This is a genomic window from Thalassobacillus devorans (genome assembly GCF_900176565.1).
Classification (GTDB): domain Bacteria; phylum Bacillota; class Bacilli; order Bacillales; family Halobacillaceae; genus Thalassobacillus; species Thalassobacillus devorans_A.
The window spans coordinates 518441-576111 of sequence record NZ_FXEH01000006.1 but is presented as its reverse complement, the minus strand read 5'-3'; the positions used below and the strand labels follow the sequence as shown (position 1 = coordinate 576111).

Here is a 57671-nt window from a genome sequence, read left to right as displayed (position 1 = left end):
ATGCTATTTGCATTATTTTTTGGAGCCGGGAACCTGATCTTTCCGGCACAGCTCGGCCAAAATGCCGGAACCAATCTCTGGCCGTCCGTCATTGGATTTTTAATTACTGGCGTGGGACTACCACTGCTTGGAATTATTGCAATGAGTTTTTCGGGAAGCCGTAACCTGCAGGAGCTTTCCAGCCGTGTACACCCAGTTTATGCCGTGTTTTTCACGTCCCTGCTTTATTTGACCATCGGGCCATTTTTCGCGTCTCCCCGTACCGGGACCGTTGCGTTTGATGTCGGGATCGCACCATATATAAATGAATCATCGCAGCAATTGGGATTATTTATTTTCACCCTGCTATTTTTTGCAATCGTTCTCTTGTTTTCCTTAAAACCTGCCAAACTTGTTGATAATGTTGGAAAGTTTTTGGCACCTGGGTTGGTCGTTCTGCTTGCCGTTCTACTAATAGCGGTCATCACCAATCCAATGGGAGCGATGGAAGCTCCTCAGGAAACTTATACCAATGGAGCTTTCATCACGGGTTTTCTCGAAGGATATAATACAATGGACGCACTGGCATCCTTGGTATTTGGAATTATCGTTATTAACGCGATCCGCTCCATGGGCGTCACCTCCAATACTGAAATCCTAAAAGCAACCGTCAAGGCAGGCAGTATTGCCATCGTGCTGCTTGGAGCGATTTATGTCGGTATCGCCTATTTAGGTGCGACAAGCACACAGGCTTATGGGATTTTTGAAACCGGCGGACCGATCTTAAGTAACGGTGCCTCCCATTATTTCGGGACCTTTGGTTCTGTGCTGCTCGCCATTGCGATCACGTTGGCATGTTTGACAACAGCGATTGGCTTGACGGTAGCCAATGCGGAATACTTTCATACGTTGTTTCCGAAGATTAGTTATAAGACACTGGTTGTCTTCTTTGCTACGATCACCTTTGTGATTGCGAACTTTGGACTGGCTAACATCATCACGTATTCTGTGCCAGTCTTGATGTTCTTGTATCCATTAGCGATCGTCCTAATTCTTTTGACATTCGTGTCTCCATTGTTCAATCATGCCACGATCGTTTATAGTTCAACCATCGCTGTCACATTTTTAATCAGCATCTTCGATGGGCTGAAATCGCTCTGTGAATCACTGGGAATCGAGTATTTCAGCTGGATGCAGCCGATTGTAGGCTTTTACGAACAAACCTTGCCACTATATAACCAGGGGCTTGGATGGCTGTTGCCGGCAATTATCGTCATTGCCCTTACTGGTATCATCAGTCGCTTGCAAAAGGCTCCCGTTCATGCCTCATAAACGAAGTAAAGCCGGCCTCCTCATTACCAGAGGGGCCGGCTTTTTCGATTGCTATTTAAAATCTTCTACGGTACGGAGCCAGTTATCTTTCATAATGGCTGCTGCTTTATCCTTGTCCCCATCTCTCATGGCGGCAAGGATTACTTTGTGTTCTTCGATGGATCGTTCGGCCAGGATGATAGAATTATGAAAAAAATGCCGGCGAACGTGTGCCTGCAAGGATGCTACCATGTTTTTGATATACGTATTTTTCGATATATCAATAATCACCTGATGAAACTCCTCATCGACTTTCAATGCATCATAGGCATGGTTGGCAGAAATCAATTCGGCAAACCGTTCATTGATATTTTCCAGCTGGGCCAGCTGATCCGCAGTAATATGATCGATTGCCAGTTCCGCGGATAACGACTGTAAGGCTGCCAATGGCGGGAGGAGATCCTTGATAGCTTCGCGTTCGATTTCCGTGACTTCTGTACTCTTCCCCGGAAACATTTTGACAAACCCCTGTACTTCCAACAGCTGCAGGGACTCACGGACCGGTGTTCTGCTGCTTCCTAACGCATTAGCCAGTTCCGTATCATTCAGTTTTTCGCCTGGACGCAAGGTTCCTTCAATAATCCATTGCTGGATCTGGTTGAACGCATTTTCCTTGGCAGATTGACGAACGGGCTTCGAATGGTTTGTTGGTATGGGCATGGGAATCAGCCTTTCTGGATAATCTTTCTGTATGAAAAAGTATACAGGAAAATACATTAGATTGAAATATGCAATATATCACCAATGACGTATATTCGATAAAAAGTGCCTGCCTCCCCCTGCCTGGATCAAGTCGGATCTCAGGAACATTTTAGAAGAATTCCTTGCATCAAAATCTTTCAGTTGAATAATATGGATATGATACGATAGTGAAAGGTTACATTAGAAAAACTTGGCTTATCGCCAAGTACTTATGGCGAAAGCCTTAGATTTTCTAATACTTTAATTCTTTAACAAAGTTAAACTTTCTTAAAGTACAAAAGAAAGGAGAAAGATGATGGAAGTACATAACCCGGTAGGTTTCTGGAACAGATTAGGCGCAAGAATCATCGATGGTATTTTAATGGGGATCGTGACAGGAATCATTTCTGCCATCCTGTTTGGAGAATTTGCGAATGACGATTATAACCCCTTAGATGGCATCGGCCTCTTATATAGCATCCTTCTCCCTCTCTTCTGGTACGGATATACCGTAGGAAAACGCGCGACAGGCGTGCGCATCGTGAAGAAAAATGGAGAAAATGTAGGCATAGGCAACATGCTGATGAGGGAATTGGTAAGTATTTTTGTTTATGCGCTCACATTGGGAATCGGCCTGATCGTCAGTGCATTCATGGTCGGTCTAAGACACGATAAACGAGCGATCCATGACTTCATCGGAGGCACCTATGTCACCTACGATCCGCCAGAAAAAAATGAGTATGCCGAATATTAATTAGAAAAACTTGGCTTATCGCCAAGTACTTATGGCGAAAGCCTTAGTCTTTTCTTATACTTTAATCCTTTAACAAAGTTAAACTTTCTTAAAGGATAAAAAAATGCCTGAACTTCTCCAGCGGAAGGTCAGGCATTTGTTATGAAATTAACTTCAAGCCTATCGCAGCACCTAATATCATGGAAATAAAAACGATTCGCTTCAGGTCCTTCGGTTCTCCATATAAAAACATCCCCATAACCGCTCCGCCAGAGGCACCAATACCTGTCCAAATCGCATAGGCCGTGCTCATAGGCAGCGTTTCCATAGCCAGGGCAAGGAAAAGGAAACTGGCACCGAACGCCAAAATCAGGAGTGCAAGCGACTGCCAATTACGATGCTTGTGCACCCTGTTTATCATTAATACACCTAACATTTCGCAAAGTCCTGCAAGGATTAAGGATAGCCATGCCATTACGCTTCCACTCCTTCCTCTTTATCTTCAGTCACTAGTTTCAGACCAATAATCCCCGCTAACAAAAAGCCGATCAGCATAATTTTTGACCATTTAAAAGGTTCTTCAAAAAACAGAATTCCTGCAATGACCGTACCCGCTGTCCCAAGTCCGACGAAAACCGCGTAAACCGTTCCTACAGGAAGCCTTTTTCCGGCCATGATCAATAAATAGAAGCTGATGACGATGGAGACGACTGTACCTCCCCATGCCCAAAAACTATCGGCGTGTTTCAGTCCAATTACCCACAGTACTTCAAACAACGCCGCAATAAAAACTTTCAACCAGTTCACTAGATATCCCCCCATATCATATCGCCTAGCAAATGTAGCGAAATCCCTTTCAAGTCAAACAGTAAAAAGCCTGAGAGACCACTGTTCATACAGCATCTCCCAGGCTTTTGTCCTTCCGTGTCACAGCTCACCACTGTGTGTTTTCTCTCGGACCAGACTAACTTGTAAAAGTTACGGAACCCTAGAAAACAACTTTTTTATTGAATTGTGTTTAATTTAACACGATAGAGTCAGGCAATCAAGAACAAGGCTATCGTTTTACCTTTATCATGTGGATTCCATATCCGCTATTTTTTCCTTAACAATCTCATGCTATTAAGAATAACGATTAACGCAGCGCCGGTATCACTTAGCACCGCCATCCATAAAGTTAAGATTCCTGGAAAAATTAAAACCAGCGCGGCTAACTTAGTAATTAAGGAGAACCAAATGTTCTGCTTAATAATATCCAGTGCTTTACGGCTCAAACGGATCGTGTGTGGAAGTTTTTCCAAATTATCCGCCATGAGTACAATGTCGGCGGTCTCCATGGCTGTATCTGTGCCAGCACCGCCCATGGCAATGCCAAGGTCAGCTGTCGCAAGGGCCGGAGCGTCATTAATTCCATCCCCTACCATCGCAACGCGTTTTCCTTCCGCCTGCAGTTTCTTCACCGCAGACACTTTGTCTTCCGGAAGCAGCTCAGCAAAGTAACGATCGACTCCAGTTTCGCCTGCAATTTTTTTCGCCGTTCCTTCATTATCACCCGTCAACATCACCATTTCTCTCATCCCAACTTGCTTGAGCTTTTGAATGGATTGAACCGTAATGTCTCGGATGGTATCTGCAACAGCTATTAAACCCAGCACCTCTGTTTGCGTCCCTACCACTACAAGCGTGTTTCCGTTTCCTTGTAAGGAGTCCATACGTTCTTCTAATCCTTGAAAAGGAACTCCCATCTCTTGAAACAGCTTAGGGTTACCAGCAAAGTACTCAACACCGTTAATCGTCGCCTGGGCTCCTTTACCCGCAATCGCCTTAAAGGCTTCCCCTTCCATAGCACGAATGCTTCGCTCTTCTGCATAAGTGGTTATTGCCTGAGCGATTGGATGAGTGGAATGCTCTTCAATCGTTCGAGTGATACGGATCAGCTCTTCCCTGTTGTTCTGAAGGGAAATCACTTCGGCAACTTTCGGTTTACCTTCTGTCAGCGTCCCTGTCTTATCAAAAGCGATCGCCTGAATGGCTCCAGCCTTTTCTAAGAATGTGCCACCTTTGATGAGGACACCATTTTTAGCTGCATTTCCAATCGCAGATACAATCGCCACTGGCGTGGAAATCACCAAGGCACAGGGGCAAGCGACCACTAATAATGCAAGGCCTTTATAGAGCCACTCTCCCCATGTTCCGAAACCAAGTAATGGCGGTACTACCATGACAAGCAAGGCAAGAATGAATACAATCGGCGTGTAGACACTTGCAAAGCGATCGACAAATGCCTGAGTTGGAGCCTTTTTCTCCTGGGCTTCTTCCACAAGGTGAATGATTTTTGCAATCGTTGTATCTTCCACTAACTTTGTAACCTTTACTTCTAGCGATCCACTTTCATTGACCGTACCTGCATAGACCGTGTCTCCTTCCTGTTTATCTACAGGCAAGGATTCTCCGGTAATCGGTGCCTGGTTAATACTCGAGGCCCCTGATAAAATTTCTCCATCCAAAGGCAGTTTCTCCCCGGGTTTGATGACAATAATGTCATGGATTCCCACTTCTTCTACGGGCTTCCGGATAAATTGATTCCCTTCTTTTACAGTAGCTTCTGATGGAGTGAGGTTCATTAAACTTCGGATGGAATCTCTGGTACGCTCAATCGACCTGTTTTGTAATGTGTTACCTAAGGCGAAAAGCCATACGACCGTCGCTCCTTCAAACCATTCCCCAATCAAGGCAGCTCCAATGGCCGCAGAGGCCATGAGCACATTCATGTCTAAGGAGCCACTTTTAATCGCATAAAAGGCACTTCTCGCTGGTTTATATCCACCGATCACAATCGCTGCCGCATATAGTGCCGTAATTAATCCGGAGGTTACGTCAGTAAAAGAACCGATAAAACCAAGAGCCAGGAAAATTCCGGAGAGGGTGGTCGTCGAGGCTCCTTTTTTCTTGCTATCAGATGCTTCACTCTGGTTACGGACCGTATTTAAGGAAGCATCGAAACCAGCTCGTTGAACCTCTTTAATTATTTCTTTTTGGTTTGTGGAATGATCAATTTGCATTTTTCCTGTAGAAAAATTCACCTTGACCGCTTGAACATTCGGATTTTTGCTTAAGTGCTTTTCGATCGTCATGGCACAAGAACCACAATCCATCCCTTCGATTTTATACGTTTGCATGTTTTTATTATTATCCATAGGCTCAGCTTCAAAGCCCAATTTGCGCACCTGACTCGGAATAAGTTCATATACCGAACGATCAGCGGCGCCTACGGCCATTTTTCCGGTGCCATAGTTTACTCGGACCGATTGGATTCCTTTGGTCTTTTGCAGCCCTTTCTCAATGGTAGCTGCACAGGAAGGACAGTCCATCCCATTTACTCTGAACTCCATGGTTTGCTGCCCTGCTGGCTGCGTACTCACGTCATTTACTTGCACGTTTGTACTCTCTCCCGAACTGCAACAGGAAGATGGGCTTCCTGTATGTTTTTCTTTTGAATCACTCCCACAGCATGAAGCTATCGGAGACATTTCTTTTTCGTTCGGCTCACTTCCGCAACATGTAGAATTGGCAGAAGCTTCTTCGGTTTTCTTCTCAGAACAGCAGGATTCTTTTGTTTCCTGGACTTCCGGCTCTGTGTGATTCGTGCAGCAACTGGACGTTGTTTCTGGATCTATGCGACTCATTGGTGTACCTCCTATCTATTGCCGTCAACCTTCCTTGGAATGTAATAAAGCAATCGATACTAACTGGTGAACATGATCATCCGCTAAGGAATAAAACACAAGCTTTCCTTCTTTACGATATTTGGCTAATTTCATGTTGCGCAATAACCTTAAATGATGAGAAGCCGTGGCCGTCGTTGAGCCAATGATATTGGCCACATCACAGACACATAGTTCCTTCTCCAGTGTTAACGCATAGGCAATTTTCATACGAGTGGCATCCGACAGAGCTTTGAAAATCAACTCCACGCCTTCCACCTTTTCGATTTCCGGCTGCACGCGTTGAACAAGCTCTTCATCATAACAAAACGTATCACACGTATCTTTCGGTGCTTTTTTCACTATCTCTTCACTCATAATGTTCACCTTCATTCTAATAATTATTTGAATGTTTGTTTATAGTGTATGTTTCCTATGCTTCCAAGTCAACACAAAACAATAAAATGGGCGTTTGAATGAAAAAAGAGACTTCATTGCTGAAGCCTCTTCTTTACGTGCACGATTCTATTGTTTTTTACAGGAATGGTACATTCCCCCCTCCTGCTAAAAGGTAACAGAGGGAGGGCAGGTAGCCGATTACTCAATCAGCAAACGCCCATCGCTGAAAGATACCCCAATAAAATCATTATTCGTCCTCCTTCTTTTTTGGTTCAGTTGTACCCCAGTCAAAGCCTGATTTTCCCCAATAATATAGAAACCCAGCGGAAGACAGGATAGCTAATATGGCAATTAGTACACCCATTAAAATTCCACCTTTTTCATTTAATAAAAAATGTTTACCTACATACTTAGTTCCTTCTTTTCCGCTGTGTCTTCCTGGTAAAAAGATTTCCTATTCGGCTTGATTACTAAATAAGAAAATATAAATGATGAGAGCAGCATAACCAGCGCTAAAGCAACAATGGTGATTCGTAAAGAGATCATATCAGCAAGAAATCCGATTCCGAGAATAAATAGCACTTGAATAACGCTTTGAATTAACTGATAGATGCTTGTTACTCTTCCCATAATCTCAACGGAAACATTATTTTGATAGAACGTCATGATTCCTGCATTCAGGAATACATTAAAGAATCCTAGTATGACAAAACCAGCGACGATAGAAGCAAAAGACCAGGAAAATGCATAAATGATATACCCAGCCGTCGTCATGGTAAGTCCGATAACAATCATATACCTTAACGAGAATTTATTTGAAAAAAAGGATAACAAAACGGCTCCTGTCACCGAACCGATTCCGGTTATACTGATTAACAAGCTGTACTCTAATTCAGACAGACCGATGACTTGTTGTGTAAACACAACTTCCTGGGTGTCCATGGCAAAGGAAAAAACCATCACCATAATAAAGCCGAGATAAATAAATGCTACATATTTATTTTTGGACATGAATGTACGTACTTCTGTAAAATCACGAACCACTTGCGAAAAGGTTAAAGCCGGTATCGTTTCTTTATCAATCTTCTCTTTTTCAGGAAGAAATAATAACAAAATTCCTGATAGAACAAAGAACCCTGCATTAAGCAATAAAGTTGTTTCGACTGACGTTAATAATATGAGTGCTCCTCCAATTGCCGGTCCAATAATAAAAGCTCCAGAATCAGTGAAAGAACGAATGGCGTTGAAGCGCTTTCTCTTCTCCTTTTCTACAAGAATAGCAACATACGTCATAGAGGATGGATTAAAAAAGGACTTTGCTACACTCAATATAACTAGAATCCCATAGATGACGATCATATTGGGAGCAAATGGGATAAAACTGATAAACACAGCTCTCATGATGTAAGTGACGACCATGACTTTACGCTTGCTGCGATAATCGATAAAACTGCCAGTCCATAATTTTGTTACGATATTCGTTAATGGCGCAATGATCCAGAGTCCGGCCACAGCAGCGGCAGAACCCGTCAGTTGATAGACAATAATATTGATGGCAACTAAGTAGATAAAATCACCAATACTAGAAATCCCAATCGAAGATAATAATAGCGCAGGATCTTTCCAACTCTTTGATTTTGGTATCATATAGAACTCCTAATGTATAAATTGGCACCACTCTCCGGGCTAGCAGCCGGGAAGTCAGTTATGGATATTCAGGACTTCGATCAATTCAATAATATCTTTTTCGTTACCAGGGTCCACCGCCACAAGCTCCGTACTTTTAATAATTTCTTTGTAAAAACTTTCTCCTGCAGGGTATTCTCCATCCCAGCGTAAAGGAACCTGATAGACATTAATGGTTCCATCGCCATTCCCGCTGTATGTGACCGAACCAGCTACTAATCGACTGCCTGCCAATTGGATTACATCTTCCGGATAATCCGCACTGGTTTCGTCATCAGGGTTGAGTGGAGTACCAGACGGAATATGTCTGACATTCAATTCGTCCACTTCTTTTAACTCGCCAAGTTGCAGCCAAACACGAGCATATTCAATCTCCTCTGAAGAATAATCAGCTAGCGGATCCTCTTCTGCACTTCCGTTTGCATGATCTGACTCCTCTTCACTTGTCTCTTCTCCTGAAGAAGCTTCCTCAGAACCTCCCTCTCCTGACTTTTCTGTTTCACTATCTTCATTATTATTTGTTTTCTTTTCTTCTGCATCTACAGCAGTATCTTTGTTAGTCTCTTCGCCCGTACCTGCTGTACATCCCAGAAGTAATACCAGAAGCAACAGCAGGGAAACATCACCAAATACCTTTATTAAGTTTTTCATATGTAAGTCTGTTCCTTTCCTTATTAAATTGGAATTTCCCTTATGTCTTTCCATCCATAAACAACTTCCTTTAGTTTTTTACCTGCGATTTCAATCTCAACCGTATCCACTTTTTCAGCTCCAAGATGCTCATAGAAAAAACTGGCATCATTATCTTCCAGCACTAATACAAGCATGGAATAAACACTTTTAACCCTTAACTCTTGAAGTATTGGCGCTAATAACTGTTTCCCTAACCCTTTTCTTTGATGTTCTTTCAATATGTATATAGCATATAATTCGCCTCCAAAGGCAGGGTACTTCCCCGTCCTTTCTGCACCGCCATTCGAGAAGCCTATGATCTTACCATCATCATTTTCAGCTACATAAACAGGTTGACTGGAAATAATTTCTTTCCATTTTTCCTCCCGGCTTTCGTAACTCATGTTGTTTAAATATTCATCAGGTACGATGTTCTTATACGTGGAATGCCAGCTACCAACCTGCACCTTTGCCACATCTTTCGCATCCGTTACAGCTGCCTTTCTAATTTTCATCCTTCACATCCCTTATTTTTGATTCAATTCCAATTATTTCAAAACCCCATCATTTACACAACACTATTTCCAATAAAAAAGCGCAACCCTTTTATGGAATCACGCATTCGTTCAACCAAAAAAATAATCCACCCTTGAGCTGAGGACTCAGGTGGATTATTTCCTTCTGAAGCGCCGATCCCCCTTGCAGGGAACCGTTCTATTACCGACCGTAGATGTTGGCTCATCTACGGTCTTTTTATTATATATTCTTTATGAATTTATTATACCATAGTTTTCAGAATATAAAACCTGTATTGTCCTTGGGTCCTCAGTCCACTCCACTCTCTAAAATGGAAAAAGTCTTAGCCTCACAATTAATTTCTGCTTTTGCTCCATAAGGTAAAACGATTTTCGGTTCGGTATGGCCAAAATTCAAGTTATATAGGATCGGTAAATCCTCCAAATCAAATTCCTTCATTACCGTTCGAATTTCCGCTTTATACTCATCGTAATACTTCTCATCCTGTGGTTTACCAAATATGATTCCATTCGCCCTTTCCAGGATACCCTGTATAGCATAATTCCGTAACCAATACCGGATAAAACCAGGGTCAGGTTTTTCTTCCGATGTTTCCAAGAAAAGAATGCTTCCGTTCCAATGTTCCTGATCAGGCCAAATCTCTGTCCCTTTTGCAAACTCCAGCACTTCTATGCAGCCACCAATCAAATGCCCTTGTACCGTACCAGAACCTTGTATAACCTCGTAACCTGAATTCGGCTGCATGGTCCGACGTCGGTTTTTATTCGCTTCTTTCCACTCCAAATGCTCACTTGTCCATGCTTCTGCAGGCTGGATTTGCCCAATAGTTTTATTTGAGAAAAGCGTTCGATTCACCATTTCAACCGTGTACGGATCCATTTCAACGTTTTCAGCAAAATCAGTCATAATAGCCGGTCCGTAAAAGGAAGAAACTCCTGCTTTAAGACAAAACAGATGGGAAATGGTCACATCCGAGTAACCCATAAAAATTTTGGGATTTTCACGTATCACATTGAAATCAATGTAGGGAAGTAAGCGGATACTGTCATCCCCACCGATATTTGCGATAATCCCTTTAATGCTGTCATCTTTAAAGGCCGTCATCAAGTCTTCAGCACGAGCCTTTGGATTGTCATAAAGATAGTCTCCGCCTTTCAAGCTGTTGGGCATCGGAATAACTTCCAGCCCGAATATATCTTCTAACCGTTTTACACCTTGTTCATAACGCCATTTAAGATCAGGCTCCCCCGCACCTCCCCAGGAAGGACTTACTGTTGCAACACGATCTCCCCGTTGCAATTGCTTTGGCTTTACTAACACATCGACTCCCCCCTTTTTAAAATCGACTATTCCCTTTAGTTGAATTGTATCTCTTTTATATTTACCTCCGGTACTCCAGTTTCTATGTAACATCTTATCAATTTCCACTCATTAGCTTCATTCCGCTTGAATGTCTGAAAGAATAAGCTGACATTCTCTAGTTTTTTTCCCTCGATTGCTAATGTAGCTGTTAAGATTGCCATCACTTCATCTTCTCGTAAAGGAATAATCGACACTTCATTTAAGTCCCATTCGTTCCCTTCTTGTCTTGCGAAATTAAATCCTTGTTCCCAGCCAGCTACCGCCTCTTCATAACCAAAGTCTACTATCTCGTTATTGGAGATCTCCCTCGCTTGATATTCTTTGGAAATGATATCTTTCATGTCTGGTAAAGACGAACTTTTCCAAACATCTAAATAAGAATCAAGAAACTTGCGAAATGAACTATTTTCCAAAATAAAAATCCTCCTAAAGTATGTAATAGCATGTAAAAACTATGAAGCTCCTATTTTTTAACAACAAATGATGCTCTGTTGCCGGGTATGTATCCTCCATTTAACGAATGGGCCCCCCATATATAACTTCGACTTGAACAAAATAATCCCTCTTTGTCACTAGAATCTAACCAAAAGACATGGTCTGTGCCTATCCCGCACACTGCCAAAGCTTTTGATGATTGAAACGTATTCCAAATTCATTCGTATATGTTGGAAACAGCCTTCGATAACGAACATTAAATCCTATAAAACAGGGAGGGATGGATATCCTCTGGTTATACTCGTTAAGCCCATTTATCATATTTTTAGGAATCGGTGTTTATATAGATAGGAAAAATAAGAAATACAATAACGTAAGAGAGAAAATAGATCGGAATGAGTATAAGTATAAAGCATTCGAGGAGCTTGACAGGTACAATAACAGGAATTGAGGATGGAGTTTTTTAAAAATATAAGAAGATTGAACTCGAGATATTACTTACTGTTCTTATATTTTAATAACGTCCGCTAAAGAAGCGACTACATTTCTTTAGTAATCGCTCCCTCATTTGAAAGTGTATTATATGATAAATTCAAAACCCGACGGCTTTTTGAATAGTACTTTATATTCTTTAAACATGGAAGGCAGCCTAGGTACCGAGATCGTCAGAGCGGCCGGCTGCCAGGCGGGACCACTGGGCGGTTGGGCGGCCGTCCATCTGAAACTGCCCACCTTTAGAGCCCCAATGCTGCGGCCAGCCCTCAGGCGAATCCTCCCAGAACTCCTGACGGCCATAGACAGTCAGGTCCAGCAGGCCGTACGACGGAGCCATCCGTTCGTTGCCACGGCCTGTGGTCCAGTAAGTCTCATATACTTTGTCGCCGTCCCGGAGATAACTGACAAGGATGCCGAAATGCCGGTCGACGATTAACTGGTCAGCTGATTCCTGTGGCACGGAGTACCAGGGAACCGTCCAGCCCATAAAGTCGCGATATTTCGAGCTCTCTTCATACGGTCCTTCACAGAAAGTGGCATAGCTGACGTCCCGTGAGTTCAGATAGGACAGCTCGTTGATGTGGGCCGTGGAAAAGGTGCAGCCCTCGCACTGCTCCGATGCTGGCCTGCCTGCGTGCCACATGTGAAAATAGGCGATCAGCTGGTGGCGGCCCTCGAATGCTTCCAGCAGTGTGACCGGGCCATCCGGGCCAATCAGTGGGATGGACGAGTCCACTTCGACCATCGGCAGCGGACGACGGGCTGCCGCAATTGCGTCACCTTCGCGAGTATGCTCCTTCTCCCGGATCCGCAACTCATCCAATTCGGCCTGCCAGGTAGCGCGGTCAACCACTGGAGGCCGCGCAAAAACGTTGGAATTTGAACTCATGTAACAATCCCCTTTCACTATTATTTTCTTCTTCCTTTTTTGTGTTTTCTTAAGCTTACCACGTCCAGTAGCTATGGATTTCTTCTCGATTGCTAAAAAATAAAGACAACCTCAAATTAGTGATACTTTTCTATTCGATAAAGGTATGACTCCCGCTATTTTTCAATTATTATAACACTATCGTGATATTTTTGAGGTGATTGCAAATGAGGAAAGGACATACAAGAAGCAAAGGATTACTTCTTGTTATAACGGGAGCTATTTTTTGGGGTGTAGGGGGTACAGTTTCCCAAAAACTCTTCCAGGATTACGCGATCGATGTCAATTGGCTGGTAACAGTCCGCTTGCTCATAGCCGGCATCTTACTGCTCGCTATCCAATTTTTCAGAAAAGATAACTATTCTATCATTAGTATTTGGAAAGATAAGCACACAGCTGTCCAGATGATCGTTTTCGGCTTACTTGGCATGCTCGGGGTGCAGTATACCTACATGGCTTCCATCAATTACGGGAATGCGGCGGTTGCTACGCTTTTGCAATATCTCGCTCCGGTTATGATTATCGTTTATTTGTTTCTCCGTAAACAGACGACCTTCGAAAAACAGGATGCCGTGACTGTTTCGCTTGCTTTACTCGGCACCTTTTTATTACTGACCAACGGAACAATGTCACAATTATCCGTGCCTGGTATCTCTATCTTTTGGGGGATTTTATCGGGGGTGGCCCTTGCCTTTTACACCTTATATGCCATTCCTTTACTTAGAGAATTTGATTCCCTTGTGGTTGTTGGATGGGCAATGGTCATTGGAGGAATTTCCTTAGGGTTTATCCATCCTCCCTGGCAAGCGGAATTCTCAGCCTTTACAGCCGAAATTTATATGTATCTCATTTTTGTCGTTATATTTGGTACGATGCTTGCGTTTTGGTTTTACATTGAGAGTTTGCAACATCTATTACCTAAAGAAACCAGCCTCATCGGCAACCTGGAACCCCTTTCCGCCGTATTAACGATGGTTCTCTGGTTACGAGAGCCCTTTGGCTTTTTCCAATGGATCGGGATGGCCTGTATCATCGGTATGACGCTTTTACTTGCCCTTAACAAAAAATCCGCTCCCGCAGACACCAATAAAGAAAACCAATCCATCCTAGCTGAATGACGCTTTGTGGATTGGTTTCTTTAAATTAAAGCTTGTTATTTAACTCAGTAATTTCAAAAACTGCACGTTCAGCTGCCAGCAATGCACCTTCAAGATGACCGCCATATGAAGAATTAGCCTCTGTCCCAGCAAAAATAATCTTCTTTTCCCATACCCCTGCTGCTGGTGGTTGACCATATCTCGAAAAATCTCTAAGCGGTTCCAAGTCTTCCTCCACAGCCGTGTCGGAATCTCTGGACCAATCCTTGTACAGGAGAGTCCTTATATTTTGAGCAGAGGGTCCAAAGAGTCTGACCAATTGTTCCCTGACCAAATGTAAAACTTTCTCCTCTCCCATTTCATGGCGCGTTTTCGCTGGCATACCGAAAAATCCAAATAACGCCCCGGCCCCTCTTTCAGGGGAAGCATCATGGATTTCCTGTAAGGGGCCAACCCAGCTTGTTGCAAATCCGGAAAGCCCTGACTCCCTCCAAAAGGGATGGTCATAGACTGCAATAGCCTTGGCCTGTCCTCCCATCCATGTAGGCTTGCTTCTTAAGTCTGTTAGAACATTTTGAGGTAACGAAGGATAGAAATTTATGTACCGCACCACAACCCGAGGTGGCAATGCCAGGATAACAGCACTTGCCGAAAATTCTTTTCTCTTTCCATCCGCACGAGCTGCTTCAACTGTGACAGCTTCGTGTTCGTCAAGTCGAATAGCTGTAACACGCGTTTCAAGCTCAACTACCCCTGCTGGAATCGTATCTGCTACGGCAGCAATAAGAGACTGAACACCACCTTGGATGCGAACCGATCTTTCGCCTGCAGTTTCTGGCAGGACAAAACGTTCTGGTGGTTGAGTAATGCCCATAATAACGATATAAAGTAAAAAATGGGGTGAATCTAATTCTTTTCAATTTTATTGTGGGGTTTGTTGTTCCTTGGACTATTGCCATTTTGATATGTCGTCGCGTCCCGCTGTTATTTTTAACGGTTGCTCCTTTTATCTCACTTATATCGATAACCTGTAATCAACTTGGAATGGAAATCGGATTTTGGACCCTTCATCCACAGACAGAATTATTAATTTTTAACTCCGTTAATATCGATTTTGGTTTTAATCCAGCAACCGGTCTGCTATTTATTTACATGATTTACTTTGGGCAATGGAAACGATGGCGCACCTACCTGGTATTTTTATTAATTTTAAACGGAGCAGAACTGACCGCTCTGTACTTAGATAAAGTGAGGTACGTACATGGGTGGAATATATTTTTTACTTTTATTACTTATGGGATCGGGTTGATTATTTTGGACCTATATTTCAATTTATTAAACAAATCCATTCATCGTTTTAAATTGGAAAAAAGGTAATGATCTCGACTTCAATTCTTCAACTATCCTCCCTTTCGTATCTTAAGGTCAGCAGTCATTTCAAAGAAAAAAGTGCCTGACCCCCACCTTAGTAAAGATAAATGCAACGGGGACAGGCACTTTCTATTTGACTGGACGCGATCCTTCTTTTAATGACCATCCCAATAGAATTTAAATTTGCTTATGGTTCTTATACTGCCTATAAAGACCATAACTCCAGCGTTTTTCTCTTCTAATGGTCATGATCCACTTTATAAAGACTATTAGCTGCCTATCCCCACCGTTTAACGTTCCTTATAAAACGACAGTGCCTGCCCCCAATTCGCCAGGGCGGGGGCAGGCACTTTTACATCGATCGTTCACTGGTATTTGCCACTTGTATAGGACGTTTATGAAGAATAGCCAGCACATATGGACGAGCCCATTGGATGATAACCCCTGTGATTAATGCATTTAACAGCGTTCCAATACCAATAGCCCCATTAAAAAAGAAAGCAATGATTACTAATACGATACTAATAATCGCCCGTGACCTGCTAAAAGACCAGCTTGTTTTATCTGTTAAAATTACCATCGATCGATCCATAGGATTGGGGGCAAAGTTTGATTCCAAATAAATAGCGATACCTATTCCGCCTAAAAGAATGCCTAGTAAGACTAATAATACTTGTTCAATTAAATGAGTAGGTATTAACCAATCTCCTAATAAAAAAAGCCAGGTATCAATTCCCATCCCTGTAATAATGGAAGTTAATATAGCTAAAAATTCCGGTCTTGCTTTTAAAGCCGCTGCATTAAGCAACACCATAGTCGAACCAACCACGATTTCCCACGTTCCAATGGTTAATCCAAATGTGCGATATAAACCAACGAGTAAGGCATCAAATGGTGACGTCCCTAATCGGGATTGAATGGTGAGCGTAATTCCTAATGTTAATATCGAAATCCCAATAAAATAGATCAAAAATGATTTACCGATTTTTCGCATATGTATCTCCTTTTCTATAAAACAAAGCCATTGATAGACTTATTTCCAATAAGATGTCTCCTACTACCAATAAAGTAACAGATAAATAGAAAAGAAACCAATTGGACACGTTTCCGAAACGTGCCTGCCCCCAACCTGTTAGTTTGGTAACAGAGTGAGGGGCAGGCATTTTGTGAAAACAACATTAACGCTTATTGATAAACTTCCGCTTCCAGACATTTTTTATAATTTTCGGGTGCATCAAAGTGGAAGTTGGGCGAAGCAGATGCATGACCTGGATAAAAGAATTGTAGGTCCCTTTATCTTCAGAGGATAGAAGAAAAATATTTTTCGCATACCACTGCTGGATAGAAAGACCTGCTGGCTTCCTCCCCACCGTTTCCGGGTAACGGAAATCTTCGGTTAGCACCATGTTCCAAATAGGTGAAATGATTTTCCTAACCTCACGGTGAAAGCGATCAACTAGATGTTGAGTCGACCTATCCCGGTTAGCCAGCAGCTTTTTCAATGCTAAAGCTTCCAGGACGGCAATGCTCATCCCTTGGCCAAAAAAGGGATCAATCCTGCAAATCGTATCCCCAATCGTCAGAAGACCGTTTGGAAATTTGCTCACCTTATCAAACCTTCTCCACGTGATATTCGGAACTCGGAAGGTGGAGGTTGATGATAATGCCGTAGCATCCTGCAGTTCATGATAAAGGTCCAGTTTCGGCAATTGTTTCGCGATATCTATTAAGTTAGCATCACTCTTCCGTACTTCCTTTTCATTTATTTCGTTATGGTAGCCCATAAAGGTAACTAAATAACGATTCCCCTCTACCTTCGAAATACCTCCACCGATTTTTTCAGAAGGAGGGTTAGGATAGACAAGTTTAATCGCCCAGTCTCTGTCTGGGTTGTCGGGAAGTTCGATTGTTTTTGTAAAATAACACAAATCAATATTAACTTTCTCTTCCGGAATAGGGACTCCTCGTTTCCTCAGCCACCTGGAAGAAAGGCTACTAACACCACTGGCATCTACAATCAAATCGGCATGCAAAGTAATCGAGTCGCTGCCATCCCTTATTTCCACTCCAGTCATTTGATTTTCTTTTTCATTATATAGAAAATCACTGACCTTTTGGCTGTACTGGATCGTCACATTCGTAATCTTTTTTATGTATTGCTCCAGAAGCCATTCTAAATGCGGCCGTGTTTGCAGAATCGTTGCGTATTCCCCATCATAACGGAGTTTCCAAACTCCATGGTGAAACCACGCAATGTCCTTGGTGGCATTGATTTTCACGGCTCCGCTTGCATTAAATTTCTCCGTAATACCAGGAAACAGTTCTTCGAGACCATTCGCGCCGGCAAAAAGCAGGGCATGGATATGCTCGCCTTGAGGTGCTCCTTTCCTCGGCAATGGACCTTGTGGTTCTGCATCACGTTCCAGAATAATTACTTCTTTAAAAAAATCAGCCAATACACGTGCTGCCAATTTTCCAGATATGCCTCCCCCTACAACCACAGCCTTTTCCCTTCGCTCCAAACCATAACATCCCCTATCCAGCATTCTTTGTTCCCATCATCCCTGAAGAGAACTTTAAACACATGTTTCACTTTTATCTAGTAAAGCTATTTTCAACATACTCCCTAATTTTCTTCCATCCATAGTTTTCTTTACGGAAAGTCTCTATAAAAAGTAATTTTACATCAGTCATTTCCCCATCCACTTCTAAGCTCACCCAAAAGATAGCTACACCTTCTTTGTGCTTATTGATTTCTATTAAAACGTCATCAAAAAACCATTTAGGGTTTCTACCTTGATATTGCTTATATGCCTGAATTCAGCCATGTTCAGCCTCATCAAAACCCCAATCAGAAACAATGGTTTCAGGGCCAGCCCACCTGACTTCCAAATCCTTTGAATGGTGCGCTAGCATCCTCTTGGAATTTAAGCTATTCCAAGACGTTCTGTATTTTACTAAAAAATCCTTAAAGTCCTCTAACAACATATTTGCTGCCTCCCATTTTCACATAGTGCTCCTATTGGTAATTAAACAAGATGGGAGTAAATTCCTTTTTTTTAAATTAGGAATGACAACCTGATTATTCTATCATGTAATGGTCTTAAAAATATGACTACAGTAAAAAGTGCCTAACCCCCACCTCAACAATGCATCAATGGGCAGGGACCCGGCACTTTCTATTGACATGAATAAAGAATAGAAACTAACGAATACTACAGTTGTATCTACAATTGTACTTACAAGTGAGGTTGAAAAAAGTGGACGTTTGGCTGAAAAGAAATTTACTTCTAATGATCAGAGCATTGTACTTTTGTATGGAAGAACAGTGGGCTGAACTGGGTCGTAGATATGATATCACCCCTGCCCAACAGCATATTTTATTTTTACTGTCTACGAATCAGAATGTTCTTACGCCAACAGAGATTGGGGAGTTAGGATGCTGGCACAACTCCACTGTTACTAGACTATTGAAACCACTAAAAGAGCGGGGCTTGATTCGTATAGGCATTGATAAGGAGAAACCAAGGTTCAAAAAAGTAGAAATTACTCCAGAAGGAAGCGTCTTGCTGAAACAACTGGTTGGCGCTGTTAAAGACATAGAGAATTTCCCCTGCGACACCAGCTGTCTCTCGAAAGAAGAAATAGTCAATTTCCTGGCCTATGCTCAGAAAATTTTGGATGTAAACATAGGGGAACCATTTAAACAGAAGGTTATTAATGGAAGAATAGGATTAGGTGAACGTACAGAAGAGGCATTAGATTATCAAATATAAAGAAGTGATTCCAATGTTATTTAATATTATGTTCGGTATGATTATCCCCTGGATGATCTGCATTTACTTCTTTACGAAAGAACCTCGGTTAGTTATCATGTTATTTCCCTTGGGCGCCACCATCGCCTTTTTATTTAACGATTTAGGTCTGGTGCAGTTTTGGACGGTAAACCCAGTCTATCTAAATCCTTCTTTATCGATAGTCCCTTATAACATTGGTTACTTTCCTATGATAGCGATTATTTTCGCTTATGTGCTGAAAAAGAGGCGGATTCATCCGTTTTATCTGGTTCTTTTGTTTACTTTTGTAGTGTCATTTATTGAATATATTTTTCTGCTTACTGGCAAGGTTGTGTATCACACGGGTTGGAATATGTTGTGGACTGGTATCACTTACATTGTAGGGTTTGGCCTGTGCCTCCTGTATATCAAAATTTCGTCCAGTTACCGGTTGCTGACAAAAAAAGAGACTGGAATATAGCGGAACATTTACTTTATACAAAACAATACCTGACCCCCACCCTGTTAGTGTTATAACGGAGTGGGGGTCAGGTATTTTCGTCAAATGATTCTTTCTACTTCCATTATACTCCTAAATAGATATTATTTATAGACTACTCTTTCTAAAGTTCCTGGCCTATACTGTTATACACAAATCTAAAAAAAGAGGGGTATCTGTATGGATGAAAAAAAAGATGTCTTAGATAAAGGACCATTCTTTCACGGTACGAAAGCAGCACTAAACATTGGAGACCTATTGGAACCGCAACACTTATCCAACTACCAGGACAAAAAATCAAACTATATCTATTTCACTGCCACATTAGATGCTGCGAAATGGGGTGCTGAATTAGCAAAATCTAATTCAAAAGAAAGAATCTATTTGGTAGAACCATTAGGTGATTTTGATAACGATCCAAACGTAACCGACAAAAAATTCCCAGGGAATCCCACGCGATCTTACAGGTCTAAATCGCCTTTGAAAATAGTAGCCGAATTAAAGTCATGGGAAAGACATTCCGATGAAGAAATAAACCATATGCTTACTTCTTTAAAAACGCTACGGGAACAAGGAAAAGCTATTATACACGATTAATCTTCAACATCCATAATTGATAAAGTGCCTGCCCCCCCCCTGAGTATTAGCTTAATGCGACGAGAGGGAGGCACTTTCTACTAATTCCATCGTAATTAGCTTATTTGAAATTTTTGGTGAAATAATCATCGAATAACAATATTCCCTACATATTGAGCAGTTTTGTTTCCATTTGCAAACGTAACTTCTAAAACATAATTTCCCTTGTTCGTTGGAAATCGAAATTCTCTATATTCATTCCATTTGATGTCGGTTTTTTCTCCATTCATCCATAATGCAGCTGTTATCGTGGGGTCAGTCCAAATATCTCCCCCATTTTCTTTATTCTCTTCAAACTCTATAGAAGCTTCCTGGTTTGGAAAAACATTTATTTCCTCTTGAGACAACCCAAATTCTTCAACATTACCTATGTTTTTCTCTACTTCTCCACTTGAGGAACGCCAGTCAATATTTGCTTCTGTTAATTGTATGTATTGACTCCCTGCAACTAGGTGAGATTCTGTATTTAAATGAGCGGTTGGAACACCAACATCATAATCTTCCGCAATACACCCTGTCAGTGCAAAGATAACAAACATTCCTAAAAATAAATTCCAGGCTTTACCCAAACACACCCCTCCTCAACCTTTCACCGTCATCCCATATAAACTTCACTTCTCTGTTCAATATTCCTGTATTCGAAAGGAGATACCGTATCATCTCCTATCCTTGAACACTCGCCACCATAAATATTTTTCGAACGCAAGTACGTGCTTTATATAAAAAATCCTTTGACAAGATATAAGAAACTCATACCAAGTAAGATAATAGAAAAAGTACTTAGTGGTTTTGGCAATTTCCCTTTGAAATAAATTAATATTTAGCCTAACAATATATGAACAGCTGTAAATAGAAGAATTATCATCTTATCTGTCACCTTTAGCAATTAATTTCTTAAATGAGCACATTTTACTCACCCCGAAGTTGGGTTCCTCCATCCTACAGAAACCCTAAAGTTTCTAAAAATCATTTAGCAGGATTAAGAATAACGAGCGCAATTTCGTAGTGCAAATAATCTTTATTCAAGTATAAGAACAAATTCTTCTACATCTTGACCTCGTGCGTTAGAAAACCCACTGTCTTCCCCAGAGATTGTAAAACCACATTTCTCCAATACCTTGAGTGACCTAATGTTGTCCTTGGCAGCACGCGCATAAAGTGGACGAATGGTAACCTGTTTTAGAAATTCCCTTAAAGCATCGGTAGCGATTCCTTTGCCCCAATATTCTTTACCTATCCAGTAGCTGACTCCTGGTACGCCGAACTGTTCGAAACACAGAATATTTCCAGCAACATTATTCTGAACAGTGATGGTTTGCTTGATGATGTCTTCATCCGCCAGAATTTTATTCCACTGTGTTAAGAAGCTGTTCCAATCTCGCGGGTCCTCACTTGTAAATGCCGCCATATGATTGGCATCCCGATCCTGTTGGTGTTTGAAGAAAAACGGAAGATCATCTTCCATTACGTCTCGCAGCATTATATTGCTCACCAAATTTCCCCCTTTGTAGTAAAATTACTGAAAACAAACACGCACTACCCGGAAGACTCGATATCTTGTACAAGTTCAGGCAAATCATCCTGAAATAAATGCCCGTAGTACTCGAAGATCCTAGTGTTCGCATGTGGAAGCTTATAGGCATAGTGCTCTAAATGACTAAAAGGGACCACTTCATCATTACGGCTATGATAAAGATAGATTTGTGAGATTTTAGGAAGTCTCGAAGCAAAATCATCAGAGAGGTCAAATTCTTTAAATGGCCACTCTTTATCTAGGCCCCAGTATGGTGTTCCCATCACAATTAAGCCAGATATCGATAAGTCACAAGATTCTTCTGAAAGATATTTTAATAGTACAGAGCCACCAAGTGAATGGCCGATCAGAATGACATTACCCTTCAATTCAGAAAGTTTCTCTTTCAGTACGTCCTTCCACAAAGCATAACTCGGGTTTTCAGGATCTGGCATGGCAGGAGAGGAAAAGTGGTAATCCGCACTAATAGATTTTTGTAAGTATGCGATTAGGTGACTACTTCCTTGCTTCCCTTCCTGAGGACCTGCACTGTGAATAAACAACACTTGCTTCTTCAAATATTAACCTCCTTACTGAGGGATCATTAAGAAATAGGAGGATGAAGTGGTTAATCAACAGATAGATTTCGTCCCTTTTTGCTTAACAAAGTCCCCTCAATATTTATTTGCTCCGCATACTCTAAAATAATCCCTTCTGGCCCTCGTTTTCCCCTAGCTCTCTAAATTCAAGGTTAAGAAGCAGGAGATAGAACATTTACGATTATACCTACATGATTCATTCTATGAATCTTCATATCTCTTACCTCCTATATTCCTAAGTTTTACATATATGTCTTCTAAAGAATTCTTTTCGATTGCTTAAAACCATTTCTTTTTCGTAAATGATGAGGCATCATAATTTACTATTACGGAATCGCCCCCCAATAACGGAAGACTCGGTTTCAAGATAATCTGATAAAACATACATGATAAACAATGAAATAAATGATTATTCTTTTAACAACATTTTTCTAATTATTCTTATTTGCCCTCTATGATTAATTTCATCTTCAAATACGTGAAACCAAATAAAGTAGTTATTAGATGGATTATTATCCCATAGCCTGTTTTCGTATAACCAATCATCAGTCAACGTTGCAAATTTCTGAAGTGTTCTATGTTAACTTCTTCAAGTTTGGTGATATAAAATTCTAATGGATATCCATTAATATTTTTTCTTCCTTTTTCTCCAAGACTATATGGAGCTCCCCATTCCAACATTTCCTGCTCATTTGGTCTTCGGCCATCAAAAATTTCTATTTGAAATCCTTTCTCTACAGCAGCTATATGTAATAAAAGGGCTCCAATACTATTCCCCTCCTTACTTGGTAAAAAATCCAATTCGGAGGTTGTTAGTCCTAATACAGCTTCTAATGTTGTTTTTCGCACATAGTTCATTTGCGACACTAAGTGACCTATTTGTGGAGTAAATCCTTTTAATGGCTCTATTTTCACATCCATTTGAAATACTTCCTTTCCACATCAAAATAATACAGGTAGTGACGAATACCTCTTAATTAAACGATCGCTCCTTTTTCTGGAGTACTTGTAATCAAGATAAAACAGGACTCCCAACTAAGGATTACCATGAAGTTTGCAATGTAAAAGCATTAATTTACTTCCCATAAACCTTCATTTGTTTCAGTCTCATATACGGGTTCATCAAACTTTTTCTCAAAGTAAAAACTCATCAAACACAATGCGCCTGTAACTAAAAGCATTAAAAATGAACCAATAATTACAGCCAACTTAACAGATAATAATTGAGCAGCTATACCAATAGAAATAGTTGCTACTATGATAATAAACGCTTCGATAAGACCATAAATACTTCCTACCCTCCCCATAACATTAACAGGAATATTATTTTGATAGAAGGTGTGAAAGCCTGTATTTGCAAATGCAAGTGAAAATGATAGCACTACAAACCCTAACGCAGCTATTTCAAAACTTGATGAAAAAGCGTAAACAATATATCCAACGGAAACAAATAACGGTCCCAACCCAATCAATAATGAAGTAGATATTTTCTTAGCAAATAAGGTGTTTACAACTGCGCCCACTGCAATACCAAACCCTGCAATACTTACCAAAAAGCCATACTCCGAATCAGATAACTGTAAAACCTCCTTAGAGAAAGCTGCCTCGAGTGAATCTAAAGCCGTAGCCATTACCATCATCAGGCTAAACAAGAAATAGATCACCATTACAAAAGGAAAGTTATGAGTGAAAATCCTAACTATATTCCAGTCCTTCTTTAGAAGCCCGAAGGATAGGTCAGGAAAACTTTTTTGTTTCCATGTTGAATCATCTAGTTGGGGGAGTAATAAGGTAATTAATCCTGATCCTAAAAATGTTAATGCATTTATATAGATTGCCATGTAAGGAGTTCCTAACATAAAAAGCAGACCAGCTATGGCAGGACCAATCAGAAAGCCACCAGAATCAATGAGACTTCTAAGGGAATTAAACCTTTTTCTCTTTTCTGAAGGTATCAATTTAGTTATGTATGTCATAGAAGTAGGCTCGAAAACTGAACTTCCCATATTGATTAAGAAAACAACCAAATAAATCAGCCAAAGGGATGATATCGAAGGAAGAATAAAGATTAGAACTGCCGTTACTAAATCCAACCTCACCATAAGGTCTCGCTGATTCAGACGGTCGATGATGGTTCCAGACCAGAAGTTAGTGAATATTGTCGCTAAAGGCTTTAGAATGTATAGGGCTGCCACAGCGAGAGGTGAACCCGTCATATCTAAAACAATCAAATTCAATGCAATTAAATAGATCCAATCCCCTATATTTGATAATCCGATACCGAATAGTAGGAGAAAGGGGTTCTTCCACGTATAAAATACTTTCTTTATATCCACATCAAATCCTCCTTCATTATTGACTGATTATCAGTAAAATGATTTTGGTAAATAAAAAATCCCACCCCCAAGACATGTGTCTTGGGGGCGAGATTGTATTTTATCGCGGTGCCACCCCAGTTTATTAATATGTCACCATATTAATCTTGTCGGGTACGACAGACTTTATCGTTGTTTATACCCTAGCTCTATAACGGGAGCTCCCGTCACACTATCCCCTTCAAAAGGTTCCAATATGATGCTCTGAGGCTTGGTTCAGTAAACAATTCCTACCCCTTCTCACCTAACGGGGCTCTCTGTAAGAAAATTGATTTACCTACTCTTCTCTTCATCGCAGTTAGATATTTCTCTACATTATCCTTTTATCTACCAAATTTGTAAATAGTTTTTTTAAAACGGTTCTCAAACCTGTGTCTTCAACAAACCTATCCCATTCTTAAGTAGAGAAAAGGCGATTAATTCTTATTGAATAATCGCCCCTTTAACAGAAGACTTGAATTCGAGATAACTTTGTTGTTTACCCTTTAATTTAAATAAAAAAGAAACAGTAACTATATCACTGAAGTGGTAGATGCATTTTCCTTGTTGGGTTATAAACGTCAAGCCAATTTTCTGTTTCCGCCTCTATCCAGTTTCCAAAGTGACCCAAGAATTTCAATATCTCTTCTGAGCTTGATAAGGGGTTGATTGCGTACCAAAGGGCTGTTCTCATCTCTTGCTCTTTTTCAGGATAGTGCTTCGAAAATAGTTCATAGGCTGGGAATAGATCCCTTGTATACGACTCTTCTTGAACAATGACAAGCGCACAACCAGCCCTCACAATAATTCTCATGATCCATGAACAGCAATCCTTAATGTCCTCAATGTCTTCATTTCCCGTTAAATCATGCTTGGCTTTACTAATTAGAGATGTTAAGTGAATGAGGTGTTCGTTCGCCAAGGAGCTGTCGGGTTTATAATCAGGAAGCTTACTTATTAGGTTTTCACCATAAACACAAATTCCATAGGTTTTTAGAATAAAAGGGATCATAGAGCAATATTTTGACTCTTCAACCTCACTTAAAGGGCTGAATCCTAATTCTATACCGTTGATAAAAGAAAATTTTTGATCAATAAATTGTTCCGTCTCCTCCACCCAATTCAGGTCAAGTTCTTGAGGATTGGAATAGGTTACGATTATTACGTCCACATCCGATACACCTTCAATGTCTAACCCTCTTGGCACAGAACCTCTTATGTAAATGCTGTGAATTTCCTTTGGTAAAGCGTAAAGACAGCTTTCCTTTATAAGTTGGATGACTTCTCTGAATTTCTTATTGATATTTTTGTTATCAGACTGGTTTATGATATAGCCTTTGTCGTCTAAAGAACATAAAGATCCTATTTCTTTAATTTCAGTCATACAAGTCCCCATTCCTTTTTCAGATTGTATTTATTAATAAAATGACCTTTTCCCATACAAAAAAAGCATGTCTTATTCAAGATTTGCCCCCGTTACATGAAGACTCGATTTCAAGATATCGACCTTATAAGAGACTTTACACTTCCATTATTAATGATAAATAATTTATAAAAGTAAACCATCCAAAGGAAGCTATACTTAATGTAAGCACCGTAAGTGAGAGATAAGGGTGATAGCCCGAATTTTTTTTAGATTGTATTAGGAAAAATAATGACCCCAAAATACTTACTACAAATATCAACCCCAAGACAACATTCATTACACTGGACAGCCTGATACCGAAATCAACAAGCACGTTTATTAAGTAAAGTAGGTTAACAATTGCTGATATAGCTAATAATGTTTTCTTCATAGTACCTCCTTAATTGATGGTAGTGTATTTATTGATAAAGTCACCCTATACATAATTCCAATTATTTCAAATCATCTTCAGGAACTCAATCCTTTTTCACTAAAAAGAGACTTATCTTTACTCCAGATAAGCCCCCTATACTTTAAAACTCGATATCAAAAAATCATTCTAAAAGCTACGTAATTAATGGCACGACATTAATTACAGGTTCCTCATATGGATGAATATTTTTAATAATATTTCTTATCTCCTCTATTCTCTTGTAAGGCGACTTAAATTCCATTTTGCACTCTGATCCAAATGTTACTTTATTCTTTTCACCTGAATAAGGTTCTGAAGATTCTAGGGGCCTCCAATACCCTTTGGTCTCAGTATAAGATACTACATGATCATACTCTCCAACAGTTAATACTTTATTTTTGTTCAATTGGTCACGTAAAGGTACAATGTATTCTTCTGGTAATAACACTTCAAACTTCACAAAACTGAAATTCATTGAAATATCCTTTCCTCTTTAATAGTAAAGCCCCCTTTTCATTAAGACTCGGATTCGAGATTATATTGGTTACTTAAATACTGACCCAATATTTTTTCTGCTCTTATTTACTTACATTGGAACCGGATCTTAGCTTTATGTTTTTACTGGAATACTTTGAATTCAGAATTAACGAACCAATCCCTAATAATAAGAAACAGATACCTACCCAAGAAGTTAAAGATAAATGCTCTCCAAGGAAAAATACGCCCAACAGTGCAGCAGTTAGGGGTTCTGCCAATGAAAGAGTAACGGCTGTTGATGAAGGAACATTTATCAGACCTCTGGCAAACAGAAAATAGGCAACGCCGGTTGCAACAATTCCAAGATGGAGACTTACTGCAATGCCATCCCCTTTAGTAATCCATGTCATGTCATAGATAAATAACAATGGGGATAGAAAGATTGCACTAAGTGTAAATACAATCGCCACTATTGAAATGGATGAATTTTTCTTAACTAATTTTCCACTAACCAAAGTATAACTCGCAAAAGATAATCCTGCTACCAAAGCCATTACTATGCCATAAGGGTGTACAATTACAGATTCTCTATTTATAAAAATCATAAAGCACCCTATTATCGATAAAGCAGTTGAATACCACCATACTCTTGTAGGTCTTTTCTTTAAAAAAACCCACTCAATAATTCCGGATAAAACAGGTGCACTTCCAATAGCTACGACTGTTCCTATAGCCACACCTGTCAACATTACGGCAGAAAAAAAGAATGGTTGATAACATGCCATGCTTAAAGAGGCTAGAAGCGTTTCTTTTACTGGCATTTTAAAATTTAACTTCCCTAATAGAAGAAGAAGAATTAATAAAGGAATACCACCTAACGCTAAGCGGGTGACTCCAATTACAACTGGGTGTGCAGTATCTGGAGCGAGAGCCTGGGCCGTACCTGCTGTCCCCCATAAAGTGGCGGCTAGTAAAACTAAGAATGGAGACCATTTCTTTTCCATTTAAATCACCTCAATAAAAAGACCTTAAACCCATTGTAGATGAATCTTACTGCTTCATCTTTACTGAGTTTAAGGTTCTTTTTATCCATTCTTAAGCATTCTGTAGTTTTGTGGAGTCACCCCTTCCCATTTAACAAACCACCTTGTGAAGGAAGAAGAGTTTTCAAAACCTATTTCCTGGCTAACATACGATATGGTCGAAGAAGTGTTCATTAATAATTTTTTCGCTTCTTTTAGCCTTAACTCCGTTATATATACTTTGGGACTTTTACCTGTTGTTCGTTTAAACCATGTAGAATAATAAATAGGATGATAATTTTCTATTCCAGCTAATGTATCTAATGTAATAGTTTCTTTATAATGACGGTGAATATATTCAATTGACGCGGGGTTAGAGCTTTTTAATTTATGTGCTACATATCTGGTTAAATCTCTGAGTGAAGCTGACTCTTTACCCCTATTACCAATCTCGTTTAATAGTAAGAAACGAATCGAAGTCCACTGCTCATCCAACGGTAAATACATGCTTTCTGTATCCCACAATAAAAAACTTTCGGGAATGTCTAAGATAAGAAATTCGTTCCTGACTTTTGAACGAAATTCATGATTATGCGCAGGGGGAAGATAAAAGCAATAATCGGAAGTAAGATTTATTTCTTGAAGAGGAGCACTTATTTCTAAGGAACCTTGTAAAGGAAAAAGAAACTGACCAAAATTATGTTTATGAGATTTAGTCTCACTAGAGTAAGACCTTTTATCACAAATCACCTGGTTACTGTTATCCATCCAAATTCCTCCTTTTAAAATATATATCTGAACTTAAATATACACCTTAATATGGCAAGCAACTTTATTCCGTAGCTTCATATTATCTCGAAACTGAGTCTTACACAAACCTGCCCTTATGCGGAAGACTCAGTTCCGAGAGATTACCCTATTTAACCGGAATCCATATCTCACAATAATAGTCAGGAGAGAAAGGATTACCTTCTAAATATACTTCCATCTCAGGCGTACCTGCATGCTCATAACCACTGGATGGAAACCACTCCGAAAAGATCTGCTTCCAGACTTTAGGCATCGCATCTGGCATTGCACCATGCACTTCGAAAACCGCCCATCTAGAAGCAGGAATCTCCAGGCTTGAAAATCCTTCCGGGATATCCCCGTCATGTGCAGCTGCAATCCAATAGTCCATGTGGTTATCTTTTTTATCGACACATAGGCCCAACAGGCCTTCAACCGGACCATTATTCAAAGAAGCCAATCCTGCACTTGTACCTTTTGCATTGAAATCATCCCACATTTCCGGAATCCCTTTCAGGTTACCTTCATCATTGATGGAAAACTCCCGATTGAGACCAACCACTTGAAATTCCTCTTTTTCTACCATTTTGTATTGCATTGGTTCTGCTCCCTTCAGACTCACCTGGATGACCAGGCGGTTATAAGATTGCAGCTTTCCCGAATTTGTTCTTGCTTTGCTTGGGGTAATACCATGTTGTCTGCGGAAGGCCTTCGAGAAAGCCTCAGGAGTGTCGTAGCCATACTTATAGGCGATATCAATAATCCGCGACTCTGTCCGGTTCAATTCCTCTGCCGCTAACGTTAACCGTCGTCTTCTCAGATATTCCCCTACAGAGGTATCCGTCAACAAAGAAAAAATTCTCTGAAAGTGAAAGACGGAAACATTCGCTTGTTCAGCAATAGATGAGACAGAGATATCCTCCAGTAAATAATCTTCCATGTAGTCAATCGCTTTTTGTAAAGACTCCACCCAAGTCATGCCCCTCACTCCCTTACTTTCATGGTAGCAAAAGCCTTCCTGCTTCTCCGGTCATTTTCTGCTTTGTTGTGTCAGGTCTCTTTTTTCACCAAATAAAAAACACCCAGCCCCATTGTCACCCATGGCAGACTATGCTATGGGAATAACTTAAGCTGACGTAAGGAAAAGATGTCGCTATTCCTATTAAGGTGAAAAGTAAAATAGAAACCGATATGTAAATGGCTGAGATTACTTGATTCATAGAATCCCCTTTCTTCATTCAAGGATTTTCATTTAAAGTGTTTTTCTTTTTTCACATCAACTTGTCCTAATTTACTATTAAAGAGAAGCTGCTTTGGTTATTTTCATAGTGCATTAAAAAAAGAAAGCCCGGGCTGCCATAAGCCCGGGTTTCATTCATACCTTCTGAAAACCAGTCACGCTACCAACAACTATACTACTCTATCAGCTTAGCCTCGACGATATAACGATCCGGGGCATAACCGATGTAATCAAATGGATAACAAGTCGTCAAAGTCAGCGTCGGCTCGTCTTTTTCGACAATGACCGACCGATCATCGGCATCCGTGATCCACGTTTTTTCAATCGCATAGGTGTAGGTTTCCCCGTCATATTGAAGCTCCAGGGTATCACCTTCACCCAGTTCACCTAAACCGGTAAATACCGTGTCCCGATGACCGGAAAGTACCGTATGCCCGCCTTCCCGGTTAGGGACGGTGGTCCATTCGCTTACGTACATGCCTACTCCCTGGCCAAGTGTCTGGTCATCGGTGCCCCAAAAGGTTGAAAACCGCTTCCCGATACCAGGGATATCAAGAGCAGCCACTTTTTCGCCTTTATCTATGTTGTAATTCAATGTCGACGGATCTATCGACGGGGTCACCGGATCAACACTTCCGGTTTCTATACTATCCACTGGCTCATCTGGAGTCCCGGCTTCTGTATCCTGTGGAATATCTTCCACCGATTGCCTGGATTCGTAAAACTGCCAGCCGCTATACGCGAAAATTATAAAGCCGCTCACAAAAAGTACCATCGCAAATTTGCGAATCATGTACACCCTCCAACGTGGTACCAGACTTATTTTCGCTTACGCATTCCAAGCGCACCGAGAGCCATGGCACCAAGGCCGCCAAGAATGCCAAGTGGAAGTGGGCTTGCCGTATCAGGAAGCTTTCCACCCTGTTCTTCTGTCACTTCTTCTGTATCTTCCGTGGTACCTTCATCGCTGGTTTCTTCTTCAGCTGTAGTATCATCTTCCGTGGAGCCATCTTCTGTTTCAGAAGCAGAATCATTACCGTTGTCATTCCTGTTCGTGTCCCCACCTGGGAGACTTTCACAGGCGATGCCGTCTCCGTCACGGTCCAGGCCGTCCGGATCCCCTTCATGAGCATCCATATGTTCCTGCGCTTCCGGCTGGGTATCAAAATCACTGCAATTCCTATCTCCCGAGTGGTCAGCAAATACTGTCGTAGAACCTCCAACAGTTAAAGCGGAAACTAAAATTGTACTGGATAATAACTTTTTTACTTCCATCTTCTTAATCGCCTCCTAGAGATAATCGCTTATGATTGTTGTTTGACAACAGCACTGTAAAGGTGAACCGGTTTGTTAATCAAGGGCCACAGAACCATAAGAAAAGAACCCCTTTAAGTTTTCAGAAGGTGACATTTTCCTGATGTCGAAACACCAGGAAGGCTATATGGTTAATTATCCATAATATGACATAATTTTCAAGGAATAACTGATAATACAAATAATCTTTGAAAATGATATGCGCCAAACGCGCAGGTTCTTAGACATAATTACCACATCCGGACAGCTTCCTGCTCTTTCTCCTTCATACTGTCCGAATACCGCCCCTTTTCGGACAACTTCTCGCTCTTTTCCCCTCTTCCTGTCCAAACACCACCCCAATTCGGACAACTTCACGCTCTTTCCCCCTCTTCCTGTCCGAACACCACCCCAATTCGAACAACTTCACGCTCTTCCGCCCTCTTCCTGTCCGAATCATGAGATCCACCTCCATCAATAGATAGTGAAACTTTTTCCAATTTCAAACGTACCTTATGTAAGGAGGTAGATCGGATGACTCAAGTAAAAGAACTCATTTTTCAAGACGCCAGGCGCCAACTGATTACAGGCGCTGCTTTATCTTTTATTGCTCTTATCTTTATCATCGGCTTCATTACCATGAACCCAAGCGGAATACTTATTTCTCTCGTGTATAGCGCCATCTTTACGATAAGCGGGCTCGGTTTGTTGCGGACCGGCTATCTGGACTGGCAAAAAGCCAAGCAGACAGAAGTCGATTTCGAAACCGATGACTCAAATGCCACGTACGAATGCGTTCCTGCCCGGATGTACCTCGGACAAAAGCCGATGAAATCCTATCAGGCGGGTTTATTTGCTATGGATGGCGAGCTTTATGGGGAAATTCAGGAAGAAGTCGGCCTCAAACAAAAAATTCTGACAAGTATCACCGCTATTATGTCGTTTGATACCGTGCGTTCAGCTGATTTCCTATTAAAAGATAAAACGGAAGCCTGTTATATAAAGTAGAAAAGAAAGGTGGGTTCTCGTGGCGGGGTTACGTGCAGAACAGGCAGGGGCACTACGTGGCCTATACGAAAGATACGAAAAATAAAGGGAAGCAAATCACACAATACATCGAGCACGACCAGTGGCGCTGGAGCGCCGAGGGTGATGCCGTCATCGGCCATTTCACCATTACTGATCAGGATGGCGCAACATGGGCGATCATCAAGCGGGGAGCCATTCCCACAGAAGCGGTCGATCGCTTCGAACGTATGCCCGGATACTTAGTAGAATGGAAAAAACGAGATAACATTCCTGCATCACTGATTGCATTTCTATTTTTGTTGCAATCAAGAGATCGATAATAAAAATGGTCTGCCCCAGCCGTTTAGGAAGGGCAAACCATTTCTTTTGATTCTTATGTGAAGCTATTTTTCTTGTCTAAAATGCTTAAAATATTCTATATAGCATGTCTTTTTGTCAGGTGAAAAAGAATAGTACACTACAAAGTTATCGATAATTACTTTATAGCTACCTTCCCATCCATGGTGGTCTTGCACTGGAATACTTGTGCCTAGTAAAGGAATCTTTTTATCTATCTTTTTCACTAATCTCTTTTTGTATTCTTTAGTCTCTTGCAAAGTGAAACGGTTACTTTTAATATTTTGAAAAGCCTGGAAAGCTTGTTTTGTCCACTTTATTTCCATTTAAACTTTACCTTGATCAATCAATTCCAATACTTCTTCAGTTGAATATATATTTTCGTCCATAATATCCTTTTTGGCTTGTAGCAACTTTTGCTTTAAATGAGGATCTATTTCCACATCTTCTTTAACTGTTGTTTCTGAGGTTTCAATTACCGATAAATAATAATTTTTCCCATCAACCTCAACGATCATTTCATCTTCCTGAATAATTTCTTTGAATAATTTTGCCTCATTACCTTCAAGTTTTTTCATGAATCCACCACCACATAAGTAGTATTTATTCATATTATACCACAAGAATAACACAATCACTCCAGGCTAAATTTGTGGGCTTAGACCTCCCCACCTAAAACAAACCATAATATTTTTTATAGAATAACTCCAGCAAAATTCCCTTTCAGCACTTCCTTTTCCTTTTGATTGGTACAGGAAAAGGAAGCCATAATCTCTGTTCGATTGTTCTCTGTCTTTTCAAAGTTGTCAATGGTCGCTTCACAAACGATGGTGTCCCCGGTAAATACCGGCCTCATAAACTCGAAGTTCATCGTCCGGGCGAGGACGTTATAATCTCCACCGATTTTCGTCGGAAGGGTGGCCGTAAGTAATCCTTGCACGACAAGCCTCCCCTGCTCATCCGGGGTTAAATGATGCACGCCCTCATCCCCGGAAATATTCGTAAATAACTCCACGTCTTCTTTTGTAAATGTCCGTTCGAAGGTGATCGTATCCCCTGCTTTTAATGACAACGCTATTCCTCCTTGCAGTTATCTCGCTAACTCCTACTTACGGCACTCACCTGGAAAGTTCCCCTACCACTCTAAAAACCCCCTCATTTTGCTAAGTTCAACAGCCACTCCCGCAGCTTTTCTTTTGGAAAGTAAACATTCCCATTAATTGAAAGGTGCGGAATATCAGGATGTTCTTGTCTTAAAGCATTGGCATCCTTCTTAGAAATCCCCATAAAATTATGTACATCTTTTTCAGGAATCAGTTCATGTGCCCGATCCTCATCTTCAAACGCATCCAGCAGACTTTTCCCATCAGGCTCTTTGAAATTCTTCAGCCCTTCTCCAATAAAAAATCCTGCTGCAGCGATACCTAAAGCTATCCACATCATCGATAGTCCCTCCAATATTTACTCGCTTCTTACCTGCTTCTTAACAATACCCATCAACAGTACGACCAGCCCGATCAAAAAAATAACCGCAAAACATACTGCCATCATCATTCCTCCGGCGAACCCGTCTCCTACGATGTTCGCAAAAATGATACCAATAAGGAATGACAAAAAGGGTGCGATGACGAATAATACCGTCGTACCCCACACGACATATTTACGTTTCACGGACTTTCCAGCACTCAAAAAGTGAGCAAAGAACACAGTTGCCAAAATCACTCCAATTGGGACGGCAAATACCATTCAAAACCACCCCCCCATTTCACGGAATAAAATCAAACGCATCCTTAAACAGCTTTCCGACGCCTCGGAAAAGAAAGAAAATCAGACGGAGCGGTAAAATCAATAACTCAGGCACCCAGAATAAAAGATCGAAGAAACCATCCCAAAACGTATAATCACCTTTCTTCTTCCGCGCTCTCCTCGTCTTTTTCTTCTTTTCTTCCCACCGGTCCCACATCCCTAGATCATCTCCCAACCGTTTCTGCTGTTATACATTCTACGAACCACTCACTAAATCGTTTCAACTTTTTCCCATTCTTAATTGTCACAGTAGGGATTTTTTGCCATAATTATACTATTGTTACATAACACCACATACTTTATTAATCTATGATGAACGGTGGAGGCGAGTACCATTGGATAAAAAGTTACTAATTTATACCATTCTGGGAAACTTTTCATTTGCAATACTTGCTATCTATGCTTTTGTTGAACTTCATGTACAAGACTCCTTTCCTGTTTTAGGAATCGTCTTGTTTTCACTGGCGACTTGGATAATCGCCGACTATATCGCTTTGCTCCATCGGCGATCGGATGATAACCATCGGCTGTTGTGGATTGGCAAGGCTACGCTTATAACCACCTTCATTATAGGAGGAATGGTGTGGGCAACCATTTATTTTCAATAAAAAAGAGTCTGACTAACACCAATGCCTGCCAGACTCTTACCTCTTCATCCTCTTCACTTTTCCATCACAGCAAAATAATTCTCTTCCTCGTCGGCAAAATTAAACACGCTTCCAGAAGGCATCTCAACAATTTCCCCGACCGTCATATTTTTACCGGATAAGTCCTTATGTAACTGATCGAGGTTATCCGAAAAAAACATTAAAGACGGCGTGTCGAGATTCATGTCAGGATACATTTTTGCAATCAATTGTTTATCATGAAGAACAATGCTTGACCCCGCGCCTTCTGCTGGCGCCATCTCAATCCACCTCATGTCCCCATTACTTTCATCCGCAATCACCCGAAACCCAATTTTCTCCGTCCTGAAACTGACTGCCTTATCCTGATCATTGACATACACCATCACTTGTCCGAGTTGATTAATCATCAGGTTCCTCCTTAATAAATAGTTCGTTTATTAATTTCTACACCCCCGACGATACTCCTCTAGTTCCTCTCATAAAAAATGCCCCATAAAAGTAAATATTCTCTCAATGGGGCAGGTATTGCTTGCTTTGCCAGAGCTAACCTGGCATTATTAGCCTTCTTTAAGGACAAATTTTGCTTTTCCAGGGACTAACCTGTCCTTATTTACCCTCTTTTTGGACAACTTTTGCTTCTTCCCGGGCTAACCTGTCCTTATTTACCCTCTTTTGGACAACTTTTGCCTTTTCCCGGGCTAACCTGTCCTTATTTGCCCCCTATTCGGACAACTTTTTCCTTTACCGGCGCTAACCTGTCCTTATTTGCCCCCATTTCGGACAACTTTTTGCTTGGACAAGGCTAACCTGTCCTTATAAGTCATCATTGAGGACACGCTCGCGCTTTTTTAACAACAACCTCTCCTCTTAGGCACGTCTTTTCGATAACAGAGTGGGTGTTAGGCATTTTTATGTGGTACCATGAACATTTATAATTTATATCAAGTAAAAAGGAGGTGTTCATCATCAAGTTAATATGGCTGTTGCTTTCTTTAGTGCCACTACCGTTTTTATTTCATTACTACGAAACCACTCAATACATAAATGGAGGAGAAGCTCCTTTCCTGTTTCCTGGCACAATTTTATTCGTGATTGTGGTCGGTTTGTTGTCTGTAAAGGTCAAACTCCGTTATATCATGGCCGTAAATCTCGTAACTATCATGGTGTCGGTATTGCTGGGAAAAGAATGGATCACTCCACCTAATGTGACCTGGTTTAAACCCTTGACTCAGGATTCAGTAGTAATTTTCACAGGAATTGTCCTCTTAATAGGAAAATTGGTGGTCCGTTTGATTGCAAAAATCATAAGGAATATAAAAGAAAACCACTTTCCTTCCTAGCATAGCGGGTCTATTCCAGATCCTCTTTCGGCAATGTGAAAAAGTCCTTGCTTTCGCTGAACTGATTCGCAAGCCGGCCGAGGGGACGCAGCTGTTCCAGGTTCACTTTATAGGCTTCCTGATAAAACTCTTCCTTAATGTGATACATGACCAACTCGCCAATCACTAGATGATCACTGCCAAGTGGGACGATCTGGTGCAGCCGGCACTCCATTTGAATCGGTGCTTCCTTCACGCGCCTCGGCTTCACGAGTTCACTCTCAACCGCAGTCAGTCCCGCTTCGGCGAATTCATCAATTTCAGCCGGGACATGCTCCGCTGTCTTTTGCAGTTCATTCCCTAACGGAGTCGTCGCTATATTGATCACGAATTCACCATTATCACGAGTGTTGGTCAGTGTATCTTTGACCGTTCCCACACGCTCCCCTACACCTGGACCCACCGAGATACAAAGCATTGGCGGTTTCCGTGAAGCAACGGTAAAAAAGCTGTAAGGGGCCAGGTTCAGGATGCCATCGTTTGAAATCGTCGACACCCAGGCGATCGGACGCGGCACGACTGACCCCGACAGTAGTTTATATACTTGGTTCGTTTCTAGTTCTGATGGATTGAATTTCACTGTCCATAGCTCCTTTCCTGCTCTTTTTTCAACTTATTCAATAACGTTAATAAAAACATGACGACAATCATCAAGAAGGAAATCAACAGCCAGCCGAACATATACCCTTGTGTCTGGTCAACAACGAGTCCGAACAATGGCGGCAGAAAAATGACCCCCATGGAGCCGAGCGTAATGCTGAAGCCGCTCGATAAGCCGGCCTGCTCTTTCGGCACCAGCTCTGACGCCAGGTTCATCCAGATGCCATTGAAACCGGATACCGCAAATCCGAATACAAAAAACAGCGGGACGAGCAGACCATACGGCGTTCCCGACGGTAAAAAGGCCACGACTGCGCTGGCTACCAGTGTAATCGTCACAATAATCGCCATCACTTTCAGCCGCTCCCCACCAAAGACACGGTCACTGATAACGCCCCAGCCGATCCGTCCAAACGAGCCGCCAACCTCAGAAACAACCAGCAATAATCCGGCTAACACAAGATTGATGCCAAGCTGTTCATAGGCAAACAGAACAAGATATGTATTTAATGCCATTTGCGAGCCATTGATGCCCATCGCACACAGACTGATCAACAACAATGCTTTGTTTTTTGCCATTGCGGCAATCGATTTAAACGTACTGCCTGGCGCCCCCTTTACCCGGTTGTAATCCTTCTCCTGCTCGGGGTCACTGTATAAAAAGTAAGCAATTACTCCCGTCACAATCAGCCCGATACAGGCAAGCAAGACGACAACTCTCCAGCCATGCGTCTCGGCAAGCGGCAACAGTAAAATCGCAGCCAATGCCGAACCGAACGTGATTCCCATCTGCTTGATACCCATCGCGGTACCTCGCTGTTTTTGTTCATGCCAATATACGATCCCGCGATTGGTCGTCGGATGCATCCCGCCATAGCCGATCCCGCCAATGACAATTAACAGCAATACCAGGACATAGTTATGCTGCAGTGTCATCAATAAAAAACTGACACCGAGTGTCACCGACATTACCATCAGTAATGGCCGGGAACCGAAGCGGTCCGCCAAGAAACCGGTCGGAATAGAGGCAACCGCCTGCCCGAGAAAAAGGGCAGACGGCAGCAGTCCGACTTGTGCTTTTGTTAAGGAAAGATCTTCTTCAATCAATACACCAAGCGGTCCGAGGCTGCGGCCGATGAACGCGACCATGATCTGTGCCATCAATAGCCACAGCAACATCCGCCACGGCTCGAACTTGTTCGCTGGTGAGAGTGCTGTTGCAGGTTTTTCCATAGTATGTCATCTCTTTTCTATCAAACTGCTATAAATAGAGAGTAAACCTATTTGCCCCTACATGCCAATGACTTGCTTCGCTTCTTTTTCCTCCACAACAGATACAGTCATAAACAGACTGCCAACGACACAGATTCCTACGTTGACCAAAAGACCCCAGAGGCCGTTGGCGATTCCAAAGTAAGAAAGGCCGAACAACGTCATGGAAGAAGCGATAATCGTACCGACCAGCATACCGGCGAACACCGCTTTCGTATGAAGACGGTTCCAATATAACCCGATGATCAGACCGGGTGCGATTTGCACGAGCAATTCAAATTTCAGAACGAAAATCTGATACAACGTGCCAGGCGGGAACCAGGCTACCAAAATTAGAATTCCTACAGCAACCAGCCCTACCAATTTCCCTACTAATAGCTTCTTCTTCTCGGATGCATCCGGGTTAATATAGCTGCCGTACAAGTCGTTCGAAATAATCGAAGAAAAAGTAAGCAATACGGAATCAGCCGTCGACACAATAGCTGCAATGACGCCGCCAAACAAGAGAACCATTGCCCAATAGAATATAACGTTCTGACTTGCGACAGCACTGGCCATCATCCCGACCAGCTGCTCGGATTCACCCTCGGTCAACCCAGGGTAAGCGTTAATTCCGATAATTCCAATGATGAATACAACACCGGCAGTCAAAAAAGGCATCCAGGCCATTCTGCTGAATGAGCGTTTCAGTGTCCGCTCACTTTTGGCTGCAAAAATCCGCTGGATTGCATGTGGATAGACAGCCGCACCGATACCGATCATTACAAGAAGGCTGAACCAGTTCATGACGCCCGGACCATCAGGTACACCTAACTTTTCTGGAGAGTAGGCTTGCATGTAATCAGCTGATGTAGGCAGGCCGCCAAAATAAATAATCGAACCGATCAACAGCATGAACACACCGAATAACAGCGCGATCCCTTGCATTGTATCTGTATAGGCAACCGAACGCATTCCTCCAAGCCAGCCGTAAATGACCATAATGATGACGAAGAAGACAACGCCTACCTGATAAGGAATCGTACCGCCAGTCAGACCGGAAACCCCTTGACCGATGGCAACGAGCTGCTCCAGCAGGTAATTACCCAAGCCATAAAGCATCAATAGCGACGCCAGAATCGTAACTGCTTTTGACTTATATCGTTTTTCAAACCACTGAGCAGGGGTTACGAGACGGTATTTTTTGCCCAGTCGATATAACCGTGGAGCGAACAATAAGTATGCCATAATAATGGTAATAAAAAATGGTACAGAAACTAAGTATTCATACCCCATCCGATAAGCGGACGGCGGATAACCGACAACGGTATTTCCGCTGTACTGTGTTGCAAAAAAAGTGAAAAACAGGACCATGACACCAAGTCCCCTGCCGCCAAGGTAATACTCATCAAGACTTTGATGGATATGTCGGTTGCGCAAAAAAGTGACAACCCCGACACCAAGCATGATCAACCCATACATGGCCAAAATTAAAATACCGGACCAACCGGAGAATGCTAATTCCATAGCTTATTTCGCTCCTTTCTGTTCGGCTTCTTCCTCGTCTTCTTCCAGCATCCAGTGATACTTCAGCACATACGATAAATAAGCAGACAATAATAATGACGACAAAATGATGATCACAGCCCAGAGCGGTACACCATAAACGAGTATCTCACCGAAGCTGTCCGGGAAATACCAAGGGGTAATCATCGCAAGCAAGATTCCTAATATGATCCAAATTCTCGGGTTTTTGATCGGTTCTCTTTTTTCGCTGCCCACGTGTGTTGCCTCCTTTTATTTCAAAATTTTCAGATTTAAAAGTGTAAAAAAAAAGACTTTGCTTACTTAGAAACTGTTTACTGCTCATGCAAGTCCGTGATTTTGCCTGCTTTGATAACCTGACCTGGAACTTCGTGACCTACTAACGTTTCCAGATGTTTGGATAAGTCCATCAGCTTGTCCAAATCCGCATTCACGTCATAGCCCATAAAGGCGAGCATATGGACAAGGTCCTCCGTGCAAATATTTCCGGTTGCCCCCGGAGCAAATGGACAGCCGCCCAGACCTCCAAGCGAAGCATCATATCGGGTCACACCTGCGCGAATTCCTTCAATGACATTGGCGAGCCCCATCCCTCTTGTATTATGGAAATGAAGGGTTACCGGAAGATCCGGCCAGCGGTCACGCACTTTTTCACATAAGCCATGTACCTGATTCGGCGTTGCCATCCCTGTCGTATCAGCAAGGGTGATCCCACCTGCTCCTAATTCAAGGTACACTTCCGCAAGCTCCAGGACACGGTCCTCAGCTATCGATCCTTCAAACGGGCAGCCGAATGTCGTAGCAAGCGTTCCATTAATATCAATTCCTGTCCCGGATAAGTAGTCGGCAATCTCTTTAAAACTGGCAAACGACTCATCGACAGTACGCCTTACGTTTTTCCTGTTATGCGTTTCACTGACAGAAGCGACGAGGTTGACTTCATCCGCCTGACACGCTGCTGCCCGCTCTGCTCCACGGACGTTCGGTATCAAAGTCGTGTAAGTGACATCTTCCTTACGCTTGATCCCATTCATCACTTCCTCCGCATCCCTTAGATTTGGAATGGCCTTCGGTGAAACGAACGAGGTGACTTCAATTTTGTCTACTCCGGAATTACTCAACTGATCGATCAATGCAATTTTGTCATCTGTCGGTACGAAACGATCTTCCATTTGGAAACCGTCCCTTGTTGCAACTTCCTGAATATAAATCCGTGTCAAGTTTCCTCCTCCTTTCTAAATGATGCCCTGGGCTTTCAAAGCTGCAATTTTTTCTTCATCATACGTCAGCCAGTCCTTCATCACTTCATCGGTATGCTGTCCAAGTTCAGGTCCGAGCCACTTCGTCTCCCCTGGTGTTTCACTCATTTTAGGAACTACACCAGGAACTTTCAGAGTTTCGCCCTCACCCAGCTGGAAGTTCTGGATCATTTCCCTGCTCAAGTAATGCGGATCCTTCACGATATCTTCGATGCTGTATATAGGCCCCGCTGGCACACGCGCTTCATCAAGTTTCGCTAAAGCGGTTTCAAAATCGACCGTTTTTGTCCAGGCTTCAATCACTTCATCGAGAAAATCAGCATCAGCCGCGCGTCCGCTGTTACTCTGATAACGCTCATCTTCACCCAGCTCCGGACGTCCAACCACATCCATCAGTCGCTTGAAAATCGCATCGCCATTACCACCGATGACAACATACTTACCATCGCTGCATTCGTATGTATTTGAAGGAGCGATGCCCGGCAAGGAAGTTCCTGTACGCTCACGGACTGCACCTACCTTATCGAATTCAGGAAGCGCACCTTCCAGCAGGCTGAATACTGCTTCGTATAACGCCACATCAATGACCTGCCCTTTTCCTGTACCTTTCACGTCCCGGTGATAAATCGCCATCATGGCGCCAATTACGGCATACATGGCAGCAACAGAATCCCCAAGGCTGACACCGACCCGCGTCGGCGCCTGATCCGGATAGCCGGTCAGATGGCGAAGGCCTCCCATCGATTCCCCGACACTGCCAAATCCCGGCTTGTCACGATATGGCCCCGTCTGACCGTATCCGGAAACTCTCACCATAATCAGTCCGGGATTGATCGCCGACAATTCCTCATAGCTAAGGTTCCATTTTTCCAAGGTCCCCGGCCGGAAATTTTCAATCAGGATATCGCATTCCATGATCAAGGACTTGATGATTTCCTGCCCTTCCTCACTTTTCAAATCAACAGTGATCGACTTCTTATTTCTCGACTGGAGTCTCCACCATAATGAAGTCCCTTCGTACACATGTCTCCAATCACGGAGCGGGTCGCCTTTCTTCGGCGGTTCCACTTTAATGACATCGGCCCCGTTTTCAGCCATCAGCCTGCCCGCGAACGGCCCGGCAATCAAGCTTCCCATCTCCAATACCTTGATACCTTCTAAACTTTGCATCATGCCATACACCTCTTTGTCTTTTTATAGCTGCTGGTCTTTTGCTTCCTTCGGATAAAAGCGCTTTCGAAATTGGATTAATTTTCAGAATGTTGTGTTATATGCTAACAGTTTGTATACAAACTTTCAACCCAGTCTGTTAAAATTACAAAAAATAAGCTTATTATACCTTCTTTGTATACAATGACCTATATTCGTTTGATGAAGCCACCCTGTTTGTATACAATGAAGTAAGGGGAGGTTGAACGAATGACCATCTATGAATCAATCAAACGTTCCATTTTACACGGAGAGTTTCCGCCCAAAATGCGGCTGACAGAAGAGTTTTTAGCAAAAAAACTAGAGACGAGCCGGACACCAATCCGGGAAGCTTTAAAACAATTAGAATCAGAAGGGCTTACCGTTTCCATGAAACGAGGCGTCCGCGTCCGTCATTTCACGAAAAAGGACATCCAGCAAATCTATGACCTGCGGACACTGTTGGAAGGCTATGCCGCTTCCCAGGCAGCCACCCACCGGACCGAAGCCGATCTTGAAAATATGCGACTGGCGAACGACTCCTATGAAAAGGCAATCGACAACTATATCAAAACAGGCGAGACGACAATCGAGAATATTCTGGATATCAATCACCAGTTCCATAACGCCGTCATCAACGCCTCACAAAACCCGCATATTTATTCCCACATCACGAAAGTGGTCGTCGTTCCACTGATTTTCCGTTCCTTCTACTGGTTCAATGAAGAGCAGCTCAGGCATTCGCTGGAAGCTCACAAGACACTGTTAAAAGCAATCGAAGAACAGGATATGGAACGGGCTCGTGTCGCCATGCATGAACATATTTATCACGGAAGAGATGAAGTATTGAAACAGATGGATACGATTGATGAGCAATATTCGCCAGCTAAAGAATTGCAGTAAAAAAGGACCTTTTTGATGAAGGTCCTGAGTCCCACCCTCTTATTCGCCTACTTTAAGGACAGCTTTTTCCTTCACCGGAACTAACCTGTCCTTATTCGCCTGCTTTAAGGACAACTTTTTCCCTCGCCGGGGCTAACCTGTCCTTATTCGCCTGCTTTAAGGACAACTTTTTCCCTCGCCGAGGCTAACCCGTCCTTATTCAACTGCTTTAAGAACAGCTTTTTCCTTCACCGGGACTAACCTGTCCTTATTCGCCTGCTTTAAGGACAACTTTTTCCCTCGCCGAGGCTAACCTGTCCTAGTTAGCCTTCTTCTCACGAAAAAAGTGCCACCCCCTGCCTGTTAAAGCATTTGCAACATAGGGTCTGGCACTTATATTAACTGTGTTTATTCGGCAGGCTCCGAATCTTCATAGGGGACTGGCATTTTGATATATACCTGGCGTCATAAAGTTAAGGTAGCCCCACGGACTCCCAGATATGTTTATGTCGATGATAATAGACGGTAGCCTCTTCCAGTGATCCTGGTGTATACTGATCCGGTATTTCTTCAGGCAGATCTGTTCTCCCTGTAATAAAACCCATGATATATAAATTAGCCTCAAATGCTCTGTCCAGCAATTCCTTTATCTCTTCATAGGAACTTCCTTCTAAAATTTCAATTAACACTTCTGCATAATAAAAATCCACCGTATGATCTTCCGGATACTTCTCCAACAGCTCACGCGCCTTCTTAACCTTTCTCTGTTCTAAATAGAGCGTCATCAGTTTAAAGCGAATACCCTGATTATCATTTGGGTTATAGTGCAACAGATATTCATAACCCTCGATCGCTTTTTCCACTTCACCTTTTTCTACATAAAAATCCGCAGTCGCTTCCTGTGCTCGGAGCATCGGACGTGCTTCGATAAATCCCCAGATACTGTGGTCATCATCCTGTCTCCATTCCGGTCGCATCGAACGAAGCCCGGTATTCTCTGCCTTTAACAAGCCTACTTCTTTCTTCAGAACGTCTTCTTCCATTTGCGCCTGGAGGACGAGCGCATCAATATTTTTATCATCATACTCCAACGCTTTGTTTACGAGCTCCTCCTTTAAGTCGATGTCCTCGACCTGCATGGCATTATAAGCAAGGATTTGGGCGCGTTCCTTATCATTGGCTGGGGTAAAAGGCTCGTGGTGCTGCTCCTTCATAAAGCGATTGATATCATCTTCATTCGTAAGCCCTGACGCTTCGATCTTTTTGTGCATTTCATAAATGCTTTTTTCCATGTCGATATTTTTCCCCGGTTCCACATTACGAACTACCGCGTCTTGATGCTCGCCCATCTTCTCATCCATCATCTGGAAAATGAAATCTTCAAACTCATCAAACCTGCGGACGATACTGCCGGTACTGACACGATATTTTTCAGCGATCTCCTTTTGCGTGACATCGTAGTCCTCCAGCTCGAAAAATGGCGTCGCCACCATGAAATATTCAAGTGCAGCTGCAAGGACAGCTGGTTTTCTGATTTGCGGTTGGTGCTCCTGACAAAAACTCTGCCAGAAGTGTTTTAGCCCATGATACCCCTCCTTTCCTTGCACGTGAGGGGGAACATGTTCATCAAGCAGGAACAATACCTCCAGTTCTTCCGGTCTTCCATCCCATATATCCTGCACCGAGTTCGGCATATCATGGAGCCAATGTTCCACTTCCTGTAAAAAATGCTCTTTTATATAGTCAGGCGCAGATATCATAGCATTACCTTGTTTTCTCCGCCTCTCGAGCTGTTGGATATAATAATCTTTGAGCTCATCACTACCCGGCATAGCAATCGGAAGGAAACTATAATTTTCCCCCCAGTTGAATAATAGGCCGAGATAAAACGGAAATTCTTCAAAGTATTCTGTTTCTAACGGAATACTTACTCTATCCACTCGATAGGTTTGATCGTGAAAATAATCACGGACCACCACAACACTTTCGCTTTCCACTTCTTCCAGATAGAAAAATCCAGGTATGGTATTTTCCCAATTTTCAACCGCTTTTCTCGTCGCAGGCCGAACAATATTTTTCTTACGCTTCGATAAAAAATGTTGATAAGGCGTCATGCCATCCTTCAGCTGTTCAAATATGCCACGATATAGCAGGCTCACCAAAAACAGGATTTGATCTTCGTCCGTTTCAGGTTCCCGATGAGGCAACAGGTAAGGATAAGATTCAAACATATATTCCTGGAATTGTTGTTGAAAGTTTTTTAGTTCTTCATCTATCTGCTGGGTAGGGAATGTCACTACATTCGATTTCCCGCAGCACTTTTTATATTTCTTTCCGCTCCCACATGGACACGGTTCATTTCTACCGACTTTCTCCACAATGTTCACTCGCTTTCTATTACTTCCTGTTAAAATAAGCGTAATAGAAAATGGTTCCTATCACAACACCCCGCCCTTAAAGACTCCCCATGTAAAACGACAAAAAGCTTGAACCACAGCTGATTCAAGCTTTTTATCATAATTAATTCGTTTGTAAAGGCATATCCTGTGCTAGTTCAGCCTGCCCAGGAGGCGTACCGTGAATAAATGCCGGAGCCGGAGTCAAGGCCGGTTTTTGACCATTGGCCTGAGGCGATTGGACATATTCAAATGTTCCTTTTCCATCCATGGCAGCACCATTAGCCCAGCGTCCTGTGCTGCTTTCCTCCCCTTCCGAGAAGTTCATGAACGAATAGGCAACATCCTGCTTTTCATATTCCGGATTAAACGTGCTCGGAACGACCGCTCCCTGTGTCTGCTCCAGTTCCTCAATAGCAGCCATCCATTGGTTTTGATGCATTTTATCCCTGGCAATTAAGAAAGAAAGCATATCCCGGACTCCAGGGTCAGTGGTCATCTCATATAAACGAACCGCCTGCAGTCTTCCTTGGGTTTCTGCATTCAAATTAGCACGGAAGTCAGCAAGTAAGTTGCCGCTGGCAATGGTATAACGGGCATTCCATGGATAACCAGAACTGTCATTTGGCTGCGCGCCTAAGCCATTCACAATCGCATGCTGCGGATTCATTCCGCCAAGCACAGCTTCCACAACAGGATCCTCGGCTGCCTGCTCCTGATCATGGGCGGGAGCACCATCGAGTAATTGAGCAATCATGGTAGCAATCATTTCGACATGGGCAATTTCTTCGGTGCCAATATCCAACAGCATGTCCCTGTATTTACTGTTTCCTCTACAGTTCCACCCCTGGAAAAGGTATTGCATCATGACGGAAATCTCGCCGAATTGCCCACCTAATATTTCCTGCAGCTTTTTCGCATAAACAGCATCAGGCTGGGAAGGCTTGGCATTATACTGTAATTCTTTAATATGTGAAAACATGTGGTTAGCTCCTTTTGATAAAACTTAATCTTTTTTAATGTAAGCCAAAAAGAGCTGTCTACCCGTATAAATAATTTCCAAAGTAGAATGGTCCACTATGGGAAGCTTAACATTTTCAAAGTGCTGCCACTTATTCATAAAAATAGAAGCCAATCGTTCATGGATAAAGAATTAGCTTCTGAAATGTCGTCTCAAAACCGTACATTTAACCTTTTATCAATTCCCCTAACTTCTGTGCATCCTCAATAGCCTTCTTATCGGTAAGAATATCTTTAGGCTTACCGCCTTCCCCTATGAGATATCCTTTATAATTCAAACCGATAAATTCGCAGATGTACTGGAACTGTTGGACAAGCGGGAGGCCCTTTACTCGCGGCTCATCTCCACCGACTGCGACCAAATATGCTTCTTTCTGACTCATTTGTTCTTTAAAGTCCGGATATTTTTCATCCCTTACCGTTTGCGACCAGCGATCGATAAAGCGTTTCATTACACTGCTCATGCCATACCAATAAATTGGTGTAGCAAAAATTAAAACTTCACAATCCATGATTTGATCAATGATCTGATCATACTCATCATCTACTGGGGAGAATCCATTGATGTCATGTCGTTGATCAACAATATCGTGGTACCGATACCGTTTCAAATCAATTCGTGTAACGTCTGGTAAGTTTTTGACGACTTCTTCTGTTAAAAGTTCTGTATTTCCATTTTCTCTTGTACTGCCATATATTACGCAAACTTTCATTTCAACCACCTCCTATTCATCATCCGTTCTAAATTGAAAACCAGAGAGCTATGTACTGCCTTCACCATCGTTAACCTGAATGGCGCTTTTCTTCACCCTCCAAATAAGCTTTTAACGCATCCATATCTTTTGCACAAGCGTTCTTAAAGGACCCGGCCATCAGCTTACCAAATAGTTTTGACAAGCCAGTAAGCTCATTTATCTCACCTTTAAGTCTTATATCAGAAGAATCTCCTGAGGAATGGATAAGGTATGTAAACACAAATTCTCCTTTACCGGTTGTTCCTTTCGTACCATCACAGCGAAGGACGATTTTGTCGGGCTCAGAAAGCTCGACTACCTCAAAATGTTCAGAAGCCTCTTTTCCGAACATCTTTCTTGTTTCCTTCCATTCACTTCCCTCTTTGAGTGGCCCCTCATCCAAACGTTCCATCCGGACTAAGCCTTTCATCCAATGTTCAGCAGCATCCAGATCAAGTAGAGATGTGTAAGCTTTTTGCTGAGGTACCTGGATATTTCTTGTCACATCAAATCGTATACTCACGGTGATGACCTCCTTTATAATTTTGCTACAGCTCTCATTCTTTTTCATCAAAACCTGTCTTTATTTGCCTGCTTTGAGGACAACTTTTCCCCTTGACGGTGCTAACTTGTCCTTTTGGAACTCCTTAAAGGACAACTCTTCCTCTTCACAGTGCTAACTTGTCCTTTTGACACTGCTTTATGGACACCCTCTGCTACAATAAAAAGTTTATCCTTAAAGTTTAGTTCTTTCTTATTAAGCAAAAACCCTTTACAAAAACAGAAAATAAAGAATAAGAACGGTTTCCCTTCAAGATAATATAACTATCTTCATAAATGGAAGGGGACCAAACCGTGAAGGAAAAATTCACAACGGTTTTTAAAATATCGGTAGGAATAATGCTGGTGCTCGTAATTATTGGGGTTGTATGGCCAGATGGCTTAGAAAAGACAACAGAGAATGTACAGGCATTCATTTCTAACAAACTAGGGTGGTATTACTTAATCGCCGTCACTTTATTCGTGCTCGTATGCCTCGCTTTTTTGCTGACGCCACTGGGGAGAATAAAGCTGGGAAAAGCAGACGAGAAACCCGAGTTTTCCAGACCAACATGGATTGCTATGTTATTCAGCGCAGGTATGGGAATTGGAATTGTCTTTTGGGGAACAGCAGAGCCAATCAGTCACTATGCCATCAATTCGCCAACCGTAGAAACGGGGACAGATCAAGCAATCAAAGATGCGATGCAGTACACCTTCTTCCACTGGGGCATTCATGCCTGGGCGATCTATGGGATAGTGGCACTTGTGTTGGCTTACTTCAATTTCCGCCATGGACATGCCGGATTGATTAGTGCCACGTTGAAACCCATCATTGGAGATAAAGCGGATGGAGTGACTGGCAAAGTTATTGATATCCTCGCCGTTATTGCCACAGTTATCGGTGTTGCGACCACCCTTGGCTTTGGAGCAGTACAGATTAATGGCGGCTTATCCTACTTGTTTAATGTCCCAACGGGCATTCTGGTGCAGTTTATCATTGTCGCGGTCGTCACCGTATTATTTATGATTTCAGCCTGGACCGGCCTGGGGAAAGGGATCAGAATACTCAGCAATGTCAACATGGGATTGGCAGGTCTTTTATTCTTGCTTGTTTTCTCCGTAGGCCCGACTTTATTCATTTTGAACTTATTTACAAGCTCAATCGGAGCATATTTTCAACACCTTCCGACTATGAGTTTTCGCATCGCGCCGTTAGATGAAGAAACACGGGAATGGATCAATAATTGGACGATTTTTTATTGGGCCTGGTGGATCGCCTGGTCTCCGTTTGTCGGCGTATTCATCGCTCGGGTTTCCCGCGGCCGTAGCATCCGGGAATTTGTATTTACGGTGTTGGTCGTCCCGTCCGTCATCGGCTTTTTATGGTTTGCTACCTTCGGAGGTGCTGCAATCTCACTGGAACATAATGGTGTGGACACAATTTCCTCCCTGGCAACAGAAGAGTCACTTTTCGGTGTTTTTTCCAATATGCCATTAGGAATGATTGCTTCGATTGTAGCCATGACCCTGATTGGCACCTTTTTCATCACCTCAGCTGATTCAGGAACCTTCGTTTTGGGGATGATGACAACCGGAGGTTCTGAAACTCCCGGAACTACGATCAAACTGACCTGGGGAGTCCTGCTGTCGGCTACTGCACTTGCCCTTCTCTATACAGGCGGACTGCAAGCCTTGCAGAACACGATGATTATTGCCGCTCTGCCTTTCTCTATTATCATGCTGTTAATGGTCATCAGCTTTGTCAAAGCTATTTATAAAGAGGGAAGAGAATTAGGTATTGGACGGTTCCACCCGCCCAATAAGAAAAAAGCTAAATAAACGAGGCTGCCCCCAGTGCACGAAAACATGAACGCACTGGGGGCAGGTCTTTATTCATCTTATCCAACTCAAGCTTTTTCAGCTCGTTCGTTGCTTTTTATGACGTTGGCACCAAGCACATGTTCAAAATGACCAAGCGCCCATTGGTGCCCCTCTTCATTAAAACTGGCTACCGCACGCTCATGTACAACGATGGAATACCCTAAGTTGTATGCATCCATCGCTGTATGGAGCACACAAATATCCGTGCAGACGCCAATAAGGTGAATTTCATGGATGCCTCTTTCTTTTAAATAAAGATCAAGGTCAGTTCCTGCAAACGCACTATAACGTGTTTTATCCATCCATTTCACATGGGACAAGTCCTTGTTTTTTTCATACAAGCCCTGAAGTGAACCATACAGTTCCCTGCCATCGGTTCCCTCAATGTTATGGGGAGGAAATAGTTTATGTTCGGGATGATACCGATCGTCCTGGTGATGCAAGTCCACTGCAAAAACGACAGCATCCTTGTCTTCCACCCACTGTTTCACTAACCCTTGTATGTCACCTTCAATTTCCTGTCCCGGCTTTCCACAGGTTAACGCCCCATCATCTGCCACAAAGTCATTCGTATAATCAATCACAAGTAAACACCTGTTCATCCAAACGCCTCCTCTCAGATATAATTTTACATATGTATGTATAGTTGTAAAGACACTTTCACCTATACAAATATACAAAAGAAGACGCAGACACCATAGTGTCTGCGTCCCTGCTCATGTTGGAAAGTTATTTCACCGAACGCCAGGGGGCGGGCGTTGGGTAGCTGGGTGCTACGGTTCTATACTAACAAAAATTTTGGCCGAAATGCCGGATGTAATCAAAAGGACATGCAATTTACACATTTTTTCCATACTTATTCATAAATAATGCCTGCCGAGCATGCTAAAGTAGTTCAGGCAATAGCAAGCGAAAACATCGTATTCTATCTATTTATTTATTTGTTTTTTCTATCCAGCCGATAAAATTACTCATCACGTCATCTAAGAATTGAATCGTTGGTTCATCAATTAATTTTCCTTCTTCATCCATCTTTTGATGAATGGCGCCAATCAAAACCTCATTTCCCGGTAAAGTAAGCGCGGCTACACCTGGAGCATTAAGGATCTGACGCAGATGCATTTGGGCACGGACCGTTCCTAGTGCACCCATCGTACCGCCCGCAATCATCACTGGTTTATTCGTCATGACTTTGTCTACCCTGGAACACCAGTCTATCGCATTTTTCAAAACACCCGGCACAGAATGATTGTACTCAGGTGTAACAATGATAATACCATCAGCCTCCACTATCTTCTGTTTAAATTCTCTTACAGTCGCTACTGGATTTTCCTCTTCATCCTGGTTAAAAAAAGGCAGTTCTTCAATATGTAAAAGTTTGATTTCAGCTTTCTGCTGATAACGTAGTCGGATATAATTAGCAAGTTTCTTGTTATAAGATTCCTTCCTGATACTTCCGGCAATAACGACAAATTTCATTCCATTACCCTCCTTAATTTTCAGCTCCAATATTAAGAGCATTCTGTTTAATCTTCATTAGTGTCCTTGTTAAAGTATTTAGCTCTTCCTCCGTGATCCCATTTGTTAAGCATTCGCCAATACTTTGTGTGAATGGGATAACTTCTTTTCCAAGTTCTTTTCCTTTCTCCGTAAGATAGACTTTGAAAGATCGACGATCCTTCTTATCACTTTCTCTTCGGATATAATCTTTTGTTTCAAGCCGATAAATCATACGGGTAATACTGCCTCGATCTTTTTTTAACTGTTCAGCAATTTCATTTGGTGTGTATCCTTCCTGCTCCCAAAGCAGAAGCATAATAAGGTTCTGTTCTGGAGCAAGGTTGAACGGCTTTAGTTGATCTGTAACAGCATTGATAATGGTTAAATCTACATCTCGAATAAAAATCCCAATATTCTCATAGGAATTCACTGCTACCACCTCAGTAGTTCCGACATTATAGTTGACTAGTCAATTATATGAAAAAAACATCTTCATTTCAAGTAATGATCCGGTACAAGCCTTCATAAAAAGTTAGCAATTCAGAAGAAATCTCCCGTTATTATCAATGGTAAAATTTACAACGTAGTAAACGAAAGGAGGAAAGAAAACATGAAAAAACTTTCAATTGCTTATTGGATTTCCACAGGTCTTCTGACAGCTTTGATGCTTTTTAGTGCGATTACTAATATTCTTTCTCATCCCGATGCCATTACCTTATTCAATCACTTGGGCTACCCTGATTACATTATTCCATTTATCGGAGTTGCCAAATTACTGGGTGTGATTGCGATATTAGTCCCTGGTTTTCCTCGAATTACAGAATGGGCGTACGCCGGGTTTGCGATTGATCTCACAGGAGCGATGTACTCGACTTTTTCTGTGGGAGATCCTGTAAGTTCTTTCTTGATCTTTTACCTGTTATTATTCGGTTCCTACTTCTGCTACCACAAAAAACAAAGCTTCGAGACTTCGAGTGATAGGGAGATCATTAACAACAAAATACCTGTTTGATTGAAATAGAAGGGACTCTTTCTATGCTAGTATCTTCATCTTATCCGTTGGTATAAAGACGATAAAATATTTTTCCAATTACTAAAAAAGCGCAATTCCTTAGTAGGGATTTGCGCTTTTGTTAAGACCTGGATTTGCCATATCGTCCATGTATAAAATAACAGTAAAAAAAGACGCCCTGCTATCAGGACGCCTGTGTTCGAACTTTACATTAATATAGTTTTTGCAGCGCTTCTTTATTAAAGGCTAACAGATCATCCGCTCTGCCTTCATGGATTTTCTTCACCCATTCTGGATCCATTAATAACGAACGGCCGATTGCTATAAGGTCGAACTCATCACGATCCAATTTGTCCATTAATCCGTCAAGTTTTGTTGTTTCGGCACCAGAGAAGTCCGTAAAGACACCATCAAGACCGACAGAACCGACAGAAATGACCGGCTTGCCTGATAGTTTTTTCGTCCAGCCTGCAAGGTTTAAGTCGGAACCCTCAAATTCAGGCTCCCAGAACCTGCGTGTGGAGCAGTGGAAAATATCAACACCAGCTTCAACAAGCGGCTGTAAGAAGCGTTCCAGCTCATCAGCCGTATGAACCAATTTCGCTTGGAAGTCATTCATTTTCCACTGGGAGAAACGGAAAATAATCGTGAAGTCTTCCCCGACTTCACGACGGCACGCTTCTACAATCTCTACGGCAAACTGCGTGCGCTGAACGAAACCTCCGCCATAACGGTCGGTGCGTTTATTGGTGTTTTCCCAGAAGAATTGGTCGATCAAGTAACCATGAGCCCCATGGATTTCAATAGCATCAAAGCCGAGGCGTTTCGCATCCGCTGCTGCTTTGGCATAGGAATCCACCAACGCCTCTACCTCTTCTGTAGATAATGGTTCATTCACTTTCTCCCCATCTAAGCTTAGACCTGATGGTCCCACCGGCTGTGCCTCTTCATTGGGAAGGTCTCCCTTGCTGCGAGTCATTCCTACATGCCACAGCTGCGGTGCAATTTTACAGCCGGCCTCATGCACTTCTTTCACCACATTGGCCCAGCCGTTCAATGCCTTCTCTCCATGAAACACAGGAATACTCGCACCAGACACAGAAGCAGGATGGTCAATCCCTGTTCCTTCTGTAATAATCAACCCGACTTCATTCTCCGCCCGTCTGCGGTAATACGCCGCCACTTCCTCATCAGGAACATTTCCAGGTGAGAATCCGCGTGTCATCGGTGCCATCACGGTACGGTTCGGAAGGTTTAATTTATCACTAGTAAAAGGTTCAAATAAAGGTTTCGTTGTAGTTTGATTTGTCATAATCTGCCTCCTTTTTCAACGATGTAGGTAATTATTACAGATGAAAGAAAGAAACGAAAGAAATCTGTTTCTAGCCAGCACATCAATTCTTTCATTCCCTCTATCATCGCCCCCCTATAAGGAAGGTTTGATTTCGAGATACTGAAACAGAATTCCAGCTAATGCCCTCGTTAGCTGAACAGATTATTCATTATCCATTCATATAAAAAATTACCAGCCATACCTACGAAAAAGTATTTAATAAAAATCAAGAATTTCTTAGGTTTATCGCGATTTACCAGTAAGATAACTAATCCAAATATAAAACCAATTACAAGCGATTGAAATAACAGTGCCATTAAAAACTTCCTTTAACAATTATAATTATTTATAAATTCTCCGATAGGTGATCCACTCAACTCTCTACAACCATCTTAAGAGAATAGACATTCGCTACTATCATCATTGGAATTCTCCTGTCTGTTTGGACGTCTTGGGGTTTTACTGGATTAGCCCGAGTAACACCACGCTCCATAAGTAAGGTTATGGACTAATCTTGTTCTTTTTTAACAAAACCTGTCCTTATTAACCTTGTTTCTGGACAACTTTTTCTTTCGACAGGGCAACCCTGTCCTTATTAGACACCTTTGAAGACACAGGTGTGCTTTTCTTACAACAACCTGTCCACTTAAGCATGCTATCTTAATTCTTCTTTCGTTTCCAATGCCTGACCCTCACAGCATGCAAAACAATAGCGCAGTGGCAGGTACCTCATTAAAAAGAGAAAAACACTCCCGTCACAAGAAGTGTTTTTCTCTTATTCCAATCCTATTTTTCAAAAGCCCGCTTCAATGCCGAGGAGGCCTGATCGATACATTGCTTCCCTTGCTCCAGTACACCAGGCATCCAGAAGAACCCATGAATCATTCCTACATAACACTTCGCTTCAACAGCAACACCAGCTTCTGTCAATCGCTTAGCGTAAGCCTGGCCTTCATCACGCAACGGATCATACCCTGCAGTAACGACCAGTGCCGGGGGAAGCCCGTTCAGGTTCTCGGCAAGTAAAGGCGATGCATACGGATGCCTCCCATCCGATTCTGTCCGTAAGTAGTGATCCCAGAACCATTCCATTGAATCTTTGGTCAGCAGGTAGCCATCTGCGTTGTCTTTGTAGGATTTCGTCTCATAGGAATGGTGGGTAACCGGGTAGATCAATAATTGATAAGCTAACGAGAAATCCCCTCGGTCGCGCGCCATCAAGGCGACAACAGCAGCTAGGTTTCCACCGGCGCTATCTCCGCCAACCGCTATACGATTACTGTCCACATCAATTGATGCGCCATGTTCCACCGCCCATTTTGCTACCGCATAAGCATCGTCAGCTGCCGCTGGGAATTTATGCTCCGGTGCCAATCGATAATCTACCGAAATAACGACACAATTACTTTGGTTGGCAAGCAGACGACACGGAACATCAACGGTATCCAAATCGCCGATGACCCAGCCGCCGCCATGATAGAAAACCAGTGCCGGAAACGGTCCTTCCCCTTCTGGCGTGTAGATACGGACAGGAATATCTCCTGCTGTACTTGGAACCGTACGATTTTCCACCTTTGCTACTTCTACCGGTTCCCCTGCAAGAGGAGAAAAATCAGTAGAAGCCCTCGCTTCTTCCGGTGTTAACTCGTGCATCGGCGGGTCACCCGCCGCTTCCATTTGTTCTAACAGAAACTTCGCTTGAGGATCAAGAACCATATAATAGCCTCCTTTTTGTAACGCTTTCAAATTACTTGAAAGAAAACCCTTTATACCCATTCGCTACGTCGTCAATCCATATTCATTATCTGCCGTACGAATCCCTTTCGGAGCAATCGATTCGATCGAAGACGCTTTTACATCAACTAAACGGACTTCACACAAACGATACAGCATGTACAAACCAGAAAACCCGACACCGAGTACCACGGCATCCACCTGGTTTTGAGGGTCGTGTGAATATACCATTCTATTCCTCCTTTATATATTCCTCTATCAAAAAGAAGAGTTTTTGAGAAAAAATATATGAGAGAATCTACTTTAGAACATATGTATGGTAGAAATGATAGGAACTTTTCATCTCTTATAAAAAATCTACCACCAAACAAAAAGTTGCCTGCCCCCTAGCATGTTAATACATAATCGCAGTAGGGGGCAGGCAACTTATTTATATTTATTTTTTTAAGTAAAAAAATCACCTGATAAGGCGACAAAAGCAGCTATCTTCCTCCTGAGAGGTGAGAATCGAATAAGTCTATAATTTCTAAGAATCTCTCCGCTTCTCTAAATGTGTGATCGGCCAGTAGTGGATGTATATTACTCTTAATACGACAAGCCTCTATTAACTCTCTAGCTGTCTTCTTAAAATCCCTTAAAGACACAACCGATACCCTGTTTTGATCCAGAAACTGATCCATCAGCGGTACAGTTTCAGATTGGGGGCGCATCGAATCTAAATCAATGGCTTGAAAAACTAATTGGTCAAAATCATGACTGAATTCTCTTGCCTGGTCCACCAGTTTTCTTTCAGATGGATCTAAAAGGTGTCCGATAAACTTGGCATGATCGGCCATTATCCTGAGAAAGAATAAATTTTCCTGAATGATGGTATCAGGTTCGGGTGCCAACTTTCCCTCATTAAGATCCCTTAGACGATTGGCAAAGTAAGCAGCTTCTCTGCTGATATGGTCCACTAATAATGGGTAGTTATTTGTCGTTATTTCACAGCGCAACGTTAAACCTAAGACTTTTCTCTTATAACCCCAAATAGCAACAGCCGCTTGATAAACTTCATTGTTGAAGGATTTAACTTGTTGGATATCCGAGTTTACATTAAACCTCGCTAACTTCTCCTCTATCCGCTCAAAAAGGGTAATAAACTGTTGAGCTTCCGCTATCAATTGCGCTTGTTCATAAGTAAATCCTAAACTGAGAAATAAAGCATGTTCCTTCATGATTCTGGACCAAAATCGAATTTCATCCAAGGACCTCTCGACAATCGGATTACTCATGATGCCCCCTCCTCTTTAAACATCTCCTCCCCATACTTATGTAATAAAATTTGCAGCTATTCCTTTAACTTTTTAATCAAACCGCCGTCCTCAATGTTGTTATATTAAATGGTGCCTTTAAATGGTGCCTGACCCCCAGTATGCTAAAGCATTACAGCAGTGGGTCAGGCACCATCATTTGTGATGAAACGTTATTAATACCCTTTCAAAAAATCCACCCTATTAGGTAAATCTTCATTATTTTCAATTCTTTCCAATGTGTCCCAAAAGCAGGCGATCGCTTCGTTCAACTCGGTCACAGCCGATATATGAGGAGTGATGATGATATCGTCTCTTTCCCATAGCTGGGAACTCTCTGGCAGCGGTTCTGTTTCAAGCACATCTAACACTGCGTAACGAACCTTTCCGGAATTTAACGCTTCCAGGAGCGCTTGCTCGTCTACCGTATGACCTCTACCGACATTGATAAAGGCAGCGCCGTTCAACTTGCTGAAAAACGCACGAGCAAATAACTTACTCGTTTCATTTGTCAAAGGCAATGTGCTAATAATCCAATCTGCCTGGGCAGTCAGAGTGTTTGCAGAGCTGGTTTTCGTCACTTTTTGAAAGTACTCCTTTTGTTTGCCGCTGTGTGAGACGCCGAAAACGGTGGCTCCAAAGCTTGAAAATACCTTGGCAATCTCCTGTCCAATCTCCCCTGTACCAAATATAACAATCGTTTGGTCCTTCACCATTTGGGGAGTTTTGGGAGCCCACTTCTTCTCCCATTGTCTTATTCCAAAGTAATGATGAAACTGAAGATCCCTTAATACATAGCTTAAACAATACTCGCTTATTTTTTGTCCAAACGTGCTAACCGTACGGGTTAGAAGAAC

64 protein-coding genes, 1 pseudogene, 1 riboswitch and 1 other annotated feature (2 of these 67 running past the window's edge) are annotated in these 57671 nt (G+C 42.1%); of the genes and pseudogenes, 14 read left to right on the top strand and 51 right to left on the bottom strand.

Going from position 1 to position 57671, the window contains the following annotated elements; translation table 11 throughout:
• A protein-coding gene (brnQ, locus tag B9Y67_RS13750) for a branched-chain amino acid transport system II carrier protein (protein WP_085507346.1) crosses the window boundary here: on the top strand, positions 1-1311 show its 3' portion. It extends 45 nt beyond the left edge of the window; 1311 of the gene's 1356 nt are visible here — the last part of the coding sequence; its start codon lies beyond the left edge, outside the window; the stop codon is at positions 1309-1311.
• A 51-nt stretch (positions 1312-1362) separates the two neighbouring features.
• Here the strand turns inward: brnQ and B9Y67_RS13745 are convergent, their stop codons facing one another.
• Complete coding sequence (locus tag B9Y67_RS13745; RefSeq protein WP_085509190.1) at positions 1363-2010, bottom strand: GntR family transcriptional regulator; 648 nt, start codon at positions 2008-2010, stop codon at positions 1363-1365.
• A gap of 337 nt (positions 2011-2347) precedes the next feature.
• Here B9Y67_RS13745 and B9Y67_RS13740 point away from each other — a divergent pair, with 337 nt between their 5' ends.
• Positions 2348-2785 carry an RDD family protein gene (locus B9Y67_RS13740; RefSeq protein ID WP_085507344.1) on the top strand — a complete coding sequence of 146 codons (438 nt, stop codon included), beginning with the start codon at positions 2348-2350 and terminating at the stop codon, positions 2783-2785.
• A 139-nt stretch (positions 2786-2924) separates the two neighbouring features.
• Here the strand turns inward: B9Y67_RS13740 and B9Y67_RS13735 are convergent, their stop codons facing one another.
• The 10 genes from B9Y67_RS13735 to B9Y67_RS13690 form a co-directional block, all read right to left on the bottom strand.
• Positions 2925-3239, bottom strand: coding sequence for a DMT family transporter (locus B9Y67_RS13735; RefSeq protein ID WP_085507342.1), 315 nt, complete (start codon positions 3237-3239; stop codon positions 2925-2927).
• Positions 3239-3586, bottom strand: a complete 348-nt coding sequence (locus B9Y67_RS13730) for a DMT family transporter (RefSeq protein ID WP_085507341.1) — start codon at positions 3584-3586, stop codon at positions 3239-3241. Before B9Y67_RS13730 ends, B9Y67_RS13735 begins: the two co-directional genes overlap by 1 nt.
• Before the next feature lie 79 nt (positions 3587-3665).
• A riboswitch (guanidine-I (ykkC/yxkD leader) is annotated at positions 3666-3767 on the bottom strand.
• A gap of 91 nt (positions 3768-3858) precedes the next feature.
• Positions 3859-6450 carry a heavy metal translocating P-type ATPase gene (locus B9Y67_RS13725; RefSeq protein WP_085507339.1) on the bottom strand — a complete coding sequence of 864 codons (2592 nt, stop codon included), beginning with the start codon at positions 6448-6450 and terminating at the stop codon, positions 3859-3861.
• A gap of 24 nt (positions 6451-6474) precedes the next feature.
• The gene (locus B9Y67_RS13720; protein WP_085507337.1) at positions 6475-6846 is read right to left on the bottom strand and encodes an ArsR/SmtB family transcription factor; all 372 of its coding nucleotides are present in this window, start codon (positions 6844-6846) and stop codon (positions 6475-6477) included.
• A gap of 423 nt (positions 6847-7269) precedes the next feature.
• The gene (locus tag B9Y67_RS13715) at positions 7270-8514 is read right to left on the bottom strand and encodes an MFS transporter (RefSeq protein WP_085507335.1); all 1245 of its coding nucleotides are present in this window, start codon (positions 8512-8514) and stop codon (positions 7270-7272) included.
• Between the two features lie 54 nt (positions 8515-8568).
• Positions 8569-9204: a hypothetical protein gene (locus B9Y67_RS13710; RefSeq protein ID WP_085509189.1), complete on the bottom strand. Its 636-nt coding sequence runs from the start codon at positions 9202-9204 to the stop codon at positions 8569-8571.
• A 23-nt stretch (positions 9205-9227) separates the two neighbouring features.
• Positions 9228-9740, bottom strand: coding sequence for a GNAT family N-acetyltransferase (locus B9Y67_RS13705; RefSeq protein ID WP_085507333.1), 513 nt, complete (start codon positions 9738-9740; stop codon positions 9228-9230).
• A gap of 310 nt (positions 9741-10050) precedes the next feature.
• On the bottom strand, positions 10051-11082 hold the full coding sequence (locus tag B9Y67_RS13700) for a S66 family peptidase (protein WP_085507331.1): 1032 nt from the start codon (positions 11080-11082) through the stop codon (positions 10051-10053).
• Between the two features lie 35 nt (positions 11083-11117).
• On the bottom strand, positions 11118-11537 hold the full coding sequence (locus B9Y67_RS13695) for a flavoprotein (RefSeq protein WP_085507329.1): 420 nt from the start codon (positions 11535-11537) through the stop codon (positions 11118-11120).
• 671 nt (positions 11538-12208) lie between these two features.
• The gene (locus B9Y67_RS13690) at positions 12209-12943 is read right to left on the bottom strand and encodes a DUF899 family protein (RefSeq protein WP_085507327.1); all 735 of its coding nucleotides are present in this window, start codon (positions 12941-12943) and stop codon (positions 12209-12211) included.
• Between the two features lie 206 nt (positions 12944-13149).
• Here B9Y67_RS13690 and B9Y67_RS13685 point away from each other — a divergent pair, with 206 nt between their 5' ends.
• Positions 13150-14100 (top strand): DMT family transporter, encoded by a 951-nt coding sequence (locus B9Y67_RS13685; protein ID WP_085507325.1) that lies wholly within the window; start codon positions 13150-13152, stop codon positions 14098-14100.
• A 25-nt stretch (positions 14101-14125) separates the two neighbouring features.
• On the opposite strand, the gene B9Y67_RS13680 is transcribed toward B9Y67_RS13685, so the two are convergent.
• Positions 14126-14953, bottom strand: coding sequence for a flavin monoamine oxidase family protein (locus tag B9Y67_RS13680; RefSeq protein WP_085507322.1), 828 nt, complete (start codon positions 14951-14953; stop codon positions 14126-14128).
• 53 nt (positions 14954-15006) lie between these two features.
• Between B9Y67_RS13680 and B9Y67_RS13675 the strand changes: the two genes are divergently transcribed.
• Positions 15007-15456 (top strand): hypothetical protein, encoded by a 450-nt coding sequence (locus tag B9Y67_RS13675; protein ID WP_085507320.1) that lies wholly within the window; start codon positions 15007-15009, stop codon positions 15454-15456.
• Positions 15457-15802: 346 nt separating this feature from the next.
• Here the strand turns inward: B9Y67_RS13675 and B9Y67_RS13670 are convergent, their stop codons facing one another.
• Entirely contained in the window at positions 15803-16444 is a 642-nt protein-coding gene (locus tag B9Y67_RS13670) for a YczE/YyaS/YitT family protein (protein ID WP_085507318.1), read from the bottom strand.
• Positions 16445-16628: 184 nt separating this feature from the next.
• Positions 16629-17972 carry an NAD(P)/FAD-dependent oxidoreductase gene (locus B9Y67_RS13665; protein ID WP_085507315.1) on the bottom strand — a complete coding sequence of 448 codons (1344 nt, stop codon included), beginning with the start codon at positions 17970-17972 and terminating at the stop codon, positions 16629-16631.
• A 795-nt stretch (positions 17973-18767) separates the two neighbouring features.
• Here B9Y67_RS13665 and B9Y67_RS13660 point away from each other — a divergent pair.
• The 3 genes from B9Y67_RS13660 to arr all read left to right on the top strand — a co-directional run bounded on the left by B9Y67_RS13660 (position 18768) and on the right by arr (position 20322).
• Positions 18768-19226: a MarR family winged helix-turn-helix transcriptional regulator gene (locus B9Y67_RS13660; protein ID WP_254901805.1), complete on the top strand. Its 459-nt coding sequence runs from the start codon at positions 18768-18770 to the stop codon at positions 19224-19226.
• A gap of 28 nt (positions 19227-19254) precedes the next feature.
• The gene (locus B9Y67_RS13655; RefSeq protein WP_139823808.1) at positions 19255-19707 is read left to right on the top strand and encodes a hypothetical protein; all 453 of its coding nucleotides are present in this window, start codon (positions 19255-19257) and stop codon (positions 19705-19707) included.
• Positions 19708-19905: 198 nt separating this feature from the next.
• Complete coding sequence (gene arr, locus B9Y67_RS13650; RefSeq protein WP_085507308.1) at positions 19906-20322, top strand: NAD(+)--rifampin ADP-ribosyltransferase; 417 nt, start codon at positions 19906-19908, stop codon at positions 20320-20322.
• A gap of 125 nt (positions 20323-20447) precedes the next feature.
• On the opposite strand, the gene B9Y67_RS13645 is transcribed toward arr, so the two are convergent.
• From B9Y67_RS13645 to B9Y67_RS13585, 12 genes and pseudogenes are all read right to left on the bottom strand, one after another.
• Positions 20448-20936: a hypothetical protein gene (locus tag B9Y67_RS13645; protein WP_441007559.1), complete on the bottom strand. Its 489-nt coding sequence runs from the start codon at positions 20934-20936 to the stop codon at positions 20448-20450.
• 443 nt (positions 20937-21379) lie between these two features.
• Positions 21380-21841, bottom strand: a complete 462-nt coding sequence (locus B9Y67_RS13640) for a GNAT family N-acetyltransferase (RefSeq protein ID WP_176224072.1) — start codon at positions 21839-21841, stop codon at positions 21380-21382.
• Positions 21842-21897: 56 nt separating this feature from the next.
• The gene (locus tag B9Y67_RS13635; RefSeq protein ID WP_085507302.1) at positions 21898-22452 is read right to left on the bottom strand and encodes an alpha/beta fold hydrolase; all 555 of its coding nucleotides are present in this window, start codon (positions 22450-22452) and stop codon (positions 21898-21900) included.
• Between the two features lie 430 nt (positions 22453-22882).
• Positions 22883-23394 (bottom strand): annotated as a pseudogene (locus B9Y67_RS13630) (DinB family protein).
• A gap of 149 nt (positions 23395-23543) precedes the next feature.
• Positions 23544-24803 carry an MFS transporter gene (locus B9Y67_RS13625; RefSeq protein WP_085509187.1) on the bottom strand — a complete coding sequence of 420 codons (1260 nt, stop codon included), beginning with the start codon at positions 24801-24803 and terminating at the stop codon, positions 23544-23546.
• Between the two features lie 86 nt (positions 24804-24889).
• Positions 24890-25150, bottom strand: a binding site (T-box leader).
• A 215-nt stretch (positions 25151-25365) separates the two neighbouring features.
• A complete protein-coding gene (locus B9Y67_RS13620; RefSeq protein ID WP_085507300.1) occupies positions 25366-26211 on the bottom strand; it encodes a nucleotidyltransferase domain-containing protein in 846 nt (281 codons plus the stop codon).
• Positions 26212-26798: 587 nt separating this feature from the next.
• On the bottom strand, positions 26799-27119 hold the full coding sequence (cutA, locus tag B9Y67_RS13610) for a divalent cation tolerance protein CutA (RefSeq protein ID WP_085505791.1): 321 nt from the start codon (positions 27117-27119) through the stop codon (positions 26799-26801).
• A gap of 103 nt (positions 27120-27222) precedes the next feature.
• The gene (locus tag B9Y67_RS13605) at positions 27223-28125 is read right to left on the bottom strand and encodes an EamA family transporter (protein ID WP_085507298.1); all 903 of its coding nucleotides are present in this window, start codon (positions 28123-28125) and stop codon (positions 27223-27225) included.
• 81 nt (positions 28126-28206) lie between these two features.
• On the bottom strand, positions 28207-28911 hold the full coding sequence (locus tag B9Y67_RS13600; RefSeq protein WP_085507296.1) for a helix-turn-helix domain-containing protein: 705 nt from the start codon (positions 28909-28911) through the stop codon (positions 28207-28209).
• 148 nt (positions 28912-29059) lie between these two features.
• Positions 29060-29911 (bottom strand): AraC family transcriptional regulator, encoded by an 852-nt coding sequence (locus tag B9Y67_RS13595; RefSeq protein ID WP_085507294.1) that lies wholly within the window; start codon positions 29909-29911, stop codon positions 29060-29062.
• A 436-nt stretch (positions 29912-30347) separates the two neighbouring features.
• Complete coding sequence (locus tag B9Y67_RS13590; RefSeq protein ID WP_254901803.1) at positions 30348-30965, bottom strand: class D sortase; 618 nt, start codon at positions 30963-30965, stop codon at positions 30348-30350.
• 26 nt (positions 30966-30991) lie between these two features.
• Positions 30992-31447 carry an excalibur calcium-binding domain-containing protein gene (locus tag B9Y67_RS13585; protein WP_085507292.1) on the bottom strand — a complete coding sequence of 152 codons (456 nt, stop codon included), beginning with the start codon at positions 31445-31447 and terminating at the stop codon, positions 30992-30994.
• 552 nt (positions 31448-31999) lie between these two features.
• Here B9Y67_RS13585 and B9Y67_RS13575 point away from each other — a divergent pair.
• Positions 32000-32473, top strand: coding sequence for a hypothetical protein (locus tag B9Y67_RS13575; RefSeq protein ID WP_085507289.1), 474 nt, complete (start codon positions 32000-32002; stop codon positions 32471-32473).
• A gap of 56 nt (positions 32474-32529) precedes the next feature.
• Positions 32530-32814, top strand: coding sequence for a hypothetical protein (locus B9Y67_RS13570; RefSeq protein ID WP_085507286.1), 285 nt, complete (start codon positions 32530-32532; stop codon positions 32812-32814).
• 63 nt (positions 32815-32877) lie between these two features.
• Here the strand turns inward: B9Y67_RS13570 and B9Y67_RS13565 are convergent, their stop codons facing one another.
• From B9Y67_RS13565 to B9Y67_RS13540, 6 genes are all read right to left on the bottom strand, one after another.
• Entirely contained in the window at positions 32878-33156 is a 279-nt protein-coding gene (locus tag B9Y67_RS13565; RefSeq protein WP_085507284.1) for a type II toxin-antitoxin system RelE/ParE family toxin, read from the bottom strand.
• Positions 33157-33408 carry a hypothetical protein gene (locus B9Y67_RS13560; protein ID WP_085507282.1) on the bottom strand — a complete coding sequence of 84 codons (252 nt, stop codon included), beginning with the start codon at positions 33406-33408 and terminating at the stop codon, positions 33157-33159.
• Positions 33409-33524: 116 nt separating this feature from the next.
• Positions 33525-33902 carry an FAS1-like dehydratase domain-containing protein gene (locus B9Y67_RS13555; RefSeq protein ID WP_085507280.1) on the bottom strand — a complete coding sequence of 126 codons (378 nt, stop codon included), beginning with the start codon at positions 33900-33902 and terminating at the stop codon, positions 33525-33527.
• A gap of 83 nt (positions 33903-33985) precedes the next feature.
• On the bottom strand, positions 33986-34273 hold the full coding sequence (locus tag B9Y67_RS13550; RefSeq protein ID WP_085507278.1) for a DNA-binding protein: 288 nt from the start codon (positions 34271-34273) through the stop codon (positions 33986-33988).
• 18 nt (positions 34274-34291) lie between these two features.
• Positions 34292-34576: a hypothetical protein gene (locus tag B9Y67_RS13545; protein WP_085507276.1), complete on the bottom strand. Its 285-nt coding sequence runs from the start codon at positions 34574-34576 to the stop codon at positions 34292-34294.
• 19 nt (positions 34577-34595) lie between these two features.
• Positions 34596-34793 (bottom strand): hypothetical protein, encoded by a 198-nt coding sequence (locus tag B9Y67_RS13540; RefSeq protein ID WP_085507274.1) that lies wholly within the window; start codon positions 34791-34793, stop codon positions 34596-34598.
• A 178-nt stretch (positions 34794-34971) separates the two neighbouring features.
• Between B9Y67_RS13540 and B9Y67_RS13535 the strand changes: the two genes are divergently transcribed.
• Entirely contained in the window at positions 34972-35244 is a 273-nt protein-coding gene (locus B9Y67_RS13535; RefSeq protein ID WP_085507272.1) for a hypothetical protein, read from the top strand.
• Positions 35245-35297: 53 nt separating this feature from the next.
• Here B9Y67_RS13535 and B9Y67_RS13530 read toward each other — a convergent pair whose 3' ends face one another.
• Positions 35298-35672, bottom strand: coding sequence for a VOC family protein (locus B9Y67_RS13530; RefSeq protein ID WP_085507270.1), 375 nt, complete (start codon positions 35670-35672; stop codon positions 35298-35300).
• Between the two features lie 576 nt (positions 35673-36248).
• Between B9Y67_RS13530 and B9Y67_RS13525 the strand changes: the two genes are divergently transcribed.
• The gene (locus B9Y67_RS13525; protein WP_085507268.1) at positions 36249-36605 is read left to right on the top strand and encodes a hypothetical protein; all 357 of its coding nucleotides are present in this window, start codon (positions 36249-36251) and stop codon (positions 36603-36605) included.
• A 10-nt stretch (positions 36606-36615) separates the two neighbouring features.
• Here B9Y67_RS13525 and B9Y67_RS13520 read toward each other — a convergent pair whose 3' ends face one another.
• From B9Y67_RS13520 to B9Y67_RS13495, 6 genes are all read right to left on the bottom strand, one after another.
• Positions 36616-37224, bottom strand: a complete 609-nt coding sequence (locus B9Y67_RS13520; protein WP_085507267.1) for a flavin reductase family protein — start codon at positions 37222-37224, stop codon at positions 36616-36618.
• Positions 37221-38477 (bottom strand): MFS transporter, encoded by a 1257-nt coding sequence (locus B9Y67_RS13515; RefSeq protein WP_085507265.1) that lies wholly within the window; start codon positions 38475-38477, stop codon positions 37221-37223. Before B9Y67_RS13515 ends, B9Y67_RS13520 begins: the two co-directional genes overlap by 4 nt.
• Positions 38478-38534: 57 nt before the next feature.
• The gene (locus B9Y67_RS13510; RefSeq protein WP_085507263.1) at positions 38535-40022 is read right to left on the bottom strand and encodes a sodium:solute symporter family protein; all 1488 of its coding nucleotides are present in this window, start codon (positions 40020-40022) and stop codon (positions 38535-38537) included.
• A 3-nt stretch (positions 40023-40025) separates the two neighbouring features.
• Positions 40026-40277 (bottom strand): hypothetical protein, encoded by a 252-nt coding sequence (locus B9Y67_RS13505; protein WP_085507261.1) that lies wholly within the window; start codon positions 40275-40277, stop codon positions 40026-40028.
• Positions 40278-40354: 77 nt separating this feature from the next.
• The gene (locus B9Y67_RS13500; RefSeq protein WP_217807576.1) at positions 40355-41260 is read right to left on the bottom strand and encodes a hydroxymethylglutaryl-CoA lyase; all 906 of its coding nucleotides are present in this window, start codon (positions 41258-41260) and stop codon (positions 40355-40357) included.
• 15 nt (positions 41261-41275) lie between these two features.
• Positions 41276-42472 (bottom strand): CaiB/BaiF CoA transferase family protein, encoded by a 1197-nt coding sequence (locus B9Y67_RS13495; protein WP_085507259.1) that lies wholly within the window; start codon positions 42470-42472, stop codon positions 41276-41278.
• A gap of 246 nt (positions 42473-42718) precedes the next feature.
• Here B9Y67_RS13495 and B9Y67_RS13490 point away from each other — a divergent pair, with 246 nt between their 5' ends.
• Positions 42719-43390, top strand: a complete 672-nt coding sequence (locus tag B9Y67_RS13490) for a GntR family transcriptional regulator (RefSeq protein ID WP_085507257.1) — start codon at positions 42719-42721, stop codon at positions 43388-43390.
• Between the two features lie 452 nt (positions 43391-43842).
• Here the strand turns inward: B9Y67_RS13490 and B9Y67_RS13485 are convergent, their stop codons facing one another.
• The 4 genes from B9Y67_RS13485 to B9Y67_RS13470 all read right to left on the bottom strand — a co-directional run bounded on the left by B9Y67_RS13485 (position 43843) and on the right by B9Y67_RS13470 (position 48042).
• Positions 43843-45756, bottom strand: a complete 1914-nt coding sequence (locus B9Y67_RS13485; protein WP_139823806.1) for a tetratricopeptide repeat protein — start codon at positions 45754-45756, stop codon at positions 43843-43845.
• 133 nt (positions 45757-45889) lie between these two features.
• Positions 45890-46747 (bottom strand): manganese catalase, encoded by an 858-nt coding sequence (locus B9Y67_RS13480; protein WP_085507254.1) that lies wholly within the window; start codon positions 46745-46747, stop codon positions 45890-45892.
• Between the two features lie 205 nt (positions 46748-46952).
• Positions 46953-47498 carry a flavodoxin family protein gene (locus tag B9Y67_RS13475; protein WP_085507251.1) on the bottom strand — a complete coding sequence of 182 codons (546 nt, stop codon included), beginning with the start codon at positions 47496-47498 and terminating at the stop codon, positions 46953-46955.
• Between the two features lie 70 nt (positions 47499-47568).
• On the bottom strand, positions 47569-48042 hold the full coding sequence (locus tag B9Y67_RS13470) for an SRPBCC family protein (RefSeq protein WP_085507250.1): 474 nt from the start codon (positions 48040-48042) through the stop codon (positions 47569-47571).
• A gap of 332 nt (positions 48043-48374) precedes the next feature.
• Here B9Y67_RS13470 and B9Y67_RS13465 point away from each other — a divergent pair, with 332 nt between their 5' ends.
• Complete coding sequence (locus B9Y67_RS13465; protein WP_176224004.1) at positions 48375-49901, top strand: glycine betaine uptake BCCT transporter; 1527 nt, start codon at positions 48375-48377, stop codon at positions 49899-49901.
• A gap of 68 nt (positions 49902-49969) precedes the next feature.
• On the opposite strand, the gene B9Y67_RS13460 is transcribed toward B9Y67_RS13465, so the two are convergent.
• The 3 genes from B9Y67_RS13460 to B9Y67_RS13450 all read right to left on the bottom strand — a co-directional run bounded on the left by B9Y67_RS13460 (position 49970) and on the right by B9Y67_RS13450 (position 51873).
• The gene (locus tag B9Y67_RS13460) at positions 49970-50545 is read right to left on the bottom strand and encodes a cysteine hydrolase family protein (protein WP_085507246.1); all 576 of its coding nucleotides are present in this window, start codon (positions 50543-50545) and stop codon (positions 49970-49972) included.
• Between the two features lie 331 nt (positions 50546-50876).
• Positions 50877-51422 carry an NADPH-dependent FMN reductase gene (locus tag B9Y67_RS13455; RefSeq protein WP_085507244.1) on the bottom strand — a complete coding sequence of 182 codons (546 nt, stop codon included), beginning with the start codon at positions 51420-51422 and terminating at the stop codon, positions 50877-50879.
• A 13-nt stretch (positions 51423-51435) separates the two neighbouring features.
• On the bottom strand, positions 51436-51873 hold the full coding sequence (locus B9Y67_RS13450) for a MarR family winged helix-turn-helix transcriptional regulator (protein ID WP_085507242.1): 438 nt from the start codon (positions 51871-51873) through the stop codon (positions 51436-51438).
• Positions 51874-52053: 180 nt separating this feature from the next.
• On the opposite strand from B9Y67_RS13450, the gene B9Y67_RS13445 reads away from it, so the two are divergent.
• Entirely contained in the window at positions 52054-52455 is a 402-nt protein-coding gene (locus B9Y67_RS13445; RefSeq protein ID WP_085507240.1) for a DoxX family protein, read from the top strand.
• A gap of 211 nt (positions 52456-52666) precedes the next feature.
• On the opposite strand, the gene B9Y67_RS13440 is transcribed toward B9Y67_RS13445, so the two are convergent.
• The 5 genes from B9Y67_RS13440 to B9Y67_RS13420 all read right to left on the bottom strand — a co-directional run.
• Entirely contained in the window at positions 52667-53767 is a 1101-nt protein-coding gene (locus B9Y67_RS13440; protein WP_085507237.1) for an NADH:flavin oxidoreductase, read from the bottom strand.
• A gap of 807 nt (positions 53768-54574) precedes the next feature.
• Positions 54575-55504, bottom strand: coding sequence for an alpha/beta hydrolase (locus B9Y67_RS13435; RefSeq protein ID WP_085507235.1), 930 nt, complete (start codon positions 55502-55504; stop codon positions 54575-54577).
• Between the two features lie 63 nt (positions 55505-55567).
• Positions 55568-55753: a hypothetical protein gene (locus tag B9Y67_RS13430; protein WP_085507233.1), complete on the bottom strand. Its 186-nt coding sequence runs from the start codon at positions 55751-55753 to the stop codon at positions 55568-55570.
• A gap of 251 nt (positions 55754-56004) precedes the next feature.
• Positions 56005-56796 (bottom strand): DUF2935 domain-containing protein, encoded by a 792-nt coding sequence (locus B9Y67_RS13425; protein WP_085507230.1) that lies wholly within the window; start codon positions 56794-56796, stop codon positions 56005-56007.
• 194 nt (positions 56797-56990) lie between these two features.
• Positions 56991-57671, bottom strand: partial view of a D-2-hydroxyacid dehydrogenase gene (locus B9Y67_RS13420; protein ID WP_085507228.1) — the 3' portion only. The gene runs 252 nt beyond the window's last position; 681 of the gene's 933 nt are visible here — the last part of the coding sequence; its start codon lies off the right edge, out of view; its stop codon occupies positions 56991-56993.

What these genes read in the sequence shown, in the direction of transcription:
- B9Y67_RS13565 (WP_085507284.1), bottom strand. Translation starts at nt 33,156, where the DNA reads ATGGAAATAAAGTGGACAAAACAAGCTTTCCAGGCTTTTCAAAATATT.
- B9Y67_RS13545 (WP_085507276.1), bottom strand. Translation starts at nt 34,576, where the DNA reads ATGGTATTTGCCGTCCCAATTGGAGTGATTTTGGCAACTGTGTTCTTT.
- B9Y67_RS13595 (WP_085507294.1), bottom strand. Translation starts at nt 29,911, where the DNA reads ATGACTTGGGTGGAGTCTTTACAAAAAGCGATTGACTACATGGAAGAT.
- B9Y67_RS13600 (WP_085507296.1), bottom strand. Translation starts at nt 28,911, where the DNA reads ATGGATAACAGTAACCAGGTGATTTGTGATAAAAGGTCTTACTCTAGT.
- B9Y67_RS13685 (WP_085507325.1), top strand. Translation starts at nt 13,150, where the DNA reads ATGAGGAAAGGACATACAAGAAGCAAAGGATTACTTCTTGTTATAACG.
- B9Y67_RS13730 (WP_085507341.1), bottom strand. Translation starts at nt 3,586, where the DNA reads ATGGGGGGATATCTAGTGAACTGGTTGAAAGTTTTTATTGCGGCGTTG.
- B9Y67_RS13585 (WP_085507292.1), bottom strand. Translation starts at nt 31,447, where the DNA reads ATGGAAGTAAAAAAGTTATTATCCAGTACAATTTTAGTTTCCGCTTTA.
- B9Y67_RS13440 (WP_085507237.1), bottom strand. Translation starts at nt 53,767, where the DNA reads ATGACAAATCAAACTACAACGAAACCTTTATTTGAACCTTTTACTAGT.
- B9Y67_RS13530 (WP_085507270.1), bottom strand. Translation starts at nt 35,672, where the DNA reads ATGATTAATCAACTCGGACAAGTGATGGTGTATGTCAATGATCAGGAT.
- B9Y67_RS13575 (WP_085507289.1), top strand. Translation starts at nt 32,000, where the DNA reads ATGACTCAAGTAAAAGAACTCATTTTTCAAGACGCCAGGCGCCAACTG.
- B9Y67_RS13620 (WP_085507300.1), bottom strand. Translation starts at nt 26,211, where the DNA reads ATGACTGAAATTAAAGAAATAGGATCTTTATGTTCTTTAGACGACAAA.
- B9Y67_RS13490 (WP_085507257.1), top strand. Translation starts at nt 42,719, where the DNA reads ATGACCATCTATGAATCAATCAAACGTTCCATTTTACACGGAGAGTTT.
- B9Y67_RS13590 (WP_254901803.1), bottom strand. Translation starts at nt 30,965, where the DNA reads ATGATTCGCAAATTTGCGATGGTACTTTTTGTGAGCGGCTTTATAATT.
- B9Y67_RS13495 (WP_085507259.1), bottom strand. Translation starts at nt 42,472, where the DNA reads ATGATGCAAAGTTTAGAAGGTATCAAGGTATTGGAGATGGGAAGCTTG.
- B9Y67_RS13690 (WP_085507327.1), bottom strand. Translation starts at nt 12,943, where the DNA reads ATGAGTTCAAATTCCAACGTTTTTGCGCGGCCTCCAGTGGTTGACCGC.
- B9Y67_RS13475 (WP_085507251.1), bottom strand. Translation starts at nt 47,498, where the DNA reads ATGAAAGTTTGCGTAATATATGGCAGTACAAGAGAAAATGGAAATACA.
- B9Y67_RS13735 (WP_085507342.1), bottom strand. Translation starts at nt 3,239, where the DNA reads ATGGCATGGCTATCCTTAATCCTTGCAGGACTTTGCGAAATGTTAGGT.
- B9Y67_RS13655 (WP_139823808.1), top strand. Translation starts at nt 19,255, where the DNA reads ATGTTCGGTATGATTATCCCCTGGATGATCTGCATTTACTTCTTTACG.
- B9Y67_RS13605 (WP_085507298.1), bottom strand. Translation starts at nt 28,125, where the DNA reads ATGGAAAAGAAATGGTCTCCATTCTTAGTTTTACTAGCCGCCACTTTA.
- B9Y67_RS13715 (WP_085507335.1), bottom strand. Translation starts at nt 8,514, where the DNA reads ATGATACCAAAATCAAAGAGTTGGAAAGATCCTGCGCTATTATTATCT.
- arr (WP_085507308.1), top strand. Translation starts at nt 19,906, where the DNA reads ATGGATGAAAAAAAAGATGTCTTAGATAAAGGACCATTCTTTCACGGT.
- B9Y67_RS13455 (WP_085507244.1), bottom strand. Translation starts at nt 51,422, where the DNA reads ATGAAATTTGTCGTTATTGCCGGAAGTATCAGGAAGGAATCTTATAAC.
- B9Y67_RS13435 (WP_085507235.1), bottom strand. Translation starts at nt 55,504, where the DNA reads ATGGTTCTTGATCCTCAAGCGAAGTTTCTGTTAGAACAAATGGAAGCG.
- B9Y67_RS13670 (WP_085507318.1), bottom strand. Translation starts at nt 16,444, where the DNA reads ATGCGAAAAATCGGTAAATCATTTTTGATCTATTTTATTGGGATTTCG.
- B9Y67_RS13680 (WP_085507322.1), bottom strand. Translation starts at nt 14,953, where the DNA reads ATGGGCATTACTCAACCACCAGAACGTTTTGTCCTGCCAGAAACTGCA.
- B9Y67_RS13710 (WP_085509189.1), bottom strand. Translation starts at nt 9,204, where the DNA reads ATGAAAAACTTAATAAAGGTATTTGGTGATGTTTCCCTGCTGTTGCTT.
- B9Y67_RS13460 (WP_085507246.1), bottom strand. Translation starts at nt 50,545, where the DNA reads ATGAACAGGTGTTTACTTGTGATTGATTATACGAATGACTTTGTGGCA.
- B9Y67_RS13540 (WP_085507274.1), bottom strand. Translation starts at nt 34,793, where the DNA reads ATGTGGGACCGGTGGGAAGAAAAGAAGAAAAAGACGAGGAGAGCGCGG.
- B9Y67_RS13445 (WP_085507240.1), top strand. Translation starts at nt 52,054, where the DNA reads ATGAAAAAACTTTCAATTGCTTATTGGATTTCCACAGGTCTTCTGACA.
- B9Y67_RS13550 (WP_085507278.1), bottom strand. Translation starts at nt 34,273, where the DNA reads ATGATGTGGATAGCTTTAGGTATCGCTGCAGCAGGATTTTTTATTGGA.
- B9Y67_RS13430 (WP_085507233.1), bottom strand. Translation starts at nt 55,753, where the DNA reads ATGGTATATTCACACGACCCTCAAAACCAGGTGGATGCCGTGGTACTC.
- B9Y67_RS13515 (WP_085507265.1), bottom strand. Translation starts at nt 38,477, where the DNA reads ATGGAAAAACCTGCAACAGCACTCTCACCAGCGAACAAGTTCGAGCCG.
- cutA (WP_085505791.1), bottom strand. Translation starts at nt 27,119, where the DNA reads ATGAATTTCAGTTTTGTGAAGTTTGAAGTGTTATTACCAGAAGAATAC.
- B9Y67_RS13425 (WP_085507230.1), bottom strand. Translation starts at nt 56,796, where the DNA reads ATGAGTAATCCGATTGTCGAGAGGTCCTTGGATGAAATTCGATTTTGG.
- B9Y67_RS13660 (WP_254901805.1), top strand. Translation starts at nt 18,768, where the DNA reads ATGGAAGAACAGTGGGCTGAACTGGGTCGTAGATATGATATCACCCCT.
- B9Y67_RS13705 (WP_085507333.1), bottom strand. Translation starts at nt 9,740, where the DNA reads ATGAAAATTAGAAAGGCAGCTGTAACGGATGCGAAAGATGTGGCAAAG.
- B9Y67_RS13740 (WP_085507344.1), top strand. Translation starts at nt 2,348, where the DNA reads ATGGAAGTACATAACCCGGTAGGTTTCTGGAACAGATTAGGCGCAAGA.
- B9Y67_RS13510 (WP_085507263.1), bottom strand. Translation starts at nt 40,022, where the DNA reads ATGGAATTAGCATTCTCCGGTTGGTCCGGTATTTTAATTTTGGCCATG.
- B9Y67_RS13560 (WP_085507282.1), bottom strand. Translation starts at nt 33,408, where the DNA reads ATGAAAAAACTTGAAGGTAATGAGGCAAAATTATTCAAAGAAATTATT.
- B9Y67_RS13745 (WP_085509190.1), bottom strand. Translation starts at nt 2,010, where the DNA reads ATGCCCATACCAACAAACCATTCGAAGCCCGTTCGTCAATCTGCCAAG.
- B9Y67_RS13480 (WP_085507254.1), bottom strand. Translation starts at nt 46,747, where the DNA reads ATGTTTTCACATATTAAAGAATTACAGTATAATGCCAAGCCTTCCCAG.
- B9Y67_RS13725 (WP_085507339.1), bottom strand. Translation starts at nt 6,450, where the DNA reads ATGAGTCGCATAGATCCAGAAACAACGTCCAGTTGCTGCACGAATCAC.
- B9Y67_RS13640 (WP_176224072.1), bottom strand. Translation starts at nt 21,841, where the DNA reads ATGCTGCGAGACGTAATGGAAGATGATCTTCCGTTTTTCTTCAAACAC.
- B9Y67_RS13720 (WP_085507337.1), bottom strand. Translation starts at nt 6,846, where the DNA reads ATGAGTGAAGAGATAGTGAAAAAAGCACCGAAAGATACGTGTGATACG.